This window comes from Xanthomonas chitinilytica (assembly GCF_026107455.2).
GTDB classification, from domain to species: Bacteria; Pseudomonadota; Gammaproteobacteria; order Xanthomonadales; family Xanthomonadaceae; genus Stenotrophomonas; species Stenotrophomonas chitinilytica.
On record NZ_JAPCHY010000011.1, the window covers coordinates 112,654 to 169,332 of the forward strand.

Below are 56,679 nucleotides of genomic sequence, written 5' to 3' on the forward strand. Positions count from 1 at the left end.
CTCTGCTTCTCGATGCTGCGCGGCCTGCCCAACGACATCTACTTCAAGATCGGCATGATCACGGTGATCGGCCTGGCGGCCAAGAACGCGATCCTGATCGTGGAGTTCGCGGTCGAGCAGCGTGCCGCGGGCAAGACCCTGCGCGAGGCGACCATCGAGGCGGCGCACCTGCGCTTCCGGCCGATCCTGATGACCTCGTTCGCGTTCATCATGGGCGTGATCCCGATGGCCATCTCCACCGGCGCCGGCGCCAACGCCCGCCACGCCATCGGCACCGGCGTCATCGGCGGCATGCTGTTCGCCACCCTGCTGGGCCTGCTGCTGATCCCGGTGTTCTTCGTGGTGGTGCGGCGCATGCTCGGCGACAAGATGGACGAGCCCTCGCGCGAGTACCTGGAACAGCACCAGGTGCACGGCAACCAGCAGGATCGCTGAGCGGCGATCCCGCTCCGCAACGACGAGGCCCCGGCATCCCCGGGGCCTCGTCGTATCCGGGACCTGTCCGAGGGGTTCGCGACTGACGTCGCTCCTACAACGACCGGGAGCCCCTGTAGGAGCGACGTCAGTCGCGAGCTTTTCCAGCGCAACCGGGCGCCCCGGAAACGCGCTGCCCCCCTGCCAGCAAAAAGCTCCGGCACGCGCCGGGGCTTTCTTCACGATGCAACAGCCTGCGTTCCAGCGCTGCCGCCACGCGGCAGGCTGGAGCGCGGCGCCGGCTTCAACGCAGCCCGGTCTCGTTGCGGGCGATCACCAGGCGCTGGATTTCCGAGGTGCCTTCGTAGATCTCGGTGATCTTGGCGTCGCGGAAGTAGCGCTCCAGCGGCATTTCCTTGGAGTAGCCCATGCCGCCGTGGATCTGCACCGCCTGGTGGGTGATCCACATCGCCGCTTCCGAGGCGGTCAGCTTGGCGATGGCGGCCTCGTTGCTGAAGCGCTGGCCCTGGCCCTTGGTCCAGGCCGCGCGCAGGGTCAGCAGCAGCGCCGCGTCGAGCTTGCACTTCATGTCGGCGATCTTGGCCTGGGTCATCTGGAAGGTGCCGATCGGGGCGCCGAACGCCTTGCGCTCCTGCACGTAGGCGATGGTCGCCTCGTAGGCGGCGCGGGCGATGCCGATCGCCTGCGAGGCGATGCCGATGCGGCCGGCGTCGAGCACGCCCATGGCGATCTTGAAACCCTCGCCTTCCTTGCCGAGCACGTCTTCCGGGGCGACCACGTAGTCGGCGAACTCGATCTCGCAGGTGGCCGAGGCGCGGATGCCCAGCTTCGGCTCGGTCTTGCCGCGGTGGAAGCCGGGCTTGTCGGTGTCGATCATGAACGCGGTGATGCCGCGCGCGCCCTTGTCCGGGTCGGTCATCGCGAACAGCACGATGTACTTGGCGACCGGGCCGGAGGTGATCCAGCTCTTCTTGCCGTTGACCACGAAGCTGCCGTCGGCCTGCCTGACCGCGCGGCAACGCATCGCGGTGGCATCCGAACCGGACTGCGGCTCGGTCAGCGCGAAGGCGCCGATGGCCTTGCCCTCGGCGATGGCGCGCACGTACTTCTGCTTCTGCTCCTCGCTGCCGTGGGTCAGGATGCCGTTGCAGAACAACGAGTTGTTGACCGACACGATGGTCGAGTGCGCGGCGTCGCCGGCGGCGATCTCGACCATGGCCAGCACGTAGGCGATCGGGTCCATGCCCGCGCCGCCGTACTCGGCCGGGACTTCGATGCCCATCAGGCCGTTCTCGCCCAGCAGCTGGATGTTCTCCAGCGGGAACTCGCCGGTACGGTCGTGATGTTCGGCGCTCGGCGCGATCCTGTCCTGCGCGATGCGGCGCGCCACGTCCTGAATCATCAATTGTTCTTCGGTGAAACTGAAATCCACAGCACCCTCCCGGGAAATTGGTGGGCGAATTGTACCCAGCCGCGATTCGGCGGCCTATGCGACTTGACCCGGCCACCGCGCGGGAACAAAATATCTCTATATCGCGATAGGTGGATATTTATGGATCTGGAAGACTGGTCGACCCGATTGAAGGTGTTCGCCGATGCGACCCGGGTGCGCCTGCTGACCCTGCTGGAGCAGGAAGAACTGACCGTGGCCGAACTGTCGGCGATCACCACGCTGGCGCAGCCGCGGGTGTCGACCCATCTGGCGCGGCTGAAGGAAGCCGGGCTGGTGCGCGACCGCCGCGCCGGGGTTTCCGCGTACTACCGCTTCGACGAGGCCGCGCTGGATCCGGCGCAGCGCGCATTGTGGCATGCCCTGAGCAGCGGCAGCGACGATCCGCTGCTGCGCCAGGACGCCGAGCGCGTGCCCTCGGTGCTGGCGATGCGCGCGGCCGACCAGAACTGGGCCGACAGCGTCGCCGGCGACATGGAACGCCACTACTCGCCGGGCCGCACCTGGGAGGCGCTGGCGCGCAGCGCGCTGCCGCTGCTGGAAACCGGCGACGTGCTCGACATCGCCTCCGGCGACGGCGTGCTGGCCGAACTGCTGGCGCCGCACGCGCAGCGCTACGTCTGCATCGACACCAGCGCCCGCGTCGTCGCCGCCGCCAGCGAGCGCCTGCGCCGGCTGGCCAACGTCGAGGTGCGCGAGGGCGACATGCACGCGCTGCCGTTCGCCGACGGCAGCTTCGACCTGGTGGTGCTGATGCACGCCCTCACCTACGCCAGCAAGCCGGCGCAGGCGGTGGCCGAAGGTGCGCGCGTGCTGCGTCCGGGCGGCCGGCTGATGCTGTGCAGCCTGGCCCGGCACGAGCACAAGGCCGCGGTCGAGGCTTACGGCCACGTCAACCTCGGCTTCACCGACAAGGAACTGCGCCGGTTCGTCGACAAGGCGGGGCTGAGCATCTCCAGCCTGGAGACCGTGACCCGCGAGAAGCGCCCGCCGCATTTCGAAGTGATCTCGCTGATCGCCCACAAGCCCTGAGCCGCCGGAGCCCCTTCCCATGCGTCCCCTTCCCTGGCTCCATCCCGAGCGCGCCGACAAGCTGCAGCAGGCGCTGGCCAGCCGCATCCTGGTCATCGACGGCGCGATGGGCACCATGATCCAGCGCCACGGCCTGCAGGAAGCCGATTACCGCGGCGAGCGTTTCGCCGAAGGTTTCGACAGCCGCCACGCGCACGGCCCCGGCTGCGGCCACGACCTGAAGGGCAACAACGACCTGCTGCTGCTGACCCGGCCGGAACTGATCGCCGGCATCCACAGCGCCTACCTGGAAGCCGGCGCCGACCTGGTCGAGACCAACACCTTCAACGCCACCTCGATCAGCCAGGCCGACTACCACCTGGAACACCTGGTGTACGAGTTGAACAAGGCCGGCGCCGCCGTCGCGCGCGGCTGCTGCGACGCCGCCGAGGCGCTGACGCCGGACAAGCCGCGCTTCGTCATCGGCGTGCTCGGGCCGACCAGCCGCACCGCCTCGATCAGTCCGGACGTCAACGATCCCGGCTTCCGCAACACCAGCTTCGACGAACTGCGCGCCACCTACCGCGAGGCCATCGACGGCCTGATCGACGGCGGCGCCGACACCCTGATGGTGGAAACGATCTTCGACACGCTCAACGCCAAGGCCGCGCTGTTCGCGATCGAGGAGGCCTTCGAAGCGCGCGGCGGACGGCTGCCGGTGATGATCTCCGGCACCATCACCGATGCCTCCGGGCGCACCCTGTCCGGGCAGACCGCCGAGGCGTTCTATGCCTCGGTCGCGCACGGCCGGCCGCTGTCGGTCGGGCTCAACTGCGCGCTGGGCGCCAGCGAGCTGCGCCCGCACGTGGAGACCCTGGCCACCGTGGCCGACAGCTACGTCAGTGCCCACCCCAACGCCGGCCTGCCCAATGCGTTCGGCGAATACGACGAAACCCCGGAAGAAATGGCCGGCACGCTGAAGGAATTCGCCCAGTCCGGCCTGCTCAACCTGGTCGGCGGCTGCTGCGGCACCACGCCGGCGCACATCAAGGCCATCGCCGACGCGGTGGCGGGCATCCCGCCGCGGCGCCTGCCGCAGGCGCTGGAGCAGGCGGCATGAAGAAACCCATCGTCGTCCCCGCGCAGGCGGGAGAGGCTTCGCACTGCCACAAGGCGCCTCCCGCCTGCGCGGGGACGGCGGATGCCTTGCCCGCATTTCCCACGACCTGACCTGCCGCCGATGTCCTCCCACGCCCGCCACACCCGCCTGTCCGGCCTCGAGCCGCTGGTCATCACCCCCGACCTGCTGTTCGTCAACGTCGGCGAGCGCACCAACGTCACCGGCAGCGCGCAGTTCCGCAAGCTGATCAAGGAGGACCGCTACGAGGAAGCGGTGGAAGTGGCGCGCCAGCAGGTGGCCAGCGGTGCGCAGATCCTCGACGTCAACATGGACGAGGGCCTGATCGATTCCGAGAAGGCGATGACGCGCTATCTCAACCTGATCATGTCCGAGCCCGACATCGCCCGCATCCCGGTGATGGTGGACTCCTCCAAGTGGAGCGTGATCGAGGCCGGTCTGAAATGCCTGCAGGGCAAGAGCGTGGTCAACTCGATCTCGCTGAAGGAAGGCGAGGAAACCTTCATCGAGCACGCCCGCAAGGTACTGCGCTACGGCGCCGCGGCGGTGGTGATGGCCTTCGACGAGGACGGCCAGGCCGACACCTGCGCGCGCAAGGTGGAGATCTGCACCCGCGCCTACCGCATCCTCGTCGAGCAGGTCGGCTTCCCGCCGCAGGACATCATCTTCGACCCCAACATCTTCGCCGTCGCCACCGGCATCGAGGAGCACGACAACTACGCGGTGGACTTCATCGAAGCCACCCGCATCATCAAGCGGACGCTGCCGCACTGCCACGTGTCCGGCGGCGTGTCGAACGTGTCGTTCTCGTTCCGCGGCAACGAGACCGTGCGCCAGGCGATCCACTCGGTGTTCCTGTACCACGCGATCAAGGCCGGCATGGACATGGGCATCGTCAACGCCGGCGCCATGCCGATCTACGACGACCTGGACCCGGAACTGCGCGAGCGCGTGGAGGACGTGATCCTCAACCGCCGCAGGGACGGCACCGAGCGGCTGCTGGAGATCGCCGAGCGCTACAAGGGTCGCAAGGGCGAGAAGAAGGTCGAGGACCTGGCCTGGCGCGAAAAACCGGTCCGCGCCCGGCTGGCGCACGCGCTGGTGCACGGGCTGGACGCCTGGGTCGAGGAAGACACCGAGGAGGCCAGGCAGCAGGCCACGCGGCCGCTGGACGTGATCGAAGGCCCGCTGATGGACGGCATGAACGTGGTCGGCGACCTGTTCGGCGCCGGCAAGATGTTCCTGCCGCAGGTGGTGAAGTCGGCGCGGGTGATGAAGAAGGCGGTGGCCTACCTGCTGCCCTTCATTGAGGCCGAGAAGCTGCGCACCGGCGACACCGGCAAGAGCAACGGCAAGATCGTGATGGCCACGGTCAAGGGCGACGTGCACGACATCGGCAAGAATATCGTCGGCGTGGTGCTGGCCTGCAACAACTTCGAGGTGATCGACCTGGGGGTGATGGTGCCGGCGCAGAAGATCCTGGACGTCGCGCGCGCCGAGAACGCCGACCTGATCGGCCTGTCCGGCCTGATCACCCCGTCGCTGGAGGAAATGAGCCACGTGGCGCGCGAGATGCAGCGCCAGGGTTTCCAGCTGCCGCTGCTGATCGGCGGCGCCACCACCTCGCGCGCGCATACCGCGCTGAAGATCGACCCGCACTACCAGGCGCCGACGGTCTGGGTGAAGGACGCCTCGCGCGCGGTCGGCGTGGCGCAGTCGCTGATCTCGCTGGAACTGCGCGCCGCCTTCGTCGCCGCCAACGACGCCGACTACGCCGAGATCCGCCAGCGCCACCGCAACCGCGGCGACGCCAAGCGCCTGGTGTCGCTGGAACACGCCCGTGGCCAGCGGTTCGACGGCGACTGGGCCAGGCATGTGCCGCCGGCGCCGAAGCAGCCCGGCCTGCACGTGTTCGACGACTATCCGCTGGCCGAGCTGGTCGACGTGATCGACTGGACGCCCTTCTTCCAGGCCTGGGAACTGGCCGGCAAGTTCCCGGCCATCCTCGGCGACGAGATCGTCGGCCCCCAGGCCAGCGAGCTGTACCGCGACGCGCGCGCGATGCTGGAGCGCATCGTCGCCGAGAAGTGGCTGACCGCCAGGGCGGTGTTCGGGATCTGGCCGGCCAACAGCATCGGCGACGACGTGCGCGTGCGGCACCCGCAGGGCGAAACCACCCTGCACTTCCTGCGCCAGCAAGTGGACAAGCCGGCCGAGCGCCCCGACTTCTGCCTGGCCGACTTCATCGCTCCGGAAGACAGCGGCAGGGACGACTGGATCGGCGCATTCGCGGTCACCGCCGGGATCGGCATCGAGCCGCACCTGGCCCGCTTCGAAGCCGACCACGACGACTACAACGCGATCCTGCTCAAGGCACTGGCCGACCGCCTGGCCGAGGCGCTGGCCGAGCGCCTGCACCAGCGCGTGCGCACCGAATTCTGGGGCTATGCCGACGGCGAGGCGCTCGACAACGAGGCACTGATCGCCGAGAAGTACGTCGGCATCCGCCCCGCCCCCGGCTACCCGGCCTGCCCCGAGCACAGCGAGAAGCAGACGCTGTTCGCGCTGCTCGACGCCGGCAACAACGCCGGCATGACCCTGACCGAAAGCTTCGCGATGCTGCCGACCGCGGCGGTGTCCGGCTACTACTTCAGTCACCCGCGGAGCCAGTACTTCGTGGTCGGGCGGGTGTCCAAGGAACAGGTCGCCGACTATGCCCGGCGCAAGGGAGTGGAGCGGGTGCAGGCGGAAAGATGGTTGGCTTCCAACCTGGACTACGATCCGGAATAACATTGCCGCTGAAGGCGGGAAGATCCGGGCGCGTGGCGACGCGTTCGCCATCCTGGCGCCCGACTCCATTGCGGCGCGGTTGGCTTCCAACCTGGACTACGATCCGGAATAACATTGCCGCTGAAGGCGGGAAGATCCGGGCGCGTGGCGACGCGTTCGCCATCCTGGCGCCCGGCTCCATTGCGGCGCGGTTGGCTTCCAACCTCGACTACGACCCGGAATAACGTTGCCGCCGAAGGCGGGAAGATCCGGGCGCGTGGCGACGCGTTCGCCATCCTGGCGCCCGGCTCCATTGCGGCGCGGTTGGCTTCCAACCTCGACTACGGCCCGGAATAACGTTGCCGCCGAAGGCGGGAAGATCCGGGCGCGTGGCGATGCGTTCGCCATCCTGGCGCCCGGTTCCGTTGCGGCGCGGCTGGCCTCCGACCTCGACTACGGGGTCCCGGAGGAAGGACACGGCATGACCGCTGCGTCAGGAAGGTCGAAAGGAGCGCCATGTCTCCCCTTTCCGTGTCTCCTGCGATTTTTCAAGGCTCTTCGCCCGCATGCCGGGAAATACGTTCCAGCGGGGAATACGTTCCAGAGACCTGTCCGGAAAGCTCGCGACTGACGTCGCTCCTACCGTAGGAGCGACGTCAGTCGCGAGCTTTCCGGACCGAAGCATGCGCCTCCGGGAACCCGCCCCTTCCGCAGATCGGCAGGGAACCGGGTTTTTGCTGTTGGGCGCTTCGCCCTTCCCCTCGTCCGCCCTTCGGGTACCCCCGCCTTCGCGGAGGCAGGTTCGCCTTCCCCGGGGAGAAGGAAAGCGTCCCAAGCACGCTACCGATCGGCTCGCGTTCCCGGCATCGGATCGCGTTTTCGGCACAAGTACTGCCCGTGCCGGGTGGCAGGACCACCCGGCGCAGGGCGATGGCGCGATCAGAACGCGGCGCTGAGCGTCAGCATCGCCTGCCGCGGTGCGCCCGGCAGCAGCGTGGCGTAGGTGCCATCCGGGTCGGAGACCACGAAACCGTTGGTGCCGATGGTGGCGAAGTAGCGCTTGTCGGTCAGGTTGGTGACGTGCAGCGCCAGCTGCAGCTCCTCCAGCGCGCCGAGGCGGCCGAAGTTCCACGAGCCGCCGGCGTTGGCCAGCCAGAACGACGGCACCCCGGAATCGTTGGAATAGGTGTAGTAGCGCTTGCCGGTGTAGTTGGCGCCGAGGTTCAGTTCCAGCGGGCCGCGCGACCAGGTCAGCGACGTGGAGAACATCTCCTTCGGCGTGTTGACCGTCTGCCGGCCGGCGATCTCCACCAGCGTGGTGCCGTTGAGGTAGTCGGAGTCGTAGGTCGATTCGTTCCACGACAGCGTGTTGTGCCAGCGCAGGCCTTCGACCGGCGTCCACACCACGGTCGCCTCGGCGCCCTTGCTGGTCACCGAGCCGACGTTGGCGAACGCCGACGGACAGCCCTGGATGCCCGAGCACTGCGCCACCGTCAGCAGGCGGTTCTCGAACTTGACGTGGTACAGCGCCAGCGACGCCTGCAAAGTCCGCTGCGAATGGCGGAAACCGGCCTCCACCGTGCGGCTGCGCTCGGGCTTCAACTGCCCGGCGAACGCGTCGAACGCCTCCTGGGTGGTGGCGAACGGACCGGTGATGCCGGCCTGGAACGCGGCCATGTTCTCGGCGTAGGAGGCGAACAGTTCGTTGCTTTCGCCCAGGCGGAAACTGGCGCCCAGCTGCGGCAGGAAGTTGTCCTTGGCGGTCAGCTCGCCCTCGGCGTAGCGCGAGACGAAGCTGCCGTCGGGAATGCGCGACTCGATCTCCACCCGCGGGCTCTTGAAGCCGACGTCCAGCGACAAGCGCCCATCGAGCAGGGCGATGGTGTCCTTCAGGTAGAACTGGCGCGTCTTGACGTCGAAGTTCTGGTAGAACTGGCGGATGTCCGGCCCGCGCAGGAAGAAGCCGTCGTCGATCGGGCCGTTGATGAAGTAGTAGTTGCGCTGCACGGTATGGCCGTTGTCCTCCAGCCACAGGCCGCCCTCGATGCTGTGGTTGCCGAGGGTCCAGTCCAGCGCGGCGATCAGGCCGCTGCGGTCGATGCCGTACTCGGTGGTGCGCAGCGAGATCGGCACCTCGGCCGAGGAAGGCACATACGGGGTGAACCAGTGGCCCTGGCCACGATTGGTGTGGTGGTACAGCGTGGTGCGCAGGCGCACGTCCTGGCCCAGGCCGAAATCGCCGGACAGCCCCAGCACGCCGTCGTCGCGCAGGCCGCGGGCGTCGTAGTAGGCGTCGTCCAGGTTGTCGACGCCGCCGCTGAAGACGCCATTGGCCGCGTCCACCGCGCGCTGCCAGTCGGGGCGGTAGTTGTCCCAGTCCCAGCCCAGCCGGCGCTGCGAATCCAGCGACAGGTCCTGGTAGTCGTTCTCGTTGCGGTGCGAGGTGGTGGCCAGCAGGCTGATGCGGTTGTCGCCGAAGTCGTACAGCGCCTTCAGGTTCACCTGCTCCTGCTTCTGCTCGCCCTCGCCCTTCCACTTGTCGGTCTTCGAAGTGATGCCGGACAGGTACATGGCGAAACCCTTGTGGTCGCCGCTGTCCATCCGCGCATAGGTGCGGCGGGTGGCGTCGCTGCCCAGCGTCTGCGACAGGCGCACGCCGAACTCGGGCAGCGGATCGGCTGAGAAGAACTGGATGGTGCCGCCGAGGTTGCTGGTCGAGGCGGTGTTGACGCCGCCGATGCCCTCGGCCAGTTCGGCGCCGGCCAGGTTCTCGGAGATCAGCGCACGGCTGATGTGCAGGCCGTTGTTGTTGCCGTAGCTCATGTCGCCCAGCGGAATGCCGTCCAGGGTGAAGCCGAGCTGGTTCTGGTTGAAGCCGCGCAGGCTGATCCGCGCCGACCATTCGTAGGCGCCGAAGGCATCGGCGGACTGGAAGTTGACGCCCGGCAGGTCGGCCAGCAGCTTCAGCGGGCTGGTGCCCGGCGGCAGCGCGTCGATCCGCTCGGCCGACAGCCGCTGCACCTGCCGGGTCTCGCCCAGCCCGATCACCGACACCGTGTCCAGCATCTGCGCGCTGGCGGTGCCGGCGGCATCGGGACCGGGATGGTCCTGGGCAAGCGAGGGGGATGCGTGCAGTGCGGCCAACACGGCCAGCGTCATCGAACTCTTCTTCAGCATGGTGGACTCTCGGGTATGACGATGGCGGGCCGCCATGGGCCCGTCCGCATCGAGGTGGTGGGAAATGGCGCCGTAGGAAGCGCCGGCATCGGCAGATAACCGGGGCATGGTGTGCAGCGCGAATGACAGCCGCATGGCGGGCGATTGACGTTTCCGCGAAAGCCCGTTGCGGTCAGGGCAGCAGCGCCCGTCCTTCGGCCTGCGGCAGCTGCACGCCCATCAGCCGCGCCAGGGTCGGTGCGACGTCGCGCATGTCGATACGCCCCAGTTCCCGCTGCGGTACGCCCTTGCCGGCGACGACGAAGATGGCATCCATGTCCGCCTGCTCCGGCGAGTAGCCATGCATGCCGCGATAGCTGCTGTCGGCGAGCATCGGTGCGGCCGGGTCCCGGCCCATCTGGTAGCCGGGCTTGAACAGCAGCAGGTGGTCGGCCGGCGCACCGCCCAGCCGGGCGATGCCGGCCGCGTCCAGTACCTGTTCCACACCATTGGCCGGATCGGCGGCGATCCCCGCCAGCAGGCCGTCGACCGCGGCACGCGTGGCGGCATCGCCGGGGTCGCGCAGCACCACCGCCACGCTGCCGGCCGACGGCCAGATCGAGGCCTTCCAGTCCTCGACCTTGCCCTGCCCGTCCATGCGGATCAGGCCGGCCTGGACGAAGGCGCCGATCAGGTTGACGTCCTTGTGCAGCGGCGCGAAGCCGTGGTCGGACACCAGTGCCACCACGGTGTCGGGATCGGACTGGCGCAGCACGGCCACCAGTTCGCCGACCGCACGATCCAGACGCGTCAGTGCCTCGCGCGCCTGCGGCGAACCGGCGCCGTGGCGGTGTTCCTCGTGGTCCAGCCCGGCGAAATAGACCGTCATGAAACCGGGCCGTCGCGTCTGGAACAGGCGCGCGGCGAAACGCGCGCGCCGCTCGTCGCCTTCGACGCTCTCGTCGATGCCGTCCGGATACTCGCCCAGTTCGCTTTCCAGCGCCGGCAGCAGGCCGGGGGTGGCCAGCGCCGCCAGCAGCTTGCGGTCGTCGGGCATGCCGGTGCGCCAGATCTGCGGCAGGTTGGCGTCCACCGGCGCACCGACACTGACCGGCCAATGCACGTTGGCAGTCGTCCGGCCGCCGCGGCGGGCCGCCTGCCACAGGGTTTCCACCTGGAAATCGGCGGCATACCAGTACCAGCCGAGCTGGTTCTTGAACTCGGGATCGAAGGTCAGGTTGCTGCCGATGCCGTGTCGCGCCGGCGACGCGCCGGTGATGAGGGTGGCATGGCTGGGATAGGTCAGGGTCGGCATCACCCCGCGCACCCGCCGCGCATGACTGCCTTCGCGCACCAGCGCACGCAGGTTGGGCAGCGCGACGGCGTCGTCCGCGGTGGCGTACAGGTCGTCCGGGCGCAGGCCGTCGATCGAGATCAGCACCATCGGCGCCGCCTGCGCCGCGACCGCGGCCAGCGCCACCGCCAGCGCGAATGCCGCCTTCATCCATATCCGTCGCATTTCCTTCCTTCCGCTGCGCCACCCGTCGTGGCCGCGGGCATTGAAGGCGACGACGATGAAAGCGGCATGACAACGCCGGCGTCCCTTCGCGGTCGAAGCCATCGGACAGGACGGCTTGCGCACACGAACGGACAGGCGCCACGCGCCGCCATCTGTCATCCTTGCCGTCCCCACCCCACGCCCGCACCCGGGCCGGAACACGCAATGGAAGCCCCGCCCGCCCCCGCATCGTCCCACCGCCCGGGAGCGCGTATCGATGACGCACGCAAGGGCCGCGCACGGGGACCGGACCGGCGCGCCGACGGCGCCGCAACCTCCTGATCCTGCCGATGCGCTCCCCTGCCGACCCACCGCAAACACCCGCTCCCTCGCCGGTACCCACCGCGCGGTTGTCCAGCTTCTATTTCTTCTATTACGCCGCGCTGGGCGCGTTCACGCCGTACTGGAGCCTGTACCTGCAGTCGCGCGGCATGACCGTCGCCGCCATCAGCGTGATGATGAGCCTGTGGTATGCCACCCGCGTGGTCGCTCCCAGCACCTGGACTTCGCTGGCGGCGATCTCGCCACGGCCGATCTTCTGGTTGCGGCTGGGCTGCGTGCTCACCCTGCTGTCGTTCGCCGGCTTCCTGCTGCCGCAGCCGCAGTGGGTGCTGTACGCGGTGATGGTCGCATTCTGCTTCTTCTACAACGCGGTGATGCCGCAGTTCGAATCGATCACCCTCACCCACCTGGGCAGCGACAGCCATCGCTACGGCATGATCCGGGTGTGGGGATCGCTGGGCTTCATCGCGGTGGTGACGCTGTTCGGCTGGCTGATCGAACACCATGGCGCGCGCAACCTGCCATGGATGATGCTGCCGTTGTTCGCGTTGATGGTCGCCTCGAGTTTCGCCAACCGCTACGCGCGGCATGTCGGCACCCATAGCGCGCACGCCGAAGGCTTCTGGCGGATCGTGCGCAGGCCGCCGGTACTGGCGTTCTTCGTCGCCGCGTTCCTGGAGCAGCTGTCCTTCGGCCCGTACTACACGTTCTTCTCGCTGTACATGGACCAGCACGGCTACGCCACCTCCACGCTGGGCCTGATGTGGACGGTGGGCGTGGTGTTCGAAGTGGCGGTGTTCTTCTTCATCGCGCGCTTCTTCCGGCGCTGGGACGCCAGCTGGCTGCTGATCATCTCGATGGCCAGCGCGGTGCTGCGCTGGTGGGCCACCGCGCTGTGGCCGGACAACCTGCCGGTGATGCTGGTCGCGCAGAGCACCCACTGCCTGGGGTTCGCCGCGTTCTTCGCCTCGGCCATGCAGCTGCTGGCGCGCTACTTCCCCGGCAACCTCAACGGCCATGGACAAGGGCTGTTCTACGGTTTCTCGTCCGGGCTGGGCGGCGTGCTGGGAGCGCTCATCGCCGGCCAGCTGTGGCCGTTCGGCAACGGCCAGGTCGCGTTCCTGGCCGGCGGCGGCTTCGCCCTGGTCGGCACCGTGATCGCCTGGTACTGGCTGCCACCGCGCCCCGCACGGACAGGTTGACCGCTGCCCCAGGCGGAGGCCCGGCGTGGCCGGGCTAGACTGTCGCGGCTGCCATCAGGCCGACAACACGCAACCTTGCCAAGGACGTCGCCCCATGCAAATCCGTTCCCTGCTGCTGTTTTCCCTCGCGTTCGCCGCCGCCGGCCCCGCCCTCGGGCAACCCGGCGGGCAGGATCCGGAACCTGCGATGCGGCTGTTCTCGGCCAGCTGCATGCGCTACTTCCACGATCAGGCCGGGCTGAAGGAAATGCTGGAAAGCGCCGGCGGCCGCCTGGCCGGGGACCAGGCCGCCAGGTTCCTGCCGGCCTCGCAACCCGGCGACGCCTGGGCCATGCCTTACCAGGGCCGCCGGTATGTGGTGTCGCTGACCCACAGCGGCCTGTGTTCGTTCCATGCGCAACAGGCCGATGTCGCACAGCTGCGCGAAGACTTCGATGCCGCTGTCGGCGTCGCTCCTTCCCCTTACCATTCGGTGCCGCGGCAGATGGGCACGGACCGCGGCGAAGTACGGACCCGCGCCTATGGCTGGTCGATGCCCGAGCACGGCGACGAGCTGCTGTTCGTGATGACCACCGACGCCTCGGCCGACGCTCCGCTGCAGGCGCTCATCACCCTGTCGCGCACCGACAAGCCCGAATAGGTGGAGCGGGCGCTGCACGCGCCCGCGGTTACCAGACCAGGTCGTCGGGGACCTGGTACTTGGGATCGGCGTAGGGATCGTCCTCGGCCGGCGCGCCGGGATCGACCTTCAGCGCCACCGACGGGGCGAAGACCGCTTCGGCCTGCGCCAGCACCTCGGCGCTGACCAGCACATAGCGGCCGTTCTGCTGCACCACGCCCAGCTCGCCGGCATTGAGCGCCTTGAGCTGTTCGGCGTTGACGTAGACGCGCTTGATCTTGCCGCCGTAGGGGAAGTGCCGCGCGATCTCGGCATTGGGATCGTTCAACCCCTTGCCCTGCAGCAGTTCGTCCAGCTTCGCGCGCGCCTCGCGGCGCAGCCGCGCTTCCTCCTGCTTCTGCCGCTCGGCCTCGATGCGCTCGTCCTTCTCGCGCTGGGCGCGGATGGCGTAGGCCTTGGCCAGATCGATGTCCTCGCGCGAGCGCGGCTTGCCCTGCCCCTGCGGCCGGCCCTGGCCGCCGCGGTCGTGCGGCTTGCGCGCAGCGCCGTCGCGGCGGCCCTCGCCCGGCTTGCCCTGCGGCTTGCCCTGCGGCTTGTGCGAAGGCTTCTGGTCGCGTCGATGGTCGGGCTTGCGCTCGGGTTTCGGGGCAGGCTTGAAGCCCAGGCCGAGCAGCTGGTCGCGGAGGGTATCGCTCATGTTCTTGGCATGTGATTTGTGATTGGTGGAAGCGGAGGTCGGCTTTTCGTCGAATCACGGATGACGAATCACCAATCACGGCTCCATCAATAATGCGGGGGCGGCGGTTCGTCGGCGGGATCGGAGTACAGCGCGCTGCGCACCTTGCCCAGGTCGTCCAGCAGGTGGCGCAGCAGGTCGGCATTGCGCGATCCCTGCATGCGCGCGTCGGCCAGCGCCTCGCTCAGTTCGGCCAAAGCCTGTTCCTGGAAGGAGACGCGCATCTCCAGTTCGACCAGGCGCTCTTCCAGCGCCTGCTCGCGCGGTGTCGGCGGCAACTCATGCATGCAGAGAACGTCCCCGGCCGATGCCGTAATACGCGAGGCCGGCGGCCTCGATTTCCTGTGGATCGTAGAGGTTGCGGCCGTCGAACACCACGCCGTCGCCCAGCATCTGGCGCATGCGCGCGAAGTCCGGGCTGCGGAACTGTTTCCACTCGGTCACCACCACCAGCGCATCGGCCCCGTGCAGGGCGTCGTAGGCCGAGTCGCAGAACACCAGGTCGTCGCGCTCGCCGAAGATGCGGCGGGCCTCGGCGGCGGCTTCCGGGTCGTACACGCGCACGCTGGCGCCGGCCTCCCACAGCTGCGCCAGCAGGCGGCGGCTGGGAGCCTCGCGCATGTCGTCGGTGTTGGGCTTGAACGCCAGTCCCCACACGGCGAAGGTCTTGCCGTTGACGCCCTCGTCCTCGCCGCGATCGTAATGGCCCTGGACCAGTTCGAACAGGTGGCCCTTCTGCGCCTCGTTGACCGCTTCCACGGCATTGAGCAGCTTCGGCTCCAGGCCGTGCTGCTGGGCGGTACGCGCCAGCGCCTGCACGTCCTTGGGAAAGCACGAGCCGCCGTAGCCGGCGCCGGGATAGATGAAATGCCAGCCGATGCGCGGATCCGAGCCGATGCCCTGGCGGACCTGCTCGACGTCGGCGCCGACGCGCTCGGCGATGTTGGCGATCTCGTTCATGAAACTGATCTTGGTCGCCAGCATGGCGTTGGCCGCGTACTTGGTCAGCTCGGCCGAACGCACGTCCATCTCCACCACGCGGTCGCGGTTGCGGTTGAACGGCGCGTACAGCCGGCGCATCGTCGCCACCGCCGCGGCGTCGCCGGCACCGATGACGATCCGGTCCGGGCGCATGCAATCGGCCACGGCGTCGCCTTCCTTGAGGAACTCGGGGTTGGAGACGACCTGGAAGTCGATCGCCACGCCGCGTGCGTCCAGTTCCTCGGCGATGGCCGCGCGCACCTTGTCGGCGGTGCCCACCGGCACCGTCGACTTGTTGACCACCACCGCCGGCACCTCCAGGTGCCGGCCGATGGTGCGGGCCACGGCCAGCACGTACTGCAGGTCGGCGCTGCCGTCCTCGTCGGGCGGCGTGCCGACCGCGATGAAGATCAGCTGCCCGTGCGCGATGGCGGCGGCGGCGTCGGTGGTGAACGCCAGCCGCGATGCGGCATGGTTGGCCTTGACCATCGGCTCCAGTCCCGGCTCGTAGATCGGGATGACGCCGCGGCTGAGGCCGTCGACCTTGGCCTGGTCGATGTCGACGCAGACCACCTGGTGGCCGACTTCGGCCAGGCAGGTACCGGTGACCAGGCCGACGTAGCCGGTGCCGAATATCGCAACACGCATGGACGCGATGACTCCAAAGGGTGTTACGGCAGGATACCCAGCAGCTCGACGTCGAACGTCAAGGTCGCGTCGGGGCCGATCGGGCCGCCCGGGGTGCCGTTGCTGCCATAGGCCAGGTCGGACGGGATCCAGAAGCGGTACTTCGAGCCCACCGGCATCAGCGCCACGCCCTCGGTCCAGCCCGGGATCACCTGGTTCAGGCCGAACTCGGCCGGCTGGCCGCGCTGGTAGGAGCTGTCGAACACGGTGCCGTCCAGCAGCTTGCCCTCGTAGTTGACGCGCACCTTGCTGCTCGGCAGCGGACGCTCGCCGCTGCCGGCGCGCAGGACCTGGTACTGCAGGCCCGAGGCGGTGGTGACCACGCCGGACTGGCCCTTGTTGCTGGCCAGGAAGTCGTTGCCGGCCTTGCGGTTCTCGGCGCCGGCGGCGGCCTGCTTGGAAGTGCTGAACGCCTGCAGCGTGGCCTGGGCCTGCTGCCGGTCCATCAGCGGCGTGCCCTTGGCGAATACGGTATTGATGGCCTGGAACACGGAATCCAGGTCGATGTCGCCGCTGAGCGGCGCCAGCGACGGACCCACCGCGTAGCTGCCGAGCATCAGCCCGACCTTCTCGCGGTCCACCGCCGGCGGCTGGCTGCCCGGCGCCATGCCCGGCACCTGCTGGCCGCTGCGCACCATCATCACCGTGCGCAATGCCTGGTCGGTCTGCTGCGCCTCTTCCTGCGAGATCAGCGGCTGGCCGCCGGCAAAGGCGTTCTCCACCGCACGGCGCAGGGCCGCCACGTCCACTTCGTCGGCGATCGGCTCGAACGAACTGGCCACATCGATACCGATGGCATAACCGACTTTTTCACGTTCCGAGGTCAAAACAGATTTCTCCTTGGCGGCCGCGGTCGCAGCCGGTTGTTGCGACATCACGACACCCGGTGCCGCCATCGCCAGAATCAGAACCGACGCCGCGGCGCCGCGCATTCCCATCTTCATTCGCTGCTTTCCTGGAAGTGAACAAACGCCGCCGTCGGCGCGAGGGGCGACATTGTCGCATGCATGTCCGGGATGTCGAGGCACTCAGCGCTGCGGCGCCGGCGCCGCCAGTTCGCGCTCGATCGCCTGGCGCAGTTGCGGGTCTTCCGGCGCGACCTTGCTGGGGAACTGCGCCACCACCCGCCCGTCCCGGGAAATCAGGTACTTGTGGAAGTTCCATCCCGGCGCCACCCCGGTCTCGTCGCTCAGCCGCCGGTACAGCGGCGTCGCCTGCGCGCCGGTCACCTGCACCTTCTCGAACATCGGGAACTTCACCCCGTAGGTCAGCGTGCAGAACTCCTGGATCTGTTCCTCGCTGCCCGGCTCCTGGCCCTTGAAGTCGTTGGAGGGGAAACCGAGCACGCTGAATCCGCGCGCGGCGTACTGCCGCTGCAGCGCTTCCAGGCCCTCGTACTGCGGGGTGTAGCCGCACTTGCTGGCGGTATTGACCACCAGCAGCACCTTCCCACCGTACTCGCGGTTCAGGTTCACCTGTTCTTTTCCCGCCAGCTGGCGGTAATCCAGGTCCAGCAGGCTGCCGGCCCAGACGCTGACGGAGACCGCGGAGGCGGCAATAAAAACCAGTGGAATCATTATTTTGCGGAACATCTTCGCCTCGTTTTCGTAAGTCGTGGACCGCCGGACACCGGCCTGGGCCATCAGTTGGGGGCACAGGGTGTTGACCCTCGGCGTGTCGGTGTTATAGTTGCATACAACACCACCCACCCTACACAGGGGAAACGCCATGAGCCGCAAGCTCCGCAGACACTCCCTCCCGGCATTGTTCGCCTTCGGCGCGCTGCTGTTGCTGGGCTGCACCGCTTCGGAACGCAGCGGCATGCCCGATGCCGATTATGGCGCGCTGCAGGCCGGTGGCGAGCCCGATGCCGAAGCCGGCCGCGCGACCCGCGCGCAACCGGCCCGCCGCGTACGCGCCAGCCTGTCCATGCCCTATTTCTCTTTCGCACAGTCGCTGAATCCGCGGAGCTGACCATGAGCGATATCCAGTGGAGCGATGGCGCTCCCATCTACCGTCAGCTGAAGGATCGCGTGATCGCGATGATGCTGGACGGGATCATCAAGCCGGGCGACGCCCTGCCCTCGGTGCGCCAGGTGGCGGCCGAGTACCAGCTCAACCCGATCACCGTCTCGCGCGCCTACCAGGAACTGGCCGACGACGCGCTGGTGGAGAAACGACGGGGCCTGGGCATGTTCATGACCGAGGAAGCGGCCAGGAAACTGCGCGGCAACGAGCGCGAGCGCTTCCTCACGGAAGAGTGGCCGGCCGTCCTGGAGCGCATCCAGCGTCTGGGCCTGACATTGGAAGATTTGCTGCCACCGGGGACAACACCATGAATGCCGCCGCATCCGAACCCGTCGTCGCTGCCCGCGGCCTGCGCAAGGCCTACAAGCAGACCGTCGCGCTGGACAACACCACCTTCACCATCCAGCCCGGCCGCATCGTCGGCCTGATCGGCCCCAACGGTGCCGGCAAGACCACCGCGCTGAAGGCGCTGCTGGGGCTGACCTCGTTCGAAGGCGAGCTGACCGTGCTGGGGCGCGACCCGCGCACCCACCGCAACGAGCTGATGAACGACATCTGCTTCATCGCCGACGTGGCGGTGCTGCCGCGCTGGCTGCGCGTGCGCGAGGCGATCGACTTCGTCGCCGGCGTGCACCCGCGCTTCGACCGTGCCCGCTGCGAGCGTTTCCTGTCCACCACCAAGCTGCAGCCCAGGCAGCGCGTGCGCGAGCTGTCCAAGGGCATGATCGTGCAGCTGCACCTGGCGCTGGTGATGTCCATCGACGCCCGCGTGCTGGTGCTGGACGAACCCACCCTGGGCCTGGACATCCTGTACCGCAAGGAGTTCTACCAGCGCCTGCTGGAGGACTACTTCGACGAGCAGAAGACCATCATCGTCACCACCCACCAGGTCGAGGAGATCGAGCACATCCTCACCGACGTGATGTTCATCCGCGACGGCCGCATCGTGCTGGACGCCGACATGGAAAGCGTCGGCGAGCGCTACACCGAGCTGCTGGCCTCGGCCGCCACCCTGGAACAGGCGCGCGCGCTCAAGCCGATCGACGAGCGCGCACTGCCGTTCGGCAAGACCGTACTGCTGTTCGACGGCGCGCCCCGGGCCCAGCTGGAGGCGCTGGGCGAAACCCGCAACCCCGGCCTTGCCGACCTGTTCGTCGCCATCATGAAGGGAACCTACGCATGAACGCCGTCCACCACCCCATCAGCAAGGCCGCCTCGTTCAAGTGGCTGCTCAAGCGCGAATACTGGGAAAACCGCGGCGGCTTCCTGTGGACCCCGCTGGTCGCCGGCGGCGTGTCGCTGCTGCTGTCCACCATCGCCATCGTTCTTGGCCTGGTGGCCATGCGCAAGGCGGTCGTCGGTGGCGGCATCCATATCAACGGCATCAACGTCAACGGGCTGGACCTGGGCCTGCTGACCAGCGACATGTCGGCGGAAAACGCGGCGCAGCTGGCCGAGGCGATCAACTTCACCACCTTCCTCAGCTCGACCTGGCCGTTCATCGCGCTCGCCTTCGTGGTGTTCTTCTACTGCCTGGGCGCGCTGTACGACGAGCGCCGCGACCGCAGCGTGCTGTTCTGGAAATCGCTGCCGCTGTCCGACACCCAGACCGTGCTGTCCAAGGCGGCCAGCGCCCTGGTCGTCGCACCGCTGCTGGCCGTCATCGCCTCGATCCTGGCGATGTTCGGATTCCTGATCGTGATCAGCCTGGTGGTGCTGTTCCACGGCGGCAACCCGATCACCCTGATCTGGGGCCCGGCCGACCCGCTGGTCATGGCCGCCGGCCACCTGTCGTGGATCCCGGTATACGCGCTGTGGGCGCTGCCGACCGTGGGCTGGCTGCTGTTCTGCTCGGCCTGGGCGCGCGGCAAGCCGTTCCTGTGGGCGGTGATGGTGCCGCTGTTCGCCGGGGTGATCGTGCACTGGTTCAACCTGACCCGCCTGTTCGGCGAGCAGCCGGGCTGGTTCTGGGCGCATGTCGTCGGCCGCCTGCTGCTGGGCACCTTCCCCGGCAGCGACCTGCCCTACCGCTCCGCGGCCGAAGGCGGCCAGTCGCTGCAGGGCATGGTCGGCGACTTCTCGCCGGTGAACCAGCTCGCGGCCTTCAAGCTGCCCGAACTGTGGATCGGCGCGGTCGTCGGCGCGGCGCTGATCGCCGGCGCCATCTACATGCGCCGCCGTCGCGGCGACGCCTGAACCCCGCATTCTCCTTCTCCGAACGAGGAACCGACATGCACCTGAAACTCGCCTGCTGTGCCCTGCTGCTCGCCCCCGTCGCCGCGCTGGCCAGCCCGCAATGCCAACACAGCGAAAGCCGCGAACTGAAGCTGGACCTGGCCGGCGCCAAGGCCGTGGTGTTCGAGGTGAACAGCCACAACCTGCGCCTGCAGGCCTCGCCCGGCGCCGCCCCCGCCCTCAACGGCCGCGCCTGCGCCTCCAGCGCCGACCTGCTCGGGCAACTCCAGCTCACCCAGGAAAAGGTGGGCGACAAGCTGGTGGTCCGGCTCCAGCGCGAGACCAATGCGCTGAACATCGGCAGGGGCAACCGCTACGCCTATCTCGACCTGTCCGGCAGCGTGCCCGACAACATCCTGGTGCAGCTGAAGGTCGGCTCGGGCGATGCCAGCGTGGCCGGCGCGCATTCGCTGAGCGCCGATATCGGCTCGGGCGACGTCGATGCCCGCGGCATCAAGGGCCGGGTCACCGCCGCGGTGGGCTCGGGCGACCTCGCGCTGAGCGACGTCGGCGACCTGCACGTGCTGTCCATCGGCTCGGGCGACGTCAAGGCGCGCGGCATCCGCGGCGATGCCGAGGTCGGCAGCATCGGTTCGGGCGACCTCGAGCTGCAGGGCGTCCGCGGCAACGTGAAGATCGGCAGCATCGGCTCCGGCGATGCCGACCTGGTCGATGTGGGCGGCAACGTCAGCCTGGAATCGATCGGCTCCGGCGATTTCGACGTGCGCAATGTCGGCGGCGACCTGCGGGTCGGGCGCCGCGGCAGCGGCTCGATCGACCACTCCGGCGTGGCCGGCCAGGTCGAACTGCCGCGCCGGCGCTGATCCGCGGTCCTGCTTTCCCTCTCTCTTTCAATGGAAGCCAGCCAGATGAAGATCCCAAGCACGCTCGTCGCCCTGCTGCTGTGCCTGCCGCTCGCCGCCTGCGGCGAGCGTCCCAAGACGACGGACACCGCTGCCGAAACATTGCTCGGGCAGAAGATCCGCGAAGGCACCGACAAGGCCCGCATGGAGCTGGCCAGCAGCAACATCAGCATCTCCGATTCCGGCAGCAGCAAGGCGGAGATCACCCCCGCGGGCGACCTGCTGATCGAGGGCAAGCCGGTCGAGATCGACGCCGCCCAGCGCGAACTGCTGCTCACCTACCGCGGCCAGATCCTCAAGGTGGCCGAAGCCGGCATCGACATCGGCCTCCAGGGCGCCGACCTCGGCGTGAGGGCTGCCAAGGAGGCGGTCAAGGGCATCTTCTCCGGCAAGACCGGCGACATCGAGAAGAACATCGATGCCGACGCGCGCCGGCTCGAGACCGAGGCGAAGAAGATCTGCGACCTGCTGCCGCCGATGCGCGACACCCAGCAGCAGCTCGCGGCCACGCTGCCGGCGTTCGAGCCCTACGCGCGGCTGGAGCAGAGCGACATCGACGATTGCCGCGACAAGGGCAAGTGGTCGAACAAGTAAGCCCGGCCGGCGAGGGGGGACTAGAATGGTCTCCCCTCCCGCCACCCCACCCCCGATGAAAAAGCTGTTGCTCGTCCTCGTCGCGCTGTCGAGCCTGGTGGCCGCCGGCTGCGACCGCGAAAAGTATTCCGCCCACCGCAGCGAACGCAGCAAGCCCAAGGTCGCCGTCGGCGACAACACGCTGATGATCCGGCGCGCGCCCTACCCCAACATCAGCGTGCTGCCCGATGGCCGCATGAAGATCGACGACATCGAGATCCCGCTGCAGGAACACCAGCGCGAGCTGCTGCACGACAGCTTCGTCAAGCTGCAGATCCTGCGCCAGAACACCCTCACCGACGCCGGCCCCGCCACCGATCCGGCGCAGCGCTCGCTGCCGATGACGGTGCCGCCGCAGTTGCAGCCGTTCCCGCCCGAACTGGTCCACGAGATCCCCGAGTTCAAGGACTACACCGAAGCGCTGCAGAACCTGCGCGCCGAGCGCCACTGACACATGCGAAAGCGCCCGGCATGCCGGGCGCTTTCGTTTCCTGCGGGGGCCGCCGCATCAACCGTGGATGCCGCCTTGGGTAAGTCCCTTCGGATCCAGCAGCCGGCGCAGTTCGGCTTCCGGCAAGCCGCTGTCCTCGCGCGCCACCTCCAGCACCGGCCGGTTTTCCTTGTAGGCGCGCTTGGCGATGGCCGCGGCCTTCTCGTAGCCGATGATCGGGTTCAGCGCGGTGACCAGGATCGGGTTGCGGTCCAGCGCTTCCTTGACCTTGTCCTGGCGCACCTTCAGCCCGGCGATGGCCGAATCGGCCAGCAGCCGCGAAATGTTCGCCAGCAGCCCGATCGAGTCGAGCAGGTTGGCCGCGATCAGCGGCAGCGCCACGTTCAACTGGAAGTTGCCGGTCTGCCCGGCCACGGTGATCGCGGCGTGGTGGCCGATGACCTGCGCGGCCACCATCACCGTGGCCTCGGGAATCACCGGGTTGACCTTGCCCGGCATGATCGAACTGCCCGGCTGCAGCGCCGGCAGCTCGATCTCGCCCAGCCCGGCCAGCGGCCCGGCGTTCATCCAGCGCAGGTCGTTGGCGATCTTGATCAGCGCCACCGCCAGCGCATTGAGCTGGCCGGACAGCTCCACCGCGTCGTCCTGCGAAGCCAGCCCCTCGAACTTGTTGTCGGCGCTCTCGAACTTTACCCCGGTGGCGGTGGACAGCGTGCGCGCCACCTTGCCGCCGAAGCGCGGGTCGGCATTGATGCCGGTGCCGATGGCGGTGCCGCCCAGCGGCAGCCGGCGCAGGCGCTTGAGGCTGTCCTCGATGCGCGCCTGGGCCGAGGCCAGCTGCGCCGACCAGGCGCCGAACTCCTGCTCGAAGGTCAGTGGCATCGCATCCATCAGGTGGGTGCGGCCGGTCTTGACCACCTTGCGCAGGGCGCGGCCGCGCTTGTCGATGGTCTTGCGCAGGTGCGCCAGCGCCGGCAGCAGCTGCTCGCGGGTTTCCAGCAGCGCCGAGACGCGGATGGCGGTGGGAATCACGTCGTTGGAGCTCTGCCCCAGGTTGACGTGGTCGTTGGGGTGCACGCGGGTCTTGCCGGCCTTGCCGCTACGCGTGGCCAGGGTGGCGATGACCTCGTTGGCGTTCATGTTCGACGAGGTGCCCGAGCCGGTCTGGTACACGTCGAGCGGGAAATGCGCGTCGTGCGCGCCCCCGGCCACCTCGCGGGCGGCGCCGGCGATGGCGTTGGCCACGCCCTTGGGCAGCAGCCCCAGGCCGGCATTGACCTCGGCCGCGGCGGCCTTGACCAGGCCCAGGGCGCGGATGAACGCCCGCGGCATCCGCTGCCCGGAGACCGGAAAATTCTGCACCGCGCGCTGGGTCTGCGCCCCCCACAGGGCCTCGGCGGGCACTTTCAGTTCGCCCATGCTGTCGTGTTCGACCCGGTATTTCTCGCTCATTCGCAATCTCCGCACTTCTTTAGGTGTGTTGGAAGGAAGTCAGCGGCTGGCAGCGCGAAGGCCCTGGCTGGCGGCTGCGCGCAGCATACGCCGCGGTGCCGCGCGAGGCGATGGCGGCTGGCCTCCCCGTTCCCCGCAGGAGCGGCGTCAGTCGCGATGAGGCTTTGCCGGCAACGCCCGGTCGCGACTGACGTCGCTCCTACACGGGGGCTTCCGGGCCCCGGCGAGCAGCCGCCCGCCCCTGCCCGTAGAATATGCGCCCCCGCCGTTACCGCCTCGTCACCGCCATGTCGGATCCATCCCGTCCAGAAGCCGCCCTGCTCGCCCTTTCCCCGCTCGATGGCCGCTATGCCGGCAAGGTCGACGCGCTGCGCCCGATCTTCTCCGAATACGGCCTGATCAGGGCACGCGTGAAGGTCGAGATCGAATGGCTGCTGGCGCTGGCCGCCGAGCCGGGCATCATCGAGCTGGCCCCGTTCTCCGGCGCCGCGCAGGTACGCCTGCGCGCGCTGGCCGACGGCTTCAGCCCGGCCGACGCCGCCCGGGTCAAGGAGATCGAGCGCACCACCAACCACGACGTCAAGGCGGTGGAGTACTTCATCAAGGAGCGGCTCAAGGACGACGCCGAGCTGGCGCCGGCGCTGGAGTTCGTGCACTTCGCCTGCACCAGCGAGGACATCAACAACCTCAGCTACGGGCTGATGCTGGAACAGGCCCGCCGCGAGGTGCTGCTGCCGTCGCTGGACGCCATCGCCGCCAGCCTGCGCGCCCTGGCCCACGCCCAGGCCGGACAGCCGATGCTGTCGCGCACCCACGGCCAGACCGCCTCGCCGACCACCCTGGGCAAGGAGATCGCCAACGTCGTCGCGCGCCTGGAGCGCCAGTGCCGGCAGATCGCCGCGGTCGAGCTGACCGGCAAGATCAACGGCGCGGTGGGCAACTACAACGCCCACGTCATCGCCTACCCGGACGTGGACTGGCCGGCCTTCGCCCGGCGCTTCGTGGAGAGCCTGGGCCTGGTGTTCAACCCCTACACCACCCAGATCGAGCCGCACGACAACGTCGCCGAGATCGGCGATGCCGCGCGCCGCGCCAACATCATCCTGATCGATCTGGCCCGCGACGTCTGGGGCTACATCTCGCTGGGCTACTTCAAGCAGCGGCTCAAGGAAGGCGAAGTCGGCTCCTCGACCATGCCGCACAAGGTCAACCCGATCGATTTCGAGAACGCGGAAGGCAACTTCGGCATCGCCAACGCGCTGTTCGAGCACTTCAGCGCCAAGCTGCCGATCAGCCGCTGGCAGCGCGACCTCACCGACTCCACCGTGCTGCGCGCGCTGGGCACCGCCTTCGGCCATACCCAGGTGGCGCTGGACTCGCTGGCCAAGGGCCTGGGCAAGCTGGAGGTGAACCCGCAGCGGCTGGATGCCGACCTCGACGCGGCCTGGGAAGTGCTGGCCGAGGCCGTGCAGACGGTGATGCGCCGCCACGGCCTGCCCAACCCCTACGAGCAGCTCAAGGCGCTGACCCGTGGCCAGGGCATCACCGCCGAGTCGATGCAGGCGTTCGTCGAATCGCTGGAGCTGCCGGAGGACGCCAAGCAGCGCCTGCGCGAACTCACCCCGGGCGGCTACGTCGGCCTTGCCGCACCGCTGGCCGGCGCCATCTGAGGCCATATGCCGCTCCCGGGCACCGCCGCAGGTGTCCGGGAATGCCGGTCCCAGCCAGCCATCGCGCATGCCGGGAATATCTCCTTCCGGATCCTCCACGATGAAGACCAGAACCGTGGGAGCCGTCGCCGGCATGGGCCTGATGCTGTCCGCCTGCGCCCAATCGTCGCAGGCAGACGAGGCGTTGCTGATCCGGCTGGCGACCGGCGACGACTGCGCAGTCTGTGCCCGGCATCCATTTGCAGGCGACGCCACTGCGGTACTGGCCGACCCGGCGACCGGTAGCGACTGCACCGGGAAGAACCTGCGCATCACCCGCGACCATGTCCAGCTGGCCCTCCATGGCCAGTGCCGCGACATCGTCATCACCGCCTCGCACGGTTCGCTCCAGTTCGACGAGGCACGCGACCTGATGCTCGAGGGCAGCCACTTCACCGTGACCGGCCCAAAGGCACGCAAGGTCATCGTCAGGGGCCACCGCAATACCCTCGACCTGACCGACACCGCCACGCTTCTGGTCGAAGGCAACGGCAACACGGCGAGAGCGGTAAATTTCGGCGTCGTGGCAGCCCCCGGGCGGGACAACCTCATCGAGAACATTTTCGTCGGGGACCCCGCCGGTGCCGGCGACGGCGCCCTCGTGGAGGACACCGGGAGCGGCGGCCCGGAAACCTGAACCACACCGCCCCCTCCCGCCCATCGGGCCGCACGCCACCGCCACCTCCTGGACATGCCCATGGAAATCCTCGTCAACCTCGACGTCCCCGACCTTGCCGCCGCCGAGCGCTGCTACGCCGCGGCCTTCGGCCTGCGTCCCGGCCGCCGCATCGGCCAGGCCGGCGTGGAGATGCTCGGCGCCGCCGTTCCGCTGTGGCTGCTGGAAAAGGCCGAGGCCAGCCGCGCCGCCGGCGACGATGTCCGCCGCTATCGCCGCCACTGGACGCCCGTGCACATCGATGTCGTCGTCGAGCGGCTGGAACCGGCGCTGGCGCGCGCCGAGGCGGCCGGCCTGGTCCGTGAAGGCACGATCCGCGAAGGCGACTGGGGCCGGATCGTCGGCCTGGCCGATCCGTTCGGCCATGGCTGGTGCCTGATCCAGTTCCTCGGACGCGGCTACGACGAGATCGCCGACGCCGCCGGCTGACGCGCCGACGGTGCGGATTCGCCCCGACAGGCGGACAATGGGCGTCTTCGCGCACCGCGCACCCCGTTTCCAGGCTCCAAGGATTCCCCCATGGCTTCCCGCAAGAACAAGACCCCCGTCATCGAAGTCCAGGCCAGGCCCGGCCAACCGCTGGGCATGCCCGCGGCCACCTTCCTGCGCGATTACTGGCAGAAGCGGCCGCTGCTGATCCGCGGCGCCTTCCCCGACTTCCAGACCCCGGTGATGCCGGACGACCTGGCCGGCCTGGCCTGCGAGGAAGGCGCGCTGTCGCGGCTGATCGTCCACGACCGCGCCAGCGACGGCTGGAGCGTGCGCACCGGCCCGTTCCAGGAAGAGGAATTCCCCGGGATGCCCGACCACGACTGGACCCTGCTGGTGCAGGACGTGGACAAATGGGACCCGGACGTGCGCGCGCTGCTGCCCGCCTTCGACTTCCTGCCGCGCTGGCGCATGGACGACGTGATGATCAGCTTCGCCGCCACCGGCGGCTCGGTCGGCGCCCATGTCGACCAGTACGACGTGTTCCTGCTGCAGGCCTACGGCCACCGCCGCTGGCAGATCGACGCCAGCGAATCGATCAGCGGCAAGCGCCCGCCGCTGGGCTTCCGCGACGACGTCGAGCTGAAGCTGCTCAAGCGCTTCAAGCCCACCCACGACTGGGTGCTGGCGCCGGGCGACATGCTCTACCTGCCGCCGAACGTGCCGCACAACGGCGTGGCCGAGGATCCGTGCCTGACCTTCTCCTTCGGCATGCGCGCGCCGTCCTCGGCCGAGCTGATCGGCGACTGGCTGGACAACCTGGTGGCCGATGCCGACGAGTCGATCCGCTACCAGGACCCGGACCTGAAGGTGCCCGGCGACCCCAACGAGATCGACGTCGCCGCGATGAACCGCGTGGTCGCCGCGCTCAACGCCATCCGCATGAACGACCCGGACCGGCTGGGCGACTGGTTCGGCCGCTTCATCACCACCTACCGCGCCGCCGGCGACATCATCGCCCATGGCGAGCCGCTGCCGCGCGAGGAGATCGAAGCGGCGCTGGCCGCCGGCATCGAGCTGGAGCGCCATCCCTGGGCGCGGCTGGCCTGGCGCCGGGCCAGCCGTGGCGCCACCCTGTTCTGCAGCGGGCTGGAGTTCGCGCTGCCGGTCAAGGACGCGCAGGCGCTGGCCGCGGCCGAGTACATCGACGGCGGCTTCTATGCCCGGCTCTCGGCCAGGGGCCGCGACGCGCTGCAGGCGCTGGTCGCCGGCGGCTACTACCAGCTGCTGGACGGCGAGGCCCTTGATGACGACGCCGATGGTGAAGTGATCGAGGCGGTGGACACCGTCGAGGTGCCCGACGAGCAGGACATGGCGCCGGACGTGCGCGAGGTGACCGTGCACGAGGACGGGGTCGAGGTGATCGTCGGCTTCGACGACCACGACGACACCCGCGGCAACGACCCGGACCGCGGCTGAGCATGGAACCCGGTTTCCGGCTCGCCCTGGCCGACTACCCGACCCGGCGCGCGCTGCTGCACCAGGTCCGGCATGCGGTGTTCGTCGACGAACAGCAGGTGCCGGCCGAACTGGAAACCGACGCGCTGGACCCGCTCAGCCTGCACGTGCTGGCCTGCGACGACGCCGGCCGGCCGATCGGCACCGGCCGCCTCACGCCCGATGGCCGCATCGGCCGCATGGCGGTGGCGCGCGACTGGCGCGGCCGCGGCGTGGGCGACGCGCTGCTGCTGGCGCTGGTCGAGCAGGCCCGGGCACGCGGCCTGCGCGAGGTCCGCCTGCATGCGCAGCTGCCGGCCCGGGTGTTCTATACCCGGCAGGGCTTCCTGCCCGAGGGCGAGGAGTTCGAGGAAGCCGGCATCGCCCACCAGGGCATGCGCCGGGTGCTGGTCGGCGCCGCCAACATCGACCGCATCGACGAAGCGGTGGCCATCGCCACCGCGCTGGTCCATCGCGCCCGCCGGCGGCTGTGGATCCACAGCCGCCAGTTCGATCCGGGCCTGCTGGACGCAGCGCCGGTGATGGACGCGCTGCGCCGCTTCGCCACCGCCCGCCACGACAAGCAGGCCTGGCTGATCGTGCACGACGCCCAGGCGATCCGGCAGGCCGGATCGCCGCTGCTGTCGTTGCTGCAACGCCTGCCGACCGTGTTCCGGACGCGCGAGGTCAGCGACCCGGTGGACCGTGCACTGGCCTCGGCCTGCATGCTCAACGATGCCGGCGACTACTACTTTCGTCTGAGCGGACACCGCTTCGACGGCGAGGCCGGACTGGCGCAGCCGGCACGTTCGCGGCCGTTGGAGGACGGTTTGCAGCGCATATGGGAGCGTTCGCGCGAATGCAGCGAATTGCGGGCGCTCGGCCTGTAACCGGCGACGGCGGCGCGAACCTGTCTGGCAGCGGCACCGCAGAACCTGGCCGGGTCCCGTCAATGCCCCTTCCTGTCCGGTTGGGGGTACAATTTGGCCTGTTAGTCACCGCCCGCGCAGGGCCATTCACCTTTCCCTGCCGGTTCTCACCGAAGCCATACCCCACAAGCGAATCCGACCCTCCATCGTGGACAATCTCCTGAAGCAGTTTGCGCAGTCTTCGCAACTCGCCGGCGGCAACGCCTCCTATATCGAGGACCTGTACGAGCAGTACCTCGTTTCTCCGGACAGTGTGGATCCCAAGTGGAAATCCTACTTCGATGGCTTCAAGGGCCGCGAAGCCGGTGACATCCCGCACTCCGCCGTCATTGCCCACATCGCCGACGCGGCGAAGAACGCCATCAACAGCGGGACCGGCGGCAGCGGGGGCGACGAACGCGAGCGCAATGTCGGACGCCTGATCACCGCCTACCGTTCCCGCGGCCACCTCGGCGCCCGCCTCGACCCGCTGGGCCTGACCCCGCCGGTCAACCCGCCGGACCTGGGCCTGCCGTTCCACCACCTGTCCGAAAGCGACCTGGGCGACGAGTTCAGCACCGGCGGCATCGCCGGCCAGCCGCGGATGAAGCTGCGCGATCTGCTGGCGCGCCTGAAGGCGACCTACACCGGCTCGATCGGCGCCGAGTTCATGCACATCGCCGAAGTCGAACAGCGCCAGTGGATCTACCAGCGCCTGGAGAACGCCGGCGGCAACTACAGCCTCGATACCGACACCAAGCGCCGCACCCTGGAACGGCTGACCGCCGCCGAGGGCCTGGAACGCTACCTGCACACTAAGTACGTCGGCCAGAAGCGCTTCTCGCTGGAAGGCGGCGACGCGCTGATCCCGATGATGGACACTGTGATCCGCGATGCCGGCAAGGACGGCGTCAAGGACGTGATCATCGGCATGGCCCACCGCGGCCGCCTCAACGTGCTGGTCAACACCCTCGGCAAGAACCCGCGCAAGCTGTTCGACGAGTTCGAAGGCAAGTTCGAGCACGACGACCGCGCCGTGGCCGGCGACGTGAAATACCACATGGGCTTCTCGGCCGACGTCGCCACCGACGGCGGCCCGGTGCACCTGGCGCTGGCCTTCAACCCCTCGCACCTGGAGATCGTCGACCCGGTGGTCGCCGGCTCGGTGCGCTCGCGCCAGGAACGCCGCGACGACACCGCGCGCAGGCAGGTGATGCCGATCCTGATCCACGGCGACGCCGCGTTCGCCGGCCAGGGCGTGGTGATGGAACTGTTCCAGATGTCGCAGGCGCGCGGTTTCGCCGTCGGCGGCACCGTGCACATCGTCATCAACAACCAGGTCGGTTTCACCACCTCCAACCGCGACGACGCCCGTTCCACCCTGTACTGCACCGACATCGCCAAGATGGTCGGCGCGCCGGTGCTGCACGTGAACGGCGACGACCCGGAAGCGGTGGTGTTCGCCGCCAAGCTGGCCTACGACTTCCGCCAGAAGTTCAGCAAGGACGTGGTGATCGACCTGATCTGCTACCGCCGCTGGGGCCACAACGAAGCCGACGAGCCGGCGATCACCCAGCCGCTGATGTACCAGGTGATCCGCAAGCACAAGACCACCCGCGAGCTGTACGCCGAGAAGCTGGAAACCGAAGGCGTGATCCCGGCCGGTGCCGGCAAGGAACTGGTCGACGCCTACCGCAACAAGCTGGATTCGGGCGAAGTGACCACCGAGCTGGCCGACGTCGGCAAGACCCCGACCACCAGCAAGCTGTACGTGGACTGGCCCAAGTACCTGTCCGGCAAGCTGTCCGACCCGGTCTCCACCGCGGTCGGCATGGACCGGCTCAAGCAGCTGGCGACCCTGATCAACACCATTCCCGAGGGCGTGGAGCTGCACTCGCGCGTGGCCAAGGTCTACGAGGACCGCCGCAAGATGGCCGCCGGCGAACTGGCCGGCGACTGGGGCTTCGCCGAGAACCTGGCCTACGCCACCCTGCTGGACGAGGGCTACGGCCTGCGCCTGGTCGGCCAGGACGTGGGCCGCGGCACCTTCACCCACCGCCACGCGATCCTGCACGACCAGAAGACCGACAACTACTACCTGCCGCTGCGCCAGCTGGTGCAGTCGCCGGAACAGGCCACCATCATCGACTCGCTGCTCAGCGAGGAAGCGGTGATGGCCTACGAGTACGGCTTCTCCACCACCGATCCCAACACCCTGTGCATCTGGGAAGGCCAGTTCGGCGACTTCGCCAACGGCGCGCAGGTGGTGATCGACCAGTTCATCGCCTCCGGCGAGGCCAAGTGGGGCCGCCTCTCCGGCCTGACCCTGCTGCTGCCGCACGGCTACGAAGGGCAAGGCCCGGAACACAGCTCGGCGCGCCTGGAGCGCTTCCTGCAGCTGTGCGCGCTGGAGAACATGCTGGTGTGCGTGCCGTCGACCCCGGCGCAGGCATTCCACATGCTGCGCCGCCAGCTGTGCATGACCACCCGCAAGCCGCTGGTGGTGATGTCGCCCAAGTCGCTGCTGCGCCACAAGCTGGCCGTGTCGACCCTGGACGAGCTGGCCAACGGCGAGTTCCAGCACCTGATCCCCGACGCCAAGGCCGACCCCAAGAAGGTCAAGCGCGTGGTGCTGTGCTCGGGCAAGGTCTACTACGACCTGCTGGAAGACCAGACCAAGCGCGGCCAGGACGACGTGGCCATCATCCGCGTCGAGCAGCTGTACCCGTTCCCGCGCGAGGCGCTGGTGGCCGAACTCAAGCGCTTCCCGAAGGCGGCCGACGTGGTCTGGTGCCAGGAAGAACCGCAGAACCAGGGCGCCTGGTACCAGATCCGCCACCACCTGCAGTTCTGCACCGGCGCCAACCAGAGCCTGCACTACGCCGGCCGTGCCCGTTCGCCGTCGCCGGCGGTCGGCCACATGGCCGACCACGTCGCCGAGCAGCAGAAGCTGGTGGCCGATGCGCTGGTCAATCCCTTCAACGACCAAGTCGCTGAATAACCTTCTCACCATCAAGACAACGAACCCAGGAAACTCCCCGCATGGCCACCGAAGTCAAAGTTCCGGTACTGCCCGAATCCGTATCCGATGCCACCATCGCCAGCTGGCACAAGAAGGCCGGTGAGGCAGTCAAGCGCGACGAGAATCTGGTCGATCTGGAAACCGACAAGGTCGTTCTGGAAGTCCCGTCGCCGGTCGACGGCGTGCTGAAGGAAATCAAGTTCGACACCGGCAGCACCGTCACCAGCGCCCAGGTACTGGCCATCATCGAGGAAGGCGCCGTCGCCGCCGCACCGGCACCGGCCGCCGAGGAGAAGAAGGCCGATGCGCCGGCCGCGGCTGCCGCTCCGGCCGCAGCGCCGGCCCCGGCCGCCAAGTCCGGCGCCGATGCCCTGCCCCCGGGCGCCCGTTTCACCGCCATCACCGAAGGCGTGGATCCGGCCCAGGTGGAAGGCACCGGCCGCCACGGCGCGGTGACCAAGGAAGACATCGTCAACTTCGCCCGCAGCGGTGGCGCCGGCAAGGCCGGCGGCGCGCGTCCGGAAGAGCGCGTGCCGATGACCCGCATCCGCAAGCGCATCGCTGAACGCCTGATGCAGTCGAAGAACTCGACCGCGATGCTGACCACCTTCAACGAGGTCAACCTGTCCAAGGTCTCGGCCGCGCGCAAGGAGCTGCAGGAAGAGTTCCAGAAGGCCCACGGCATCAAGCTGGGCTTCATGAGCTTCTTCGTGAAGGCCGCCGCCAACGCGCTGCAGCGCTTCCCGCTGGTCAACGCCTCGATCGACGGCGACGACATCATCTACCACGGCTACAGCGACATCTCGATCGCGGTGTCGACCGACAAGGGCCTGGTGACCCCGGTGCTGCGCAACGTCGAACGCCAGTCGTTCGCCGACATCGAGAAGGGCATCGCCGACTACGCCAAGAAGGCGCGCGACGGCAAGCTGAGCCTGGAGGAACTGCAGGGTGGCACCTTCACCGTGACCAACGGCGGTACCTTCGGCTCGCTGCTGTCGACCCCGATCGTCAACCCGCCGCAGAGCGCCATCCTCGGCATGCACGCGATCAAGGAGCGTCCGATCGCCGAGAACGGCCAGGTCGTGGTCGCGCCGATGATGTACCTGGCGCTGTCCTACGATCACCGCATCATCGACGGCAAGGACTCGGTGCAGTTCCTGGTCGACATCAAGAACCAGCTGGAAAACCCGGGCCGCATGCTGTTCGGCCTGTAATGCCCACGGCCCCTCTCCGCCCGCGGAGAGGGGTCTGGCTTTGCGGCCTCCACAACCGCACCACGCCTTCTCCCCGGCGCCCCGCGCCACCGGCTTCGCCACGAAGCTCGGGAAAGCATCAAGGAACCATCAATGGCTGAACAATTCGACGTCGTCGTCATCGGTGCCGGTCCGGCCGGCTACCACGCTGCCATCCGCGCCGCCCAGCTCGGTCTGAAGACCGCCTGCATCGACGCTGCCCTGGGCAAGGACGGCAAGCCGGCCCTGGGCGGCACCTGCCTGCGCGTGGGCTGCATCCCGTCCAAGGCGCTGCTGGACTCCTCGCGCCAGTTCTGGAACATGGGCCACCTGTTCGGCGAGCACGGCATCAGCTTCAAGGACGCCAAGATCGACGTCGAAGCGATGGTTGGCCGCAAGGACAAGATCGTCAAGCAGTTCACCGGCGGCATCGCCATGCTGTTCAAGGCCAACAAGGTCGCCGCCTACTACGGCTTCGGCGAGCTGCAGCCGGGCAACGTGGTCAAGGTCAAGCAGCACGACGGCACCGAGGTCGAACTGAAGGGCACCAACGTCATCCTCGCCGCCGGCTCGGACTCGATCGAGCTGCCGTTCGCCAAGTTCGACGGCGACACCATCGTCGACAACGTCGGCGCGCTGGACTTCACCGAAGTGCCCAAGCGCCTGGCGGTGATCGGCGCCGGCGTGATCGGCCTGGAGCTGGGCAGCGTGTGGAAGCGCCTGGGCGCCGAGGTCACCATTCTCGAGGCGCTGCCGGACTTCCTGGCCGCCGCCGATGCCGAAGTGGCCAAGACCGCCGCCCGCGAATTCAAGAAGCAGGGCCTGGACATCAAGCTCGGCGCCAAGGTCAGCAAGACCGAAGTGACCGGCAAGGGCAAGAAGAAGGAAGTCGTCGTCACCTACACCGACGCCGAAGGCGAGAAGACCCTGACCGTGGACAAGCTGCTGGTGGCCGTCGGCCGCCGCGCCGCCACCAAGGGCCTGCTGGCCGAGGGCACCGGCGTGAAGATCAACGAGCGCGGCCAGATCGAGGTCGACGAGCATTGCCACACCGGCGTCGACGGCGTCTGGGCCATCGGCGACTGCGTGCGCGGCCCGATGCTGGCGCACAAGGGCTTCGAGGAAGGCATCGCGGTGGCCGAGCTGATCGCCGGCCTGCCGGGCCACGTCAACTTCGACACCATCCCGTGGGTGATCTACACCGAACCGGAAATCGCCTGGGTCGGCAAGACCGAGCAGCAGCTCAAGGCCGAGGGCATTCCGTACAAGGCCGGCAGCTTCCCGTTCGCGGCCGTGGGCCGCGCGGTGGCGATGGCCGAGCCGGCCGGTTTCGTGAAGGTCCTGGCGCATGCCGAGACCGACCGCGTGCTGGGCCTGCACCTGGTCGGCGTCAACGTCTCCGAGCTGGTGCACGAAGGCGTGCTGACCATGGAGTTCAACGGCTCGGCCGACGACCTGGCACGCATCTGCCATGCCCACCCGACCCTGTCGGAGGCGATCCACGACGCCGCCATGGCCGTGAGCAAGCGCGCCATCCACAAGGCCAACTGAGCCCCGCTGCTCGATGGAACGGCCCGGTCATCCCGGGCCGTTCCGCTTTATGGCAAGGACTGTTCGATGGCAATGCCCGGCGCTAAGCTGCTCGTCCTCTCGGTCCTGTTGGTCACGGCGACATCCATGGCGGCAGACGAAACCGGCAACGGCAGCATCCATGAGCGCTGCAGGCTGCTCAAGGTCGGCATGGACTATCGCAATGCGATGGCCATCATGCAGCGCGAGCCGGACAGCACCCTGAACGGGCATACCGCCGCCGATCCGTTCGGCGGACAACCGGCCGGCAGTTACGCGATCGACTTCTGGCAGGAACTCGCTGCCGATGGCAGGCGGCTTGTCTCGCAGATGCGCTACAGCGGCGGCGAAGTCGAAAGCTTCGAGTGCGGACGTCCCGCCGACGGCGATTCCCAAGACGGAAATTCCTCCTCTGACAATGGCAATTGATTCCATGCGTTCCATCTGCGTCTACTGCGGCTCCAATTCCGGCAGCAAACCCCTCTACACCGAACGCGCCATCGCCCTGGGCGACCGCATCGCGCGCGACGGCCTGCGGCTGGTGTACGGCGGCGGCAACGTCGGCCTGATGGGCACGGTGGCCAACGCGGTGCTGGCCGCCGGCGGCGAAGTCACCGGGGTGATCCCGCAGCAGCTGGCCGACTGGGAAGTGGCCCACCGCGGCCTGACCTCGCTGGAAATCGTCGGCTCGATGCACGAGCGCAAGTCGCGCATGTTCGAACTGTCCGACGCCTTCGTCGCCCTGCCCGGCGGCTTCGGCACCATGGAGGAAATCTTCGAGATGCTGACCTGGCGCCAGCTCGGCATCGGCAACAAGCCCTGCGCCTTCCTCGACATGGACGGCTTCTACGCCCCGCTGATCGGCATGATCGATCGCATGGTGGAAGAGCGCTTCCTGCACCCGGACCAGCGCGCAGACCTGTGGTACGGCAGCGACATCGAGCAGATGCTGGCGTGGATGCGCGATTACACGCCGGCGCAGGCGTCGAAGTGGATCGACGAAAAACGCAGCAGCGTACTGCGCTGACACCAGCGGTAAGATCCCGGCGCATGGCGACGCGCTCATCACCGCTGGCGCCCTGATTCCACTGCGGCGCGGATCGACGAGAAGCGCAGCAGCGTACTGCGCTGATTCCAGCGGCAAGATCCCGGCGCGTAGCGACGCGTTCATCACCGCTGGCGCCCTGATTCCACTGCGGCGCGGATCGACGAGAAGCGCAGCAGCGTGCTGCGCTGACACCCGCGGTAAGATCCCGGCGCGTGGCGACGCGTCCCTCATCGCTGGCGTCCTGATTCCGCTGCGGCGCGGATCGACGAGAAGCGCAGCAGCGTACTGCGCTGACACCAGCGGTAAGATCCCGGCGCGTGGCGACGCGCTCATCACCGCTGGCGCCCTGGTTCCACTGCGGCGCGGATCGACGAAAAACGCAGCAGCGTGCTGCGCTGACACCAGCGGTAAGATCCCGGCGCGTGGCGACGCGTTCCTCATCGCTGGCGCCCTGGTTCCGCTGCGGCGCGGATCGACGAGAAGCGCAGCAGCGTGCTGCGCTGACACCAGCGGCAAGATCCCGGCGCGTGGCGACGCGTTCCTCATCGCCGGCGCCCTGGTTCCACTGCGGCGCGGATCGATGGGAAGCGCCGCAGCGTATTGCACGGATACCCGCGACTTGACTCCGGAATGGAGACGTTTCCCGTTCGATCGGCCATGAGCAGTCATCCGGCGGCTGAAAAGCACTTCAGCCGCTGGAAAGCGGATGCTTCAGGCGATTTCCTGCAGCTGCATCGGTGCCGGGCGGCCGAGCAGGTAACCCTGGCCGTAATCGCAGCCCAGCTCCATCAGCGTCTGCTGCTGCTGCACGGTCTCGATGCCCTCGCCCACGGTTTCGATGCCCAGGGTGTTGGCCAGCGACAGCACCCCGCGCACCAGCGTCAGCGTGCTCTGGCCCTGTTCCTCGTGCAGCCCGGCGACGAAGCTCTGGTCGATCTTCAGGGTCGAGATCGGGAAGCGGTGCAGGTACGAAAGCGCCGAGAAACCGGTGCCGAAATCGTCCAGCTGGATCTGGATGCCGCGCTCGCGCAGCGCCTGCAGGATCTGCAGCGTGCGCGGGCCATCGTCCACCAGCGCCATCTCGGTGATCTCCACCCGCAACCGGTACGGATCGGCGTTGGCCGCCTCGATCAGGCCGAACAGGCGCGGGATGAAATCCGGCGAGCGGAAATGCCGCGGCGACACGTTGACCGACACGTAGCCACGGCCGCCGCGTGCCAGCCGGTTGATCACCTGTTCGTACAGCAGCCAGTCCACCTGTTCGATCAGCCCGCTCTCCTCGCCCAGCTCCAGGAACACGCCGGGCAGCAGCAACCCACGGGTTTCGTGCTGCCAGCGCAACAACGCCTCGTAGCCGACCACTTCGCCGTCGCGCAGGCGCACGATGGGCTGGTAGAACGGCAGGAAATCGCGGTTGTTGATCGCCCGGCGCAGATCCGCTTCCAGGTCCAGGCTGCGCAGCGCCGCCTCGCGCATCGCCTCGTCGAACAGCACGCAGCGGTTCTGGCCCTTCGCCTTGGCGCGATACATGGCCGCGTCCGAGTCGCGCAGCAGTTCCTCGCCGTTGCGATAGCGCGGATGCCACAGGGCGATGCCGACGCTGCCGGAAGGAAACAGCTCGCGGCCGGCCACCAGCATCGGTTCCTCCAGCGCCAGCAGCAGCCGCTGGCCCAGTTCCAGCACCGGACCGGAGTCGGCGCCGCAATTGACCAGGATCGCGAATTCGTCGCCGCCCAGCCGCGCCACCACGTCGTCGCTGCGCACCATCGAGACGATGCGCTTGGCCACCTCGACCAGCATCTTGTCGCCGGCGGCGTGGCCGATGCTGTCGTTGACCAGCTTGAACCGGTCCAGGTCCAGGAACAGCACCGCGAACGGCATGCCATCGCCGTAGCGGGCACGCTGGATGGCGTCTTCCAGGCGATCGAGCAGGTGCAGGCGGTTGGGCAGCCCGGTCAACACGTCGTGCATGGCCTGGTGGGTCAGCCGCTGCTCGGCGCGCAGCCGCTCGCCGATCTGCGCCAGCAGCTTCTGGTTGACCTCGCCCAGCTCGCGGGTGCGTTCCTCCACCCGCCGCTCCAGCTGCGCATGCGCATGGCGCAGGCGTTCCTGGTCGCGCTGGCGGGCCAGGCCGTTGCCGATGTTGTGGGCGACGAACGCCAGCAGGCGCTGGTCGTGGCGGGTGAAGCTCACGTCCCGGGAATAGCTCTGCACCACGATGACGCCCACCGCTTCGTCGTCGCGGAACAACGGGACCCCCAGCCAGCAGTGCGACTTGGTGCCGAACTCCTGCACTTCGCCGGCCAGGTGCAGTTCGTCGATGTCCTTGCGCGACACCAGCACCGCGCGACGTTGGCGCAACGTGTATTCGGTCAGGCCGCCGCTGAAGGGACGCGATTGGCGGGCGCCGTGCTCGTCCACCGAGTACACGAACTCCAGGCCGGTCCCGACATCGTTGATGAGCGCGATGTAGAAGTTGCGCGCGTCCAGCAGCTTGCCCACCACACCATGCACTTCGGCGTAGAAGCGATCCAGGGTCTCGCAGCTCATCGCCAGCTCGGAGATGTTGAACAGCGCCAGCTGCAGCGTTTCCGCGCGCCGGCGCTCGGCGATCTCCTCCTGCAGGTTGCGGTTGGCGCGCTGCAGCTCCAGGGTGCGCTCCTGTACCCGCTGTTCCAGCTGCACCTGCGCCTGGCGCCGGTCCATCGCGGTCAGGATGTGCTTGGCGACGAAGTCCAGCAGTGCGCGGTCCTCTTCGCTGTAATGCACGCCGCTCTCGTAGCTCTGCACCACGATGGCGCCGCAGACCCGGCCCTCGCGCCGCATCGGCACGCCCAGCCAATGGGAACTCTCCGGCCCCTGCAATGCGTCGTGGTCGTCGCCCATGTGCTGCAGCAGCTCGCGCGACGGGCCGCTGAGCGGCTGGCCGTGCCGCAGCAGCGCGAAGGTCAGGCTGCTGGGCATCTCGTGTTCGTGGTAGCTGCGCGCCGGATCGGGCGCGAACTGGTCCTGGTTGTCGGCGAAGTAGAGGAAACGCAGGCTGTTGCGCGCATCGTCGTACTCGACGATGAAACAGTTCTCGGCATACATCAGCGAACCGAGCACGCGGTGGAACTGGCACAGCATCTCCGCCATTTCCAGGTCGGCGCCGGCCAGGTCGGCGATCTCGTACAGGGCTTCCTGCAGCAGCTTGGCGCGTTCCAGCTGTTCGATGTGCAGGCGCTGGCGGGCGGCATCCAGCGCGGCGTTGCCCAGCGCCATCGCCATGCCCAGCCAGGCACGGCGCTGCGCCGGTTCCAGCGCGGTGGCCGCCTGGGCCACCACCGCCATGCGGGCGCCGCCCTTGCCGGGGGTCCAGGTGTGGCGCAGCTGGCCGTCGGCATAGCCGGTGCCGTTCTCCTGCAACGCCCGCTCGGCATGGTCGCGCAGGGAACCGGCGTCTTCCGGATGCGCACTGCTGCCGTTGCCCAGCAGTTCGTCCTCCCACGCCACCGCCACCGATGCACCGGCAGGCAGCAGCCCGTGCAGGGTTGCCACCACCTTTTCCGTCGGAAAGGCGTTGGCCGTGTTGGACGCGGACTGGCTGGACGACATGCGTTGGATTCCTGCTGGCACCGGTGGCCCGGCGCCTCCCCTGTACCCAGCATAACGCCGCCGCGCCCGGCCGCGCAGCACCTGTCGGCATGCTGCCCGCCGCTCCCGCTTGCGCGGATCGCGGAGAACTAGGCACGGCAGCGGCCAGCGCTTACGCTCGCGGGGTGGATACCGCTGCCCAGCCCACCGACGAATCCCTGATGCAGGCCTATGCGGGCGGCGACCTGGACGCGTTCGGAGTGCTGTACGCGCGCCATCGCAGCCGCCTGTACCACTTCCTGCTGGGGCAGCTGCGCGACCCATCGCTGGCCGAGGAGCTGTTCCAGGACGTATGGCAGCGGCTGGTCCATGCCCGCGCCGGCTGGCAACCGGAGGCGGCCTTCACCACCTGGCTGTTCCGCATCGCCCACAATCGGCTCAACGACCACTGGCGCGCCGCCCGTCATCGGCCGCCCGCGCCGATCGACGCCGAAGAACGCACTGCGCGCCTGGCCGATGCCTGCACCCCGGAGCTGGCGCTGTCCGAGCTGTCGCAACGGCGGCAACTGCAGCGCGCCCTGCGCGAACTGCCGCCCGAACAGCAGCAGGTGGTGCTGCTGCGGCTGGAGCAGGAACTGAGCCTGGAGGAAATCGGCCAGATCACCGGCGTGGGCCGGGAAACCGTCAAGTCGCGGCTGCGCTATGCGATGGACAAGCTGCGCGCGAGGTTGAGCGAATGAACACACCCGATCCCCTGACCGCCGAAGAACGCGAGCTGGCCCGGCTGCTGGGCTCGCCATCGCCCGGCGACGGTCCCTCGCCGCAGGTGGACGCCGCGGTGCTGGCCATGGCGCGCGCCGAACTGCAATCGACCGCAGGCCGGAACGATAGCCTGCAGGCCGATCCGCCACCGGCGGTCGCCGCCGTTCCGGCGACCGCGCTCTCCCGGACCCGCGCGCATCGCCGCCGGCAGCGCCCCATGGCACTGATGGGGCTGGCGGCATCGCTAGTGATTGCGGTCGGCATCGCCTGGCAGCTCCGCCCGTTGCCGCCCGCTCCCATGCAGGAGACGGACCTGCCGGCTCCCGCCGCTGCGCCGGCGGCGGCCGAAGCATCGTCCGATGCCGCATCCGAAGCGCCCGCCTCCGCTTTCAGCCAGGAGGCGGAAAAGATCGATCCTCCCTCCATCCAAGCTGCTCCCGCGGCCGCGGCCGCGGCACCTGCCCCGGCCGCCGCCCGCGCGCGCCCTGCTCCGCCTTCCCCGGAACCGGCCATCGTCGAACCGGTCCCATCGCCGCCAGTTGCCGAGCGCATCGTCGTTCCCACAGCGCCTCCCGCGCCGCCGGCCCCACCGGCAGCGGCGCCCGCCGCACTCGAGGACCGCGTCGTCCCCACTGCCGGCGCCCTCGCCGCCCGGGAACGTGCCCCGTCGCAGCAACAGCGCAAATCCGAGGCGGCACCGCCACCGCCCCGGCGCACCGCGGCACCGGTAGCCGCGTTCCCGGCATCGGCGGAGCCGGCCGACGCGGCGGGCATCGAGCACGACGCCGCGCTGCCGCGGCGGCAATGGCTGCAACGCATCCGCGAGCGCCGCGACGGCGGCGACCTGGAAGGCGCCCGCGCCAGCCTGCGCCGGTTCGCTGACGACCACCCGCACGCCCGCATCCCGCGCGACCTGCGTCCGCTGCTCGAGGAATGAGGGTGCACCTTGCGGCCCGGCGGACAGCCGCGGAGGCAATCACTAGAATGGTCCGGATGCTCGATACGCTCGCCGCAACCGTCAGCCATTCGCTGGAAATCCGCCACAGCCGCTTCATCGCCCATGCCGCGCCGATCGCCGACGCGGCGGCGGCGCTGGGCTTCGTGCAGCAGGTGTCGGTGGCCGACGCCACCCACAACTGCTGGGCCTACCGGCATGGCAACGATTACCGCTCCAGCGACGACGGCGAACCCGCCGGCACCGCCGGGCGGCCGATCCTGGCCGCCATCGACGGCCAGGGCTTCGACCGCATCGTGGTGGTGGTGACGCGCTGGTTCGGCGGCATCAAGCTGGGTGCCGGCGGGCTGGTGCGCGCCTATGGCGGCACCGCCGCCGAATGCCTGCGGCTGGCGCCGCGGCAGCCGCTGGTGGCACTGGCGGCGCTGACCCTGCGCTGCGGCTTCGAGGACATCGGCGCGCTCCATGCCGCGCTGGCCGCGCACATGGCCGAGAAACGGCAGGAAACCTTCCATCCCGACGGCCTGCAGCTGGACATCCGGCTGCCCGCCAGCGAAACGGAGGCACTGACCCGGCGGCTTCGCGACGCCACCCGCGACCGCATCCGCATCACGGAATCCGACACCCATGAATGAACCCGCCCCGGCCAGGGAAAAATCGCTGCGCAAGCTGGGCAGCCTCGGCACCCTGTGGCCGTTCATCCGCCGTCATTACGGCCTGTTCGTGGCCTGGCTGGCGGCGCTGGCGGTGTCCTCGCTGGCCACCCTGAGCCTGCCGATGGCGGTGCGGCAGATGATCGACCACGGGTTTTCCGGCGGCGGCCAGATCAACCGCGCCTTCGCCCTGCTGCTGGCGGTGGCGGTGGTGCTGGCGCTGGCCACGGCGGCGCGCTTCTTCTTCGTCTCGCTGCTGGGCGAGAAGGTGGTGGCCGACCTGCGCGGCCAGCTGTACGGCCACCTGATCGGCCTGGATGCCGGCTTCCACGACCGCAGCCGCAGCGGCGAACTGGTCTCGCGGCTGTCGGCCGACAGCGAACTGCTGCGCAGCGTGATCGGCTCGACCATGTCGGTGGCGCTGCGCAGTTCGGTCACCGTGGTCGGCAGCCTGGCGATGCTGTTCGTCACCAGCCCGCGGCTGGCCGCCTACGCACTGCTCGGCATCCCGCTGGCGGTGCTGCCGATCGTGCTGGGCGCGCGCCGCCTGCAGAAGATCTCGCGTGCCAGCCAGGATCGGATCGCCGACGCCAACAGCCTGGCCGCCGAGACCCTGGGCGCGGTGCGCACGGTACAGGCGCATGCGCGCGAACCCTACGAGCGCGGCCGCTTCGACCAGGCGCTGGCGGTATCGGTCGCCACCGCGCGGCGCCGCATCCGCACCCAGTCGATCGTCACCGCCGCGGCCATCATGCTGATCTTCGGCGCGATCGTGCTGGTGCTGTGGTCCGGCGCCCACGACGTGGTCGACGGGCGCATGAGCGCCGGCACGCTCGGCCAGTTCGTGCTGTACGCGCTGATCGGCGGCGGTTCCATCGGCGCGCTGGCCGAGGTCTGGAACGAGCTGCAGCGCGCCGCCGGCGGCATGGGCCGGATTTCCGAACTGCTGCAGGAAACCCCGCAGGTGGTGGCGCCGGCGCAACCGCAGGCGCTGCCGGTGCCGCTGCGCGGCGAGATCCGCTTCGAGGACGTGCAGTTCCACTACCCGCAACGTCCCGACCGCGCGGCGCTGCAGGGCTTCGACCTGCACATCCGCCCCGGCGAGACGGTCGCGCTGGTCGGGCCTTCCGGTGCCGGCAAGAGCACCGTGCTGTCGCTGCTGCTGCGCTTCCACGATCCGCAGCAGGGCACGCTGTCCATCGATGGCGTCGACCTGCGCGATGTCGATCCGGCGGCGCTGCGCCGGCAGATCGCGCTGGTGCCGCAGCAACCCACCCTGTTCGCCGCCAGCGCCGCCGACAACATCCGCTACGGCCGCCTGGAAGCCAGCGACGAGCAGATGCGGGCCGCCGCCCGCTCCGCCGAGGCCGACGACTTCCTGCAGCAACTGCCCGAGGGCTACGACAGCGACCTGGGCGAACGCGGCGCGCGCCTGTCCGGCGGCCAGCAGCAGCGCATCGCCATCGCCCGCGCCCTGCTCAAGGACGCGCCGATCCTGCTGCTGGACGAAGCCACCAGCGCACTGGACGCGCAGAGCGAGCGCGCCGTGCAGCAGGCGCTGGAACGGTTGATGGCCGGCCGCACCACGCTGGTGATCGCGCACCGCCTGGCCACCGTGCTCAAGGCCGACCGCATCGTGGTGATGGACCATGGCCGCATCGTCGCCCAGGGCACGCATGCCCAGCTGCTGGCCGAGGGCGGGCTGTATGCGGAGCTGGCGCGCCTGCAATTCATCGACTGATGACAGGCCGCTAACGGCGGCCGTTGCATGCTCCCGCTGCCGGGCCGCGCCCGGCGCGATGCAACGGCTTCCAGGAGGCACCCCATGGCTTTCCGGCAATTCCCCGCCATCGGCCCGGATGGCGAAACCTACGTCATCATCGAGTTCAAGGACGAGAAGAGCGGCAACGACGAGGGCGACGGCAACGGCGCGCCGCGCTACGAACTGGCCGATGGCCGCCACCTGATACGACGTGGCCGGCAATACGTCACTGCCGGAGGCGAGCTGACGCTGTCCGCGGCATGACCGCCGCGGCCGTGCCGTCGCCGGCGCAACGCATGCTGGTCAAATTTTGACCAGGCATCTTGACAGGCTTGTGCCGCGGGGCGTTCCGGCGGTTATCCACATGTTTGTGCGCATTCCATCCACACCGCCTGTGGATGGATTCGGCGCTGCCGCCGTCAGCGCGGGAGTACCCGGCCGATGCCGCTGTCGTCGATCTCGCGCGCCGCGGCGGCCAATGCCTGCGGGTCGCTGTCGTGGTCGAAGCCGATGCGGAAATGCACCTCGCCCAGCGGCGTGCGCGAGGAATGGATCGAGGACAGGCTCACGCCATGGCGCTCGAACACGTGCAGCAGCTCGCGCAACGAGCCGGCGCAATCCCGCGGCAGGTAGACGCTCAATGCCCGGGTCTCGGTCAGGTCGGCCAGCAGGTAGCCGACCCGCTCGAAACTGTAGTTGCCCTCGCCCAGCGCGGCTTCGCCCAGCGCCTGGCGGTTGCGTTCGAGGAACTGCCGGCGGAACGCCTCGCGCGCGGCCTCGCTGCCGTCGCCGACCTGCGCGCGCAGTTGCCGCAGCTGATCCAGCAGCCGGTCCAGCATCCCGGCCACGTGCGGGTTGCCGAACTGGATGTCCTCGTAGATGGCCGGGTTCATCGACAGGATGCGGGCGATGATCGCCGTGTCCAGTTCGAACGAGGCCGAGCGGTAGGGCATCAGCGACGGCAGTTCGCCCAGTTGCGGCGCATATTCGCGCAGCACGCCGGCCTGGGCCAGGTGGGTGGCGTGCACCATCGCCTGCACCAGCGCCATGACCTTGTCGTGGTGCTCCGGCGTGGCCTGCACGCACTCGGCCTCCAGCGCCCCGCACAGCGCCTGCAGCCAGCCTTGCCAGTGCCGCAGGCGCGCCTGGCACACCACCAGCACCCGCCCCTTCAGCGTCGGCGCCTTCGGCGGCGCGGTCATCGGGTGCAACCCGGCGACGTCCGCCTGCGATTCCAGCATCGCCGCCACCGGCCCGGCCTTGACCGAGGTGACGTCCAGCCACAGCTTCCCGCGCTCGCGCCCGGCCGAGCGCCGCACGTAGTCGCCGATCAGCGCCGGCGTATGCCGGATCGGCGCCGAGAACAGCAGCACGTCGGCGCGCTCCAGCAGCGTCTCCGGACTGTCCGAGGCGGCATCGGCCGGATCGTGGCCGATCACCTCCAGGCCCATGCGCTCGCTGAAGAACCGCCGCAGCCAGCGGCCGTAGGCACCGGCGCTGCCGACGATGCCGACTACCGCCGGTGTCCTCATGCCAGGCGCTCGGCGCGGAAACGGTCGGGCAGCGACAGCGCCGCCGGCGCCGCGGCCAGCACGTCGAATTCCTCGTGGCCCGCCGCCAGGGTCGCTTCCAACGCCGCATGCACGCCCGCGATCGCGCGCCCCACTGCCGCCTCGAAGGCCTCGCCCTTCAGCAGGAAGCCGACCAGCAGCGACATCAGCACGTCGCCGGTGCCGGCCACGTCCACCGGCAGGTGCGGCGAGGTCCAGCGCCAGATCGCGTCGCGGCCGACGGCCAGCGTCACCAGCTGGCCGGGATCGCCGGAAACGCTGTGCGCGATCACCCATTGCGGGCCGCGCGCCAGCAGCGCGCGCGACGCGGCGATGGCATCGTCCTGCGCCAGGCTCGGCATGCCGGTGAGGCGGCCCAACTCGAACGCATTGGGTGTCACCAGCCAGGCGTGCGGCAGCAGCCGTTCGGCGAAGATGGCTTCCAGGCCCGGCTCGACGTAGGGCCCGGTGTGGGTATCGCCGATCACCGGATCCAGGCAGTAGCGCAGGTTGGGCGCCTGCGGCAATGCCGTCTCCAGCCAGTCGGCGAAGGCCGCGCCATTGGCGACGCTGCCGAAGTAGCCCGACACCAGCGCACCGGCACGCTGCGGCAGGCCGCGTTCGCTGGCGCCCAGCAGCAGGTCGGCCAGCCAGTCCGCCGGCAATACCCGGCCGCGCAGGGTCGGATAGAACGGCGCATTGCTGAGCAGGGTGGTCGGTATTTCCGCCACCCGCAGGCCCAGCGCGCGCAGCGGCGGCACCGCCGCGCTGTTGCCGGCGTGGCCGTAGACCAGTTGCGATTGCACCGAGATCACGTCCACCGGCGAAGGCCCTTCGGGGCGTTGCCGGCGACCGTGCACGAGATGGCTGTGGTCGGATTCGTTCATCGCCGCATTTTACGGCCGTATGCCGGCGGCCGGCGGCATCGATGCACATGCAACCAAGGCGTCGACCGGCTGCGATTCGACCAGCGGCCCGGCGAGGCCGGTCTCCTCCCGTTCAATCATCCGCGGGAGAAACACATTCCCGGGGCGGGGCGGAAAGCTCGCGACTGACGTCGCTCCTACAGGGAGCAGGAAGGTGTTGTAGGAGCGACGTCAGTCGCGACCGATGGGAACCTCGACCGCCCTGACAGACCAAAAAAAAAGCCGCAGCAGGCTGCGGCCTTTTCGCAGCGGAGAACCCCGCCGCAATCAGGACGAGGTCATCCGGTCCCAGAAGCCCTTGACGCCATCGATGAAGGTGGCCGACTTGGGCGAATGCTTGCGTGCCTCCTCGCCGATGAAGGTGGCCTCGAACTGCTCCAGCAGCTTGCGCTGCTCGGCGGTGAGGTTGACCGGGGTTTCCACCACCACCCGGCAGTACAGGTCGCCCTCGCTGCGGCTGCGCACCGAGCGCACGCCCTTGCCGCGCAGGCGGAACAGCTTGCCGGTCTGGGTTTCGGCGGGGATGCGGATTTCCGCCTCGCCGCCCAGCGTGGCCACGCGCACGGTATCGCCCAGCGCGGCCTGCGAGATGCGGATCGGCACGTCGCAATGCAGGTCGTCGCCGTCGCGCTGGAAGATCGGGTGCTCGCGCACGCGCACTTCCACGTACAGGTCACCCGGCGGCGTACCGACCGGCCCCGCTTCGCCCTCGCCCGCCAGGCGGATGCGGTCGCCGTTGTCGACGCCGGCCGGAATCTTGACCGACAGCACCTTGTCTTCTTCCACGCGCCCGGCGCCACGGCAGGTCTTGCACGGGCTCTGGATGATCTGCCCGCGGCCGCCGCAGTTGTGGCAGGCCTGCTGCATGGCGAAGATGCCGCGCTGGATGCGCACCTGGCCGCGGCCGTGGCAGACGTTGCAGGTCTCGACCTTGCCGTCCTCCGAGCCGCTGCCGCGGCAGTCGCCGCATTCGGCCAGGGTCGGGATTTCGATGCGGCGCTCGACGCCCATCACCGCTTCTTCGAGGTCCAGCTCCATCACGTAGCCGATGTCGGCGCCGCGACGCGCCTGGCGCGAACCGCCACCACCACCGAAGATGTTGCCGAAGATGTCGCCGAAGATGTCGCCCATGTCCGGGCCGCCAGCGCCGCCGCCCATGCCATGCTCGAACGCGGCGTGGCCATGGGCGTCGTACATGCGGCGCTTGTTGCCGTCGGACAGGACTTCGTAAGCCTCCTTGCACTCCTTGAACGCCGCCTCGGCGGCGCTGTCGCCCGGGTTGCGGTCCGGGTGGTGCTTCATCGCGCAGCGGCGATAGGCCTTCTTCAGTTCTTCGTCGCCGGCAGTGCGGGAAACCCCCAGTACCTCGTAATAGTCACGCTTGCTCATATCGTGGATCGGTGTCCGGATAGTCGGGATTCGTCAAGACGAAGGAGCGGAATCTCGTCCGCTCCCGCGCCGGGCGCCCCGACAGGCCGGTTGGCTGTCAGGACCATTCGATACGACGAAGGGACGCTGCCGTTGCAGCGTCCCCCGCCATGTCCGGATCAGGACTTCTTGTCGTCCTTGACTTCGGTGAACTCGGCATCGACGACGTCGTCGTGCTTGGCCGAGGACGCGCCGGCACCGGTATCGGCACCGCCGGCGTCACTGCCCTGCTCGGCCGCGGCCGCGGCGGCATACAGCGACTGGCCGGCTTCCTCCAGCGCCTTCGACTTGGCTTCGATCTGCGCCTTGTCGTCGCCCTTCATCGCCGTCTCCAGGTCGGCCAGCGCCGACTCGACCTTGCCGATCACGTCGCCGCCGACCTTGCTGCCGTGCTCGGTGATCGCGGTGCGGGTGGCGTGGATCAGGCCGTCGGCCTGGTTGCGTGCCTGCACCAGCTCCTGGAACTTCTTGTCTTCCTCGCGGTTGGCTTCGGCGTCGGCCACCATCCGCGCGATCTCTTCCTCGGACAGGCCCGAACCGGCCTTGATCTCGACCTTCTGTTCCTTGTTGGTCTTCTTGTCCTTGGCCGACACGTGCAGGATGCCGTTGGCGTCGATGTCGAACGACACCTCCACCTGCGGCAGGCCGCGCGGCGCCGGCTCGATGCCGGACAGGTCGAACTTGGCCAGCGACTTGTTGTAGCGGGCCTGGTCGCGCTCACCCTGCAGCACGTGCACGGTCACCGCCGACTGGTTGTCCTCGGCCGTGGAGAAAGTCTGCGAGGCCTTGGTCGGGATGGTGGTGTTCTTCTCGATGATCTTGGTGAACACGCCGCCCAGGGTCTCGATGCCCAGCGACAGCGGGGTCACGTCCAGCAGCAGCACGTCCTTAACGTCGCCCCCCAGCACGCCGCCCTGGATCGCCGCACCCAGCGCCACGGCTTCGTCCGGGTTGACGTCCTTGCGCGGTTCCTTGCCGAAGAACTCGGTCACCGCCTGCTGCACCTTGGGCATGCGGGTCTGGCCGCCGACCAGGATGATCTCGCCGATGTCGCTGGTGCGCAGGCCGGCATCGTTCAGGGCGATGCGGCACGGCTCGATCGAACGCTTGATCAGCTCCTCCACCAGCGCTTCCAGCTTGGCGCGGGTCAGCTTGATGTTCAGGTGCTTCGGACCGGAGGCGTCGGCGGTGACGTACGGCAGATTCACTTCGGTCTGCTGCGCGCTGGACAGCTCGATCTTGGCGCGCTCGGCCGCATCCTTCAGGCGCTGCAGCGCCAGCGGATCCTTGCGCAGGTCGATGCCCTGGTCCTTCTGGAACTCGTCGACCAGGTACTCGATGACGCGGTTGTCGAAGTCTTCGCCGCCCAGGAAGGTGTCGCCGTTGGTGGCCAGCACCTCGAACTGCTTCTCGCCGTCGACGTTGGCGATCTCGATGATCGACACGTCGAAGGTGCCGCCGCCCAGGTCGTAGACCACGATCTTGCGGTCCTTGCCGTCGCCCTTGTCCAGGCCATAGGCCAGGGCCGCGGCGGTCGGCTCGTTGATGATGCGCTTGACGTCCAGGCCGGCGATGCGGCCGGCGTCCTTGGTCGCCTGGCGCTGGCTGTCGTTGAAGTAGGCCGGCACGGTGATGACCGCCTCGGTGACCTTCTCGCCCAGGAAGTCCTCGGCGGTCTTCTTCATCTTCTCCAGCACGCGCGCGGAAATCTCCTGCGGCGCCATCTTCTTGCCGTCGCTGCCCTGCACCCAGGCGTCGCCGTTGTCGTGGGCGATGATGGCGTACGGGACGTGGGCGATGTCCTTCTGCACTTCGCCGTCGGTGAACTTGCGGCCGATCAGGCGCTTGACGGCGTAGAAGGTGTTCTTGGGGTTGGTGACGGCCTGGCGCTTGGCCGAGGCGCCCACCAGCACTTCGCCGTCCTTGGTGTAGGCGACGATGGAAGGCGTGGTGCGGTCGCCCTCCGAGTTTTCGATGACGCGGGCCTTGCCGCCGTCCATGATCGCCACGCACGAGTTGGTGGTGCCGAGGTCGATACCGATGATCTTGCCCATGAGGGAGACTCCTGAAAGATGCGTATGCCGTCCGGCCGCTGCCGGGTTATGGATGGGATGTGGGGGATGCCCGTTTCACATTCAAGCCGTCCCCGTGACGCTGTGTGCCGCTGCCGGGGCCTGTTAAGCGACCGGCCGGCGGCGACGGCTCAGTCGGCCCTGGCCACCACCACCAGCGCCGGCCGCAGCAGGCGCCCGTTGAGCAGGTAGCCCTTCTGGAACACCGTGACCACGTGACCCGGGGCGATTCCGTGGGCCTCCACCTGGCTGATGGCCTGGTGGTGCTCGGGGTTGAACGCTTCGCCGGCCGGGTCCAGCAGGGTGAGGCCGTTGTCGGCGGCCACCTTGAGCAGCTGCTTGTAGGTCAGCTCCAGGCCATCGCGCAGCGGGCTGGCCTCGGCACCGGCGGCATTGAGGCCGGCATCGAGGCTGTCGAACACCGGCAGCAGGTCGCCCAGCAGCTTCTCGTTGGCGAACTTGCGGGCCTGCTCGACATCGCGCGCGATGCGCTTGCGCTGGTTCTCCAGGTCGGCGCGCTCGCGCAGGGAATCGGCCTTCAGCAGCGCAAGCTCGTTGCGCAGGGCTTCCAGCTGCTCCTGCAGCGGATCCACCGGCGTCTGCGGTTCGGAGGGGTTTTCAGAATCGAATTCGGGGTGGTCTTGGTTCATTTCCGGTTCCCAGGCGAAGGTCTGCCGCCTACTCCGACCACGTATGTGGGCAGGTTGGGCGGATTCAAGCCGGAGCGCCCTCGGCGGCTGGCGGCGGCACCTCCAGCGCCTCGCCCAGCACTTCGGCGGCGGTCTGCACCAGCGGGATCACCCGGTCGTAGGCCATGCGCTTGGGGCCGATCACGCCCAGCACCCCCAGCACCTGGCCGCCGGCCACGTAGGGCGCAGTGACCAGCGACACGCTTTCCAACGGCACCATGCCGGTTTCCTCGCCGATGAAGATGCGCATGCCCGGCGCCTGGATGGTGCGCTCGAGCAGTTGCAGGATCTCGCGCTTGCTGGCGAACAGTTCGAACAGTTCGCGCAGCCGGTCCAGGTCGCCCAGGTCCTGCACCCCCATCAGCCGGGTCTGCCCGGCCAGCACCACGTCGTCCTCGCCCGGCACCAGCGCCTGTTCGGCCAGGTCCACGCTGTGCGCCAGCAACTGCTCCATTTCCGCCTGCGCGTTGCGCAGGTCCTGCAGCAACCGGTGGCGGATCTCGGTCACCGGCCGCCCGGCGAAATGCGCGTTCAGGTAGTTGGCCACCCGTTCCAGCTCGTCCGGCCGGTACGCCCGGCGCGGCGCGATGACCCGGTTCTGCACCTCGTTGTCGGAGAACACCAGGATCGCCAGCACCCGGCGCGGCTCCAGCGACACGAAGTCGATGTGCCGGAACGCGAACTGCTCGCGGCGCGGCGCGCTGACCACGCCGACGAAGCGGGTCATCGCCGACAGCAGCTCCGAGGCGCTGCCCAGCAGGGTCTGGGTGCCGCTGCCCGAGGCCAGTTCGCTGCGCAGCCGGCTCACTTCGTTCTCGCCCGGCGGCCGCATCTGCACCAGGCTGTCGACGAACACCCGGTAGCCCTGCGCGGTGGGCACCCGCCCGGCCGAGGTATGCGGCGAACTGAGCAGCCCCAGGTCCTCCAGGTCGCCCAGGATGTTGCGGATCGTGGCCGGGCTCACGTCCAGCCCGGCGTGCCGCGCCAGCGTCTGCGAGCCGACCGGCTCGCCATCGCTGATATAGCGCGAGATCAGCGTGCGCAGCAGCTGGCGCGCACGCGGGGCAAGCGGTGGCAGGGAAGACGGATGCATGGACTCAGCCTGTGAGATCGCACACTAGATAATGTCACCCTGCCCCCGTTGGCAAGCCATTGGACCACCTTCGCGCGCGTGCTAGCTTTGCGCGGCCCTTCAGCCCCTCGACCATGCTCAGACATCTCTCTATCAAGGATTTCGCCGTCGTCCGCGCCACCGAACTGGAGTTCGGGCCGGGCATGACCGTGGTTTCCGGCGAAACCGGCGCCGGCAAGTCGCTGATGGTGGACGCGCTCGGCTTCCTGTCCGGGCTGCGCGCCGACAGCGGCGTGGTCCGCCACGGCGCCGGCCGCGCCGAGCTTTCGGCCGAATTCGCGCTGGCCGACGACGCTCCGGCCCGCCGCTGGCTGCGCGACAACGAGCTCGACGACGAGGAACAGTGCCAGCTGCGGCGGGTGATCCGTGCCGACGGCGGCTCGCGCGCGTTCATCAACGGCCGCCCGGTCACCCTGACCCAGCTGACGGAACTGGCCGCGATGCTGGTGGAGATCCACGGCCAGCACGAGCAGCAGGCGCTGCTGTCGCGCCCCAGCCAGCTGGCGCTGCTCGATGCCTACGCCCGCAACGACGCCGAGCGCGCCGCGGTGCGGCAGGCCGCCGGCCGCTGGCAGGCGCTGCTCGACGAGCAGGAGACGCTGTCCCGCCAGGGCGACGTGTCCGACCGCATCGGCTTCCTCGAACACCAGTTGCAGGAGCTGCAGCGCGAGGACCTGGAACCGGAGTCGATCGCCGCGCTGGGCGCCAGCCACCGTCGCCAGGCCCACGCCGCGGCGCTGATCGGCGCCTGCGAGAGCGCCAGCGCCCAGCTCAACGGCGACGACGGCACCTCGGTGCTGCAACTGCTGCAGCACATCCGCCACGAGCTGTCGCGGGTCAGCCAGCACGACGCGCGGCTCGGCGACGTCGACGCCCTGATCGACAGCGCGACGATCCAGCTGCACGAGGCGCTGGCCCTGCTCGACCGCATCCACGACGACCTGGATGCCGACCCGCAGCAGTTCGAGGACATCGAACGCCGGCTCGGCCGCCTGCACGACCTGGCCCGCAAGCACCGGGTCGCGATGGAGGAGCTGGGCAGCCACCGCGACGCGCTGGCCACCGAAGTGGAACACCTGCACGGTGCCGACCTGCGGCTGCAGAAGCTGGCCGGCGAGATCGAACAGGCCGCCGCCGACTGGAACGCCGCCGCCACGCGGCTGGGCGAAAGCCGGCGCGCCGCCGCCGCGGCGCTGTCGGCCACCACCACCGAACTGATCGGCGAGCTGGGCATGGGCGGCGGCCAGTTCCTGATCGAGGTCGAGCCGCATACCGTCGCCCGGCCCGACCCCAACGGCGCCGAGCGCGTGGAATTCCTGGTCGCCGCCAACGCCGGGCAGCCGCCGCGGGCGCTGCGCAAGGTGGCCTCCGGCGGCGAGCTGTCGCGCATCTCGCTGGCGATCGAGGTCGCCGCGCTCGGCCTGGATGCGGTGCCGACCATGGTGTTCGACGAAGTCGACTCGGGCATCGGCGGCGCGGTGGCCGACATCGTCGGCCAGAAACTGCGGGCGCTGGGCGAGAAACGGCAGGTGCTGTGCGTCACCCACCTGCCGCAGGTCGCTTCCAAGGGCCATGCCCACTACCGGGTCAGCAAGGCGCCGGTGGACGGCATGACCCAGAGCGCGGTGGAACTGCTCGACAGCCGCCAGCGCCAGGAGGAACTGGCGCGCATGCTCGGCGGCGTGGAAGTCAGCAAGGAAGCCCGCGCCGCGGCCCGCAGGCTGATGCAGGGCAGCTGAACCGGCGACGGAGGAAGTGCTTTCCCCGGCTGCGGGGAGAGCAGCGGGCGCGGGATTCCCGCCCCGGATCGGAATCGGTATCGGAACTGGCGTGATGCCACCTGCCGGAAGCGCCATTGGCCGCTTCATCCTGGTCGCGACTGACGTCGCTCCTACGGGGGGATCGTGGCAGGGGCGACGTCGGTCGCGGGCCTTTCGAATGCATGTCGCGGCCGCCAGCAACCCGTGCCGACCGTGTGCCCTTCTCCCGGAGGCGAGCCAAGCCCCCGGGGTCGCTGCCGGAAGGCGCCGGCCGCGTGCTCTCCGCGGATACCGCCTGAGCGCCGGCCAACTGCCGGCGCCGGCTGCCGTCAGCGGCGCTTCTTGCGCACGTACAGGACCAGCGAGTGTTCTTCCAGCTCGTAGCCGTGATCGGCGGCGATCTTGCGCTGGAGTTCCTCGATCTCGTGGCTCTCGAACTCGATGATCTTGCCGGAGTCGACGTCGACCATGTGGTCGTGGTGGCCGCCACGGTCCAGCTCGTACACGGCCTGGCCGCCTTCGAAGTTGTGCTTGAGCACCAACCCGGCCGCCTCGAACTGGGTCAGCACCCGGTAGACCGTCGCCAGGCCGATCTCGTCGCCATGGTCGAGCAGCTGGCGGTAGATGTCTTCGGCGGTCATGTGGTGCTGTGCGGTGCGCTGCTCCAGCAGCGCCAGGATGCGCATCCGCGGATGCGTCACCTTCAGGCCCACTTTGCGGAGATCGTTGGATTCCATGGCCATCTTGTTCATTGGCGGTTTAACGCCAGTTGCCTCCGGTCAGGTCGCGCTGGGTGCCGGGGAGTGTATCATCGCCGGGATTTCCCCAATCGCGATTCCCGATGCGCAATCTCCTGTTGGTCGCCGTTGTTGCCCTGTCCGCCACCGGCTGCGGCATCATCTACAAGCAGCCTATCTATCAGGGCAACCTGATCCGGGAGCAGGCCGTCGAGCAGCTGCAGGTCGGCCAGAGCAAGCAGCAGGTCAACGCCCTGCTCGGCACCCCCTCGATTCCCGATCCGTTCCACGCCCAGCGCTGGGACTACACCGCCAGCCAGCGCGTGAACCGTGTCGGCAGGATCGAGATCAAGAACTTCACCGTGTTCTTCGAGAACGACCAGGTGGTGCGCTGGGAAGGCGAGTATTTCCCGAACCAGGATGCGGACCTGGCCAAGTCCAGCGTGCGCCAGTTCGGCCGCAACCTGCCGAAGGACAAGAAGGGCCGCCGCTGAGCCATCGCGGCGGTTTCAGCTGCCGGCGCGGGCGCGCCGGCGGCGGTTCTCTTTCGGATCGGCCAGCAGCGGCCGCAGCAGCTCCACCCGGTCGCCATCGCGCAGCGGCGCCTCCGGCTTGACCAGCACGCCGTGTACGGCACAGGCCACCGCGTTGCCGCCGTCGTCGAGTGCGGCGCGGGCGACCGCATCGGCCACGGTCGCCCCCTCTTCCAGTTCCAGCTGCCGCGACTGGCAACGGTCGGGCCAGGCCAGCACCACCTCGATGCGCATCGCGCTCACGCCTCCTGGTCGGCCACGCGCACGAAGTCGTTGACCATGCGGTCGGCCAGCCCCTGGAACCCCAGCGCCAGCGCCGGCCCCAGCAAGCGCGTGGTCGGCTCGAACTCCAGCGTCAGGCTGACCTTGCAGGCGTCCTCGGCCAGCACGTGGAATTCCCAGCGGCCATGCAGGCGCTTGAACGGGCCGTCGCGCAGCTGCATGTCGATGCTGTGCGGCCGCTGCAGCGCGTTCTCGGTCATGAACCAGGTGCGGAACGACCCCAGCCCCAGGTCCAGGCGCGCGACCACCCGCTCCGGATCCTGCTCCAGTATCTGGGCCTTGTCGCACCAGCGGAAGCGGCGCGGATAGGCGGCGACATCATTGACCAGGTCGAACATGCGCGAGGCGGAATGTTCGACCAGGGCGCTGCGGCGGATAGTAGGCATTCGATAGGGGAAGCAGATGGATCGTCCGGGGAAGCCCCGAATCGGAGACAATACGGCGATGAGCAAGAAACCCGGCAAGGATAAAGCAAAGAGCGCGACGGCCACCAAGACCATCGCGCTGAACAAGCGTGCGCGCCACGAATACCACCTGGAGGAACGCTACGAGGCCGGCCTGGTGCTGCAGGGCTGGGAGGTCAAGGCGATCCGTGCCGGCCGCGGCAACATGACCGACGCCTACGCCTACGTGCGCGACGGCGAGATCTACCTGATCGGCGCGCAGATCACCCCGCTGATCCAGGCCTCGACCCACGTCGTGGCCGAGGACCGGCGCCAGCGCAAGCTGCTGCTCCATCGCAACGAGATCGACAAGCTGATCGGCCGGGTCGAGCGCGACGGCTACACCCTGGTTCCCACCGCGATGTACTGGAGCAAGAACAAGATCAAGCTGGAGATCGCGCTGGCCAAGGGCAAGCAGAGCCACGACAAGCGCGAAGCGGCGAAGGATCGGGATTGGGCGCGCGACAAGCAGCGCCTCATGCGACGCCACAACAAGGACGCATAGACCGCTGGCGGCATGCCAACGGTCGGCACGTCATTCCGTCCGCGCGCGGCGGCGCGTTCTTCGGTGCCACACGCCTTCCTGCGGCGCGGCACCGGAACTCAGGTGGCGCCGAGCATCCGCATCAGGTTCGGCACCCCGCGCCCCTGCAGGTAGGGATCGCGCGCAAGGTCGGTGCAGTGCGCCAGCAGCAGCTGCTTGACCCGGTCGGGGAAGCCGATGAACTCGCGCCGCACCGACAGGAAACCCGCCAGCAACCCGGCCACGTGCGGGGCGGCCATGCTGGTGCCGCTCATCTCCACCATCCAGCTCGCCGGATCGTCCAGCCGGTAGCCGGCATGCGCCGAGACGATCTTCTCGCCCGGCGCCACCACGTCCGGCTTCTGGCGGCCATCGGCGGTCGGCCCGCGCGAGGAGAAGTACGACACCCCGTAGCTGTGCGGGCTGCTCTTGTGCACCGAACCGACGGCGATGGCTTCCTCCAGGTTGGCCGGATCGCCGATGCTTATGTCCATGTTGGCCGGATAGGCCTCGCCGTCGTACTGCACCAGCCACGCCAGCCCTTCGTTGCCGGCGGCCAGCACCACCACCACGCCCTGCCGCCACAGCCGCCGCAGTTCGTTGCACAGCGGGGTGAAGCCGCAGCCGTAGCTCTCGGCATCAAAGTAGCCGCCCAGGCTCAGGTTGACGCCATGGATTACCAGCTCGCCGGCACGCTCGTTGATCTCGGCCACCTGCTGCACGCCCTTGATGATCCACGAGTCGCGGCCGTTGCCGTCGTCGTCCAGCACCTTGAAGCCATACAGGCGCGCACGCGGTGCGACCGCGGTGAACGCCGCTTCCCGCTCCTGCCCCGGCATCGTCGCCCGGCACTGTCCGGCGATGATGCCGGCCACATGGGTGCCATGGCCGTGGCCATCCATCGTCGAGAACGCATCGCCGTCGCTGCGCAGCACCTGCTGCGGCGGGCCGAGCCGGGTGCAGTCCCACTGTGCCGCCACGGTGTCGCGCTCGCCCGGCACATGGAAATGCGGATGCGAGGCGGCGATGCCGGTGTCCAGTACCGCCCAGCCGATGCCCTCGCCCAGCGCGCCATAGGCCATCTGCGCCGCATCCGCCTGCACCACGCGGCGCGACTGCTCCA

General features: G+C 68.8%; 51 protein-coding genes (2 of these 51 cut by a window edge). 31 read left to right on the forward strand and 20 right to left on the reverse strand.

Going from position 1 to position 56,679, the window contains the following annotated elements:
• Window positions 1-435: the final stretch of a multidrug efflux RND transporter permease subunit gene (locus OK345_RS13275; RefSeq protein WP_265128459.1), read on the forward strand. The gene continues 2,733 nt to the left of window position 1, outside the view; 435 of the gene's 3,168 nt are visible here — the last part of the coding sequence; its start codon lies beyond the left edge, outside the window; the stop codon is at window positions 433-435.
• 283 nt (window positions 436-718) lie between these two features.
• On the opposite strand, the gene OK345_RS13280 is transcribed toward OK345_RS13275, so the two are convergent.
• A complete protein-coding gene (locus OK345_RS13280; protein WP_265128460.1) occupies window positions 719-1,867 on the reverse strand; it encodes an acyl-CoA dehydrogenase family protein in 1,149 nt (382 codons plus the stop codon).
• A gap of 120 nt (window positions 1,868-1,987) precedes the next feature.
• On the opposite strand from OK345_RS13280, the gene OK345_RS13285 reads away from it, so the two are divergent.
• The 3 genes from OK345_RS13285 (at window position 1,988) to metH (ending at window position 6,824) form a co-directional block, all read left to right on the forward strand.
• Complete coding sequence (locus OK345_RS13285) at window positions 1,988-2,917, forward strand: ArsR/SmtB family transcription factor (protein WP_265128461.1); 930 nt, start codon at window positions 1,988-1,990, stop codon at window positions 2,915-2,917.
• A 19-nt stretch (window positions 2,918-2,936) separates the two neighbouring features.
• Window positions 2,937-4,016: a homocysteine S-methyltransferase family protein gene (locus OK345_RS13290; RefSeq protein WP_265128462.1), complete on the forward strand. Its 1,080-nt coding sequence runs from the start codon at window positions 2,937-2,939 to the stop codon at window positions 4,014-4,016.
• A gap of 120 nt (window positions 4,017-4,136) precedes the next feature.
• Window positions 4,137-6,824: a methionine synthase gene (gene metH, locus OK345_RS13295; protein WP_265128463.1), complete on the forward strand. Its 2,688-nt coding sequence runs from the start codon at window positions 4,137-4,139 to the stop codon at window positions 6,822-6,824.
• A gap of 918 nt (window positions 6,825-7,742) precedes the next feature.
• Here the strand turns inward: metH and OK345_RS13300 are convergent.
• A complete protein-coding gene (locus OK345_RS13300) occupies window positions 7,743-9,980 on the reverse strand; it encodes a TonB-dependent receptor (protein ID WP_265128464.1) in 2,238 nt (745 codons plus the stop codon).
• A 172-nt stretch (window positions 9,981-10,152) separates the two neighbouring features.
• On the reverse strand, window positions 10,153-11,463 hold the full coding sequence (locus OK345_RS13305) for an alkaline phosphatase family protein (RefSeq protein WP_265128465.1): 1,311 nt from the start codon (window positions 11,461-11,463) through the stop codon (window positions 10,153-10,155).
• A 344-nt stretch (window positions 11,464-11,807) separates the two neighbouring features.
• On the opposite strand from OK345_RS13305, the gene OK345_RS13310 reads away from it, so the two are divergent.
• Both OK345_RS13310 and OK345_RS13315 read left to right on the forward strand, forming a co-directional pair.
• Window positions 11,808-13,001, forward strand: coding sequence for an MFS transporter (locus OK345_RS13310; protein WP_265128466.1), 1,194 nt, complete (start codon window positions 11,808-11,810; stop codon window positions 12,999-13,001).
• A gap of 94 nt (window positions 13,002-13,095) precedes the next feature.
• Complete coding sequence (locus OK345_RS13315) at window positions 13,096-13,641, forward strand: NMCC_0638 family (lipo)protein (RefSeq protein WP_265128467.1); 546 nt, start codon at window positions 13,096-13,098, stop codon at window positions 13,639-13,641.
• A 28-nt stretch (window positions 13,642-13,669) separates the two neighbouring features.
• On the opposite strand, the gene OK345_RS13320 is transcribed toward OK345_RS13315, so the two are convergent.
• The 5 genes from OK345_RS13320 to OK345_RS13340 all read right to left on the reverse strand — a co-directional run bounded on the left by OK345_RS13320 (window position 13,670) and on the right by OK345_RS13340 (window position 17,601).
• Complete coding sequence (locus tag OK345_RS13320) at window positions 13,670-14,317, reverse strand: DUF2058 domain-containing protein (protein ID WP_265128468.1); 648 nt, start codon at window positions 14,315-14,317, stop codon at window positions 13,670-13,672.
• 86 nt (window positions 14,318-14,403) lie between these two features.
• Entirely contained in the window at window positions 14,404-14,643 is a 240-nt protein-coding gene (locus tag OK345_RS13325) for a SlyX family protein (protein WP_265128469.1), read from the reverse strand.
• Complete coding sequence (locus OK345_RS13330; RefSeq protein WP_265128470.1) at window positions 14,636-15,985, reverse strand: UDP-glucose dehydrogenase family protein; 1,350 nt, start codon at window positions 15,983-15,985, stop codon at window positions 14,636-14,638. The genes OK345_RS13325 and OK345_RS13330 overlap by 8 nt, the downstream gene beginning before the upstream one ends.
• A 23-nt stretch (window positions 15,986-16,008) precedes the next feature.
• Window positions 16,009-16,968 (reverse strand): FKBP-type peptidyl-prolyl cis-trans isomerase, encoded by a 960-nt coding sequence (locus tag OK345_RS13335; protein ID WP_265128471.1) that lies wholly within the window; start codon window positions 16,966-16,968, stop codon window positions 16,009-16,011.
• An 84-nt stretch (window positions 16,969-17,052) separates the two neighbouring features.
• A complete protein-coding gene (locus tag OK345_RS13340; RefSeq protein ID WP_265128527.1) occupies window positions 17,053-17,601 on the reverse strand; it encodes a glutathione peroxidase in 549 nt (182 codons plus the stop codon).
• A 151-nt stretch (window positions 17,602-17,752) separates the two neighbouring features.
• Here OK345_RS13340 and OK345_RS13345 point away from each other — a divergent pair, with 151 nt between their 5' ends.
• The 7 genes from OK345_RS13345 (at window position 17,753) to OK345_RS13375 (ending at window position 22,234) form a co-directional block, all read left to right on the forward strand.
• Window positions 17,753-17,998 (forward strand): hypothetical protein, encoded by a 246-nt coding sequence (locus OK345_RS13345; protein WP_265128472.1) that lies wholly within the window; start codon window positions 17,753-17,755, stop codon window positions 17,996-17,998.
• A 2-nt stretch (window positions 17,999-18,000) separates the two neighbouring features.
• Entirely contained in the window at window positions 18,001-18,363 is a 363-nt protein-coding gene (locus OK345_RS13350; RefSeq protein ID WP_265128473.1) for a GntR family transcriptional regulator, read from the forward strand.
• Window positions 18,360-19,235, forward strand: coding sequence for an ABC transporter ATP-binding protein (locus OK345_RS13355; protein ID WP_265128474.1), 876 nt, complete (start codon window positions 18,360-18,362; stop codon window positions 19,233-19,235). The genes OK345_RS13350 and OK345_RS13355 overlap by 4 nt, the downstream gene beginning before the upstream one ends.
• Window positions 19,232-20,248, forward strand: coding sequence for a hypothetical protein (locus OK345_RS13360; RefSeq protein ID WP_265128475.1), 1,017 nt, complete (start codon window positions 19,232-19,234; stop codon window positions 20,246-20,248). The genes OK345_RS13355 and OK345_RS13360 overlap by 4 nt, the downstream gene beginning before the upstream one ends.
• Before the next feature lie 35 nt (window positions 20,249-20,283).
• Entirely contained in the window at window positions 20,284-21,111 is an 828-nt protein-coding gene (locus OK345_RS13365; RefSeq protein ID WP_265128476.1) for a DUF4097 family beta strand repeat-containing protein, read from the forward strand.
• A 45-nt stretch (window positions 21,112-21,156) separates the two neighbouring features.
• Window positions 21,157-21,744: a DUF2884 family protein gene (locus OK345_RS13370; protein ID WP_265128477.1), complete on the forward strand. Its 588-nt coding sequence runs from the start codon at window positions 21,157-21,159 to the stop codon at window positions 21,742-21,744.
• 67 nt (window positions 21,745-21,811) lie between these two features.
• Complete coding sequence (locus OK345_RS13375) at window positions 21,812-22,234, forward strand: hypothetical protein (protein ID WP_265128478.1); 423 nt, start codon at window positions 21,812-21,814, stop codon at window positions 22,232-22,234.
• Window positions 22,235-22,291: 57 nt separating this feature from the next.
• Here the strand turns inward: OK345_RS13375 and OK345_RS13380 are convergent, their stop codons facing one another.
• Complete coding sequence (locus OK345_RS13380; protein WP_265128479.1) at window positions 22,292-23,686, reverse strand: class II fumarate hydratase; 1,395 nt, start codon at window positions 23,684-23,686, stop codon at window positions 22,292-22,294.
• A 287-nt stretch (window positions 23,687-23,973) separates the two neighbouring features.
• Between OK345_RS13380 and purB the strand changes: the two genes are divergently transcribed.
• The 10 genes from purB to OK345_RS13430 all read left to right on the forward strand — a co-directional run bounded on the left by purB (window position 23,974) and on the right by OK345_RS13430 (window position 35,755).
• The gene (gene purB / locus OK345_RS13385) at window positions 23,974-25,356 is read left to right on the forward strand and encodes an adenylosuccinate lyase (RefSeq protein WP_265128480.1); all 1,383 of its coding nucleotides are present in this window, start codon (window positions 23,974-23,976) and stop codon (window positions 25,354-25,356) included.
• 100 nt (window positions 25,357-25,456) lie between these two features.
• Window positions 25,457-26,032, forward strand: a complete 576-nt coding sequence (locus OK345_RS13390; RefSeq protein ID WP_265128481.1) for a hypothetical protein — start codon at window positions 25,457-25,459, stop codon at window positions 26,030-26,032.
• A 60-nt stretch (window positions 26,033-26,092) separates the two neighbouring features.
• Window positions 26,093-26,500, forward strand: a complete 408-nt coding sequence (locus tag OK345_RS13395; RefSeq protein ID WP_265128482.1) for a VOC family protein — start codon at window positions 26,093-26,095, stop codon at window positions 26,498-26,500.
• 90 nt (window positions 26,501-26,590) lie between these two features.
• Window positions 26,591-27,979, forward strand: a complete 1,389-nt coding sequence (locus OK345_RS13400) for a ribosomal protein uL16 3-hydroxylase (protein ID WP_265128483.1) — start codon at window positions 26,591-26,593, stop codon at window positions 27,977-27,979.
• Window positions 27,980-27,981: 2 nt separating this feature from the next.
• Window positions 27,982-28,887: a GNAT family N-acetyltransferase gene (locus OK345_RS13405; RefSeq protein ID WP_265128484.1), complete on the forward strand. Its 906-nt coding sequence runs from the start codon at window positions 27,982-27,984 to the stop codon at window positions 28,885-28,887.
• 187 nt (window positions 28,888-29,074) lie between these two features.
• Window positions 29,075-31,906, forward strand: a complete 2,832-nt coding sequence (locus tag OK345_RS13410; protein ID WP_265128485.1) for a 2-oxoglutarate dehydrogenase E1 component — start codon at window positions 29,075-29,077, stop codon at window positions 31,904-31,906.
• A 41-nt stretch (window positions 31,907-31,947) separates the two neighbouring features.
• Complete coding sequence (sucB, locus tag OK345_RS13415) at window positions 31,948-33,141, forward strand: dihydrolipoyllysine-residue succinyltransferase (RefSeq protein ID WP_265128486.1); 1,194 nt, start codon at window positions 31,948-31,950, stop codon at window positions 33,139-33,141.
• Window positions 33,142-33,273: 132 nt separating this feature from the next.
• Entirely contained in the window at window positions 33,274-34,710 is a 1,437-nt protein-coding gene (lpdA, locus tag OK345_RS13420; RefSeq protein WP_265128487.1) for a dihydrolipoyl dehydrogenase, read from the forward strand.
• A gap of 66 nt (window positions 34,711-34,776) precedes the next feature.
• A complete protein-coding gene (locus OK345_RS13425; protein ID WP_265128488.1) occupies window positions 34,777-35,157 on the forward strand; it encodes a hypothetical protein in 381 nt (126 codons plus the stop codon).
• A 4-nt stretch (window positions 35,158-35,161) separates the two neighbouring features.
• Entirely contained in the window at window positions 35,162-35,755 is a 594-nt protein-coding gene (locus OK345_RS13430) for an LOG family protein (RefSeq protein WP_265128489.1), read from the forward strand.
• Between the two features lie 732 nt (window positions 35,756-36,487).
• Here the strand turns inward: OK345_RS13430 and OK345_RS13435 are convergent.
• Window positions 36,488-39,370, reverse strand: a complete 2,883-nt coding sequence (locus OK345_RS13435; RefSeq protein ID WP_265128490.1) for a bifunctional diguanylate cyclase/phosphodiesterase — start codon at window positions 39,368-39,370, stop codon at window positions 36,488-36,490.
• Between the two features lie 200 nt (window positions 39,371-39,570).
• On the opposite strand from OK345_RS13435, the gene OK345_RS13440 reads away from it, so the two are divergent.
• The 5 genes from OK345_RS13440 to OK345_RS13460 all read left to right on the forward strand — a co-directional run bounded on the left by OK345_RS13440 (window position 39,571) and on the right by OK345_RS13460 (window position 43,745).
• Window positions 39,571-40,089 carry an RNA polymerase sigma factor gene (locus OK345_RS13440; RefSeq protein ID WP_425510972.1) on the forward strand — a complete coding sequence of 173 codons (519 nt, stop codon included), beginning with the start codon at window positions 39,571-39,573 and terminating at the stop codon, window positions 40,087-40,089.
• Between the two features lie 107 nt (window positions 40,090-40,196).
• Window positions 40,197-41,048: a hypothetical protein gene (locus tag OK345_RS13445; protein ID WP_265155059.1), complete on the forward strand. Its 852-nt coding sequence runs from the start codon at window positions 40,197-40,199 to the stop codon at window positions 41,046-41,048.
• Between the two features lie 56 nt (window positions 41,049-41,104).
• Entirely contained in the window at window positions 41,105-41,701 is a 597-nt protein-coding gene (locus tag OK345_RS13450; RefSeq protein WP_265128493.1) for an IMPACT family protein, read from the forward strand.
• Complete coding sequence (locus tag OK345_RS13455; protein WP_265128494.1) at window positions 41,694-43,460, forward strand: ABC transporter transmembrane domain-containing protein; 1,767 nt, start codon at window positions 41,694-41,696, stop codon at window positions 43,458-43,460. Before OK345_RS13450 ends, OK345_RS13455 begins: the two co-directional genes overlap by 8 nt.
• A gap of 84 nt (window positions 43,461-43,544) precedes the next feature.
• A complete protein-coding gene (locus tag OK345_RS13460) occupies window positions 43,545-43,745 on the forward strand; it encodes a hypothetical protein (RefSeq protein ID WP_265128495.1) in 201 nt (66 codons plus the stop codon).
• Between the two features lie 155 nt (window positions 43,746-43,900).
• On the opposite strand, the gene OK345_RS13465 is transcribed toward OK345_RS13460, so the two are convergent.
• The 6 genes from OK345_RS13465 to hrcA form a co-directional block, all read right to left on the reverse strand.
• On the reverse strand, window positions 43,901-45,013 hold the full coding sequence (locus OK345_RS13465; protein WP_265128496.1) for a prephenate dehydrogenase: 1,113 nt from the start codon (window positions 45,011-45,013) through the stop codon (window positions 43,901-43,903).
• On the reverse strand, window positions 45,010-45,918 hold the full coding sequence (gene pdxY, locus OK345_RS13470; protein WP_265128497.1) for a pyridoxal kinase: 909 nt from the start codon (window positions 45,916-45,918) through the stop codon (window positions 45,010-45,012). The genes OK345_RS13465 and pdxY overlap by 4 nt, the downstream gene beginning before the upstream one ends.
• Window positions 45,919-46,224: 306 nt before the next feature.
• Window positions 46,225-47,346 (reverse strand): molecular chaperone DnaJ, encoded by a 1,122-nt coding sequence (dnaJ, locus tag OK345_RS13475; RefSeq protein WP_265128498.1) that lies wholly within the window; start codon window positions 47,344-47,346, stop codon window positions 46,225-46,227.
• 158 nt (window positions 47,347-47,504) lie between these two features.
• On the reverse strand, window positions 47,505-49,439 hold the full coding sequence (gene dnaK, locus OK345_RS13480) for a molecular chaperone DnaK (protein WP_265128499.1): 1,935 nt from the start codon (window positions 49,437-49,439) through the stop codon (window positions 47,505-47,507).
• Between the two features lie 149 nt (window positions 49,440-49,588).
• Entirely contained in the window at window positions 49,589-50,107 is a 519-nt protein-coding gene (grpE, locus tag OK345_RS13485; RefSeq protein WP_265128500.1) for a nucleotide exchange factor GrpE, read from the reverse strand.
• Window positions 50,108-50,171: 64 nt separating this feature from the next.
• Window positions 50,172-51,239, reverse strand: a complete 1,068-nt coding sequence (gene hrcA / locus OK345_RS13490) for a heat-inducible transcriptional repressor HrcA (protein ID WP_265128501.1) — start codon at window positions 51,237-51,239, stop codon at window positions 50,172-50,174.
• A 113-nt stretch (window positions 51,240-51,352) separates the two neighbouring features.
• Between hrcA and recN the strand changes: the two genes are divergently transcribed.
• Complete coding sequence (gene recN, locus OK345_RS13495; protein WP_265128502.1) at window positions 51,353-53,017, forward strand: DNA repair protein RecN; 1,665 nt, start codon at window positions 51,353-51,355, stop codon at window positions 53,015-53,017.
• Window positions 53,018-53,367: 350 nt separating this feature from the next.
• On the opposite strand, the gene fur is transcribed toward recN, so the two are convergent.
• Window positions 53,368-53,775: a ferric iron uptake transcriptional regulator gene (fur, locus tag OK345_RS13500; protein WP_265128528.1), complete on the reverse strand. Its 408-nt coding sequence runs from the start codon at window positions 53,773-53,775 to the stop codon at window positions 53,368-53,370.
• Window positions 53,776-53,879: 104 nt separating this feature from the next.
• Here fur and OK345_RS13505 point away from each other — a divergent pair, with 104 nt between their 5' ends.
• Entirely contained in the window at window positions 53,880-54,269 is a 390-nt protein-coding gene (locus OK345_RS13505; protein WP_265128503.1) for an outer membrane protein assembly factor BamE, read from the forward strand.
• A gap of 15 nt (window positions 54,270-54,284) precedes the next feature.
• On the opposite strand, the gene OK345_RS13510 is transcribed toward OK345_RS13505, so the two are convergent.
• Together OK345_RS13510 and OK345_RS13515 are read right to left on the reverse strand one after the other, a co-directional pair.
• The gene (locus OK345_RS13510; RefSeq protein WP_265128529.1) at window positions 54,285-54,542 is read right to left on the reverse strand and encodes an RnfH family protein; all 258 of its coding nucleotides are present in this window, start codon (window positions 54,540-54,542) and stop codon (window positions 54,285-54,287) included.
• Between the two features lie 5 nt (window positions 54,543-54,547).
• Window positions 54,548-54,976 carry a type II toxin-antitoxin system RatA family toxin gene (locus tag OK345_RS13515; RefSeq protein WP_265128504.1) on the reverse strand — a complete coding sequence of 143 codons (429 nt, stop codon included), beginning with the start codon at window positions 54,974-54,976 and terminating at the stop codon, window positions 54,548-54,550.
• Window positions 54,977-55,034: 58 nt separating this feature from the next.
• On the opposite strand from OK345_RS13515, the gene smpB reads away from it, so the two are divergent.
• Entirely contained in the window at window positions 55,035-55,538 is a 504-nt protein-coding gene (smpB, locus tag OK345_RS13520) for an SsrA-binding protein SmpB (RefSeq protein ID WP_265128505.1), read from the forward strand.
• 98 nt (window positions 55,539-55,636) lie between these two features.
• Here smpB and OK345_RS13525 read toward each other — a convergent pair whose 3' ends face one another.
• Window positions 55,637-56,679: the 3' end of a S8 family serine peptidase gene (locus OK345_RS13525; protein WP_265128506.1), read on the reverse strand. The gene runs 1,408 nt beyond the window's last position; only the last 1,043 of its 2,451 coding nucleotides appear in the window; its start codon lies off the right edge, out of view; its stop codon occupies window positions 55,637-55,639.

Coding starts and splice junctions, on each gene's coding strand:
- OK345_RS13285 (WP_265128461.1), top strand. CDS start 1,988: ATGGATCTGGAAGACTGGTCGACCCGATTGAAGGTGTTCGCCGATGCG.
- OK345_RS13290 (WP_265128462.1), top strand. CDS start 2,937: ATGCGTCCCCTTCCCTGGCTCCATCCCGAGCGCGCCGACAAGCTGCAG.
- metH (WP_265128463.1), top strand. CDS start 4,137: ATGTCCTCCCACGCCCGCCACACCCGCCTGTCCGGCCTCGAGCCGCTG.
- OK345_RS13300 (WP_265128464.1), bottom strand. CDS start 9,980: ATGCTGAAGAAGAGTTCGATGACGCTGGCCGTGTTGGCCGCACTGCAC.
- OK345_RS13305 (WP_265128465.1), bottom strand. CDS start 11,463: ATGAAGGCGGCATTCGCGCTGGCGGTGGCGCTGGCCGCGGTCGCGGCG.
- OK345_RS13310 (WP_265128466.1), top strand. CDS start 11,808: ATGCGCTCCCCTGCCGACCCACCGCAAACACCCGCTCCCTCGCCGGTA.
- OK345_RS13315 (WP_265128467.1), top strand. CDS start 13,096: ATGCAAATCCGTTCCCTGCTGCTGTTTTCCCTCGCGTTCGCCGCCGCC.
- OK345_RS13320 (WP_265128468.1), bottom strand. CDS start 14,317: ATGAGCGATACCCTCCGCGACCAGCTGCTCGGCCTGGGCTTCAAGCCT.
- OK345_RS13325 (WP_265128469.1), bottom strand. CDS start 14,643: ATGCATGAGTTGCCGCCGACACCGCGCGAGCAGGCGCTGGAAGAGCGC.
- OK345_RS13330 (WP_265128470.1), bottom strand. CDS start 15,985: ATGCGTGTTGCGATATTCGGCACCGGCTACGTCGGCCTGGTCACCGGT.
- OK345_RS13335 (WP_265128471.1), bottom strand. CDS start 16,968: ATGAAGATGGGAATGCGCGGCGCCGCGGCGTCGGTTCTGATTCTGGCG.
- OK345_RS13340 (WP_265128527.1), bottom strand. CDS start 17,601: ATGATTCCACTGGTTTTTATTGCCGCCTCCGCGGTCTCCGTCAGCGTC.
- OK345_RS13345 (WP_265128472.1), top strand. CDS start 17,753: ATGAGCCGCAAGCTCCGCAGACACTCCCTCCCGGCATTGTTCGCCTTC.
- OK345_RS13350 (WP_265128473.1), top strand. CDS start 18,001: ATGAGCGATATCCAGTGGAGCGATGGCGCTCCCATCTACCGTCAGCTG.
- OK345_RS13355 (WP_265128474.1), top strand. CDS start 18,360: ATGAATGCCGCCGCATCCGAACCCGTCGTCGCTGCCCGCGGCCTGCGC.
- OK345_RS13360 (WP_265128475.1), top strand. CDS start 19,232: ATGAACGCCGTCCACCACCCCATCAGCAAGGCCGCCTCGTTCAAGTGG.
- OK345_RS13365 (WP_265128476.1), top strand. CDS start 20,284: ATGCACCTGAAACTCGCCTGCTGTGCCCTGCTGCTCGCCCCCGTCGCC.
- OK345_RS13370 (WP_265128477.1), top strand. CDS start 21,157: ATGAAGATCCCAAGCACGCTCGTCGCCCTGCTGCTGTGCCTGCCGCTC.
- OK345_RS13380 (WP_265128479.1), bottom strand. CDS start 23,686: ATGAGCGAGAAATACCGGGTCGAACACGACAGCATGGGCGAACTGAAA.
- purB (WP_265128480.1), top strand. CDS start 23,974: ATGTCGGATCCATCCCGTCCAGAAGCCGCCCTGCTCGCCCTTTCCCCG.
- OK345_RS13390 (WP_265128481.1), top strand. CDS start 25,457: ATGAAGACCAGAACCGTGGGAGCCGTCGCCGGCATGGGCCTGATGCTG.
- OK345_RS13395 (WP_265128482.1), top strand. CDS start 26,093: ATGGAAATCCTCGTCAACCTCGACGTCCCCGACCTTGCCGCCGCCGAG.
- OK345_RS13400 (WP_265128483.1), top strand. CDS start 26,591: ATGGCTTCCCGCAAGAACAAGACCCCCGTCATCGAAGTCCAGGCCAGG.
- OK345_RS13405 (WP_265128484.1), top strand. CDS start 27,982: ATGGAACCCGGTTTCCGGCTCGCCCTGGCCGACTACCCGACCCGGCGC.
- sucB (WP_265128486.1), top strand. CDS start 31,948: ATGGCCACCGAAGTCAAAGTTCCGGTACTGCCCGAATCCGTATCCGAT.
- lpdA (WP_265128487.1), top strand. CDS start 33,274: ATGGCTGAACAATTCGACGTCGTCGTCATCGGTGCCGGTCCGGCCGGC.
- OK345_RS13425 (WP_265128488.1), top strand. CDS start 34,777: ATGGCAATGCCCGGCGCTAAGCTGCTCGTCCTCTCGGTCCTGTTGGTC.
- OK345_RS13430 (WP_265128489.1), top strand. CDS start 35,162: ATGCGTTCCATCTGCGTCTACTGCGGCTCCAATTCCGGCAGCAAACCC.
- OK345_RS13435 (WP_265128490.1), bottom strand. CDS start 39,370: ATGTCGTCCAGCCAGTCCGCGTCCAACACGGCCAACGCCTTTCCGACG.
- OK345_RS13440 (WP_425510972.1), top strand. CDS start 39,571: ATGCAGGCCTATGCGGGCGGCGACCTGGACGCGTTCGGAGTGCTGTAC.
- OK345_RS13445 (WP_265155059.1), top strand. CDS start 40,197: ATGGCGCGCGCCGAACTGCAATCGACCGCAGGCCGGAACGATAGCCTG.
- OK345_RS13450 (WP_265128493.1), top strand. CDS start 41,105: ATGCTCGATACGCTCGCCGCAACCGTCAGCCATTCGCTGGAAATCCGC.
- OK345_RS13455 (WP_265128494.1), top strand. CDS start 41,694: ATGAATGAACCCGCCCCGGCCAGGGAAAAATCGCTGCGCAAGCTGGGC.
- OK345_RS13460 (WP_265128495.1), top strand. CDS start 43,545: ATGGCTTTCCGGCAATTCCCCGCCATCGGCCCGGATGGCGAAACCTAC.
- OK345_RS13465 (WP_265128496.1), bottom strand. CDS start 45,013: ATGAGGACACCGGCGGTAGTCGGCATCGTCGGCAGCGCCGGTGCCTAC.
- pdxY (WP_265128497.1), bottom strand. CDS start 45,918: ATGAACGAATCCGACCACAGCCATCTCGTGCACGGTCGCCGGCAACGC.
- dnaJ (WP_265128498.1), bottom strand. CDS start 47,346: ATGAGCAAGCGTGACTATTACGAGGTACTGGGGGTTTCCCGCACTGCC.
- dnaK (WP_265128499.1), bottom strand. CDS start 49,439: ATGGGCAAGATCATCGGTATCGACCTCGGCACCACCAACTCGTGCGTG.
- grpE (WP_265128500.1), bottom strand. CDS start 50,107: ATGAACCAAGACCACCCCGAATTCGATTCTGAAAACCCCTCCGAACCG.
- hrcA (WP_265128501.1), bottom strand. CDS start 51,239: ATGCATCCGTCTTCCCTGCCACCGCTTGCCCCGCGTGCGCGCCAGCTG.
- recN (WP_265128502.1), top strand. CDS start 51,353: ATGCTCAGACATCTCTCTATCAAGGATTTCGCCGTCGTCCGCGCCACC.
- fur (WP_265128528.1), bottom strand. CDS start 53,775: ATGGAATCCAACGATCTCCGCAAAGTGGGCCTGAAGGTGACGCATCCG.
- OK345_RS13505 (WP_265128503.1), top strand. CDS start 53,880: ATGCGCAATCTCCTGTTGGTCGCCGTTGTTGCCCTGTCCGCCACCGGC.
- OK345_RS13510 (WP_265128529.1), bottom strand. CDS start 54,542: ATGCGCATCGAGGTGGTGCTGGCCTGGCCCGACCGTTGCCAGTCGCGG.
- OK345_RS13515 (WP_265128504.1), bottom strand. CDS start 54,976: ATGCCTACTATCCGCCGCAGCGCCCTGGTCGAACATTCCGCCTCGCGC.
- smpB (WP_265128505.1), top strand. CDS start 55,035: ATGAGCAAGAAACCCGGCAAGGATAAAGCAAAGAGCGCGACGGCCACC.